49 protein-coding genes and 5 tRNA genes are annotated in these 57,671 nt (G+C 33.9%); 15 read left to right on the forward strand and 39 right to left on the reverse strand.

Features of this window, described 5'->3' with window-relative positions; genetic code table 11:
* Positions 1–4,430: Ig-like domain-containing protein (locus JS605_RS17025; protein WP_203258939.1), on the reverse strand; the 4,430-nt coding region annotated here is incomplete at its 3' end.
* Positions 4,431–4,836: 406 nt separating this feature from the next.
* Between JS605_RS17025 and JS605_RS17030 the strand changes: the two genes are divergently transcribed.
* On the forward strand, positions 4,837–6,426 hold the full coding sequence (locus JS605_RS17030) for a peptide chain release factor 3 (RefSeq protein WP_203258940.1): 1,590 nt from the start codon (positions 4,837–4,839) through the stop codon (positions 6,424–6,426).
* 124 nt (positions 6,427–6,550) lie between these two features.
* Positions 6,551–6,784, forward strand: a complete 234-nt coding sequence (locus JS605_RS17035; RefSeq protein WP_203258941.1) for a (4Fe-4S)-binding protein — start codon at positions 6,551–6,553, stop codon at positions 6,782–6,784.
* A gap of 105 nt (positions 6,785–6,889) precedes the next feature.
* On the opposite strand, the gene JS605_RS17040 is transcribed toward JS605_RS17035, so the two are convergent.
* The 18 genes from JS605_RS17040 to rpsU all read right to left on the reverse strand — a co-directional run bounded on the left by JS605_RS17040 (position 6,890) and on the right by rpsU (position 22,451).
* Positions 6,890–7,207, reverse strand: coding sequence for a DUF3467 domain-containing protein (locus JS605_RS17040; protein ID WP_130938142.1), 318 nt, complete (start codon positions 7,205–7,207; stop codon positions 6,890–6,892).
* An 88-nt stretch (positions 7,208–7,295) separates the two neighbouring features.
* Positions 7,296–11,597, reverse strand: a complete 4,302-nt coding sequence (gene rpoC / locus JS605_RS17045; RefSeq protein ID WP_203258942.1) for a DNA-directed RNA polymerase subunit beta' — start codon at positions 11,595–11,597, stop codon at positions 7,296–7,298.
* Between the two features lie 81 nt (positions 11,598–11,678).
* The gene (gene rpoB / locus JS605_RS17050; protein WP_203258943.1) at positions 11,679–15,491 is read right to left on the reverse strand and encodes a DNA-directed RNA polymerase subunit beta; all 3,813 of its coding nucleotides are present in this window, start codon (positions 15,489–15,491) and stop codon (positions 11,679–11,681) included.
* A 196-nt stretch (positions 15,492–15,687) separates the two neighbouring features.
* Complete coding sequence (gene rplL / locus JS605_RS17055) at positions 15,688–16,068, reverse strand: 50S ribosomal protein L7/L12 (RefSeq protein ID WP_203258944.1); 381 nt, start codon at positions 16,066–16,068, stop codon at positions 15,688–15,690.
* 63 nt (positions 16,069–16,131) lie between these two features.
* Positions 16,132–16,653, reverse strand: coding sequence for a 50S ribosomal protein L10 (gene rplJ, locus JS605_RS17060; RefSeq protein ID WP_203258945.1), 522 nt, complete (start codon positions 16,651–16,653; stop codon positions 16,132–16,134).
* A 19-nt stretch (positions 16,654–16,672) separates the two neighbouring features.
* A complete protein-coding gene (gene rplA, locus JS605_RS17065; protein ID WP_203258946.1) occupies positions 16,673–17,362 on the reverse strand; it encodes a 50S ribosomal protein L1 in 690 nt (229 codons plus the stop codon).
* 20 nt (positions 17,363–17,382) lie between these two features.
* Complete coding sequence (rplK, locus tag JS605_RS17070) at positions 17,383–17,820, reverse strand: 50S ribosomal protein L11 (protein WP_092577137.1); 438 nt, start codon at positions 17,818–17,820, stop codon at positions 17,383–17,385.
* Positions 17,821–17,889: 69 nt separating this feature from the next.
* Complete coding sequence (nusG, locus tag JS605_RS17075) at positions 17,890–18,444, reverse strand: transcription termination/antitermination protein NusG (protein WP_203258947.1); 555 nt, start codon at positions 18,442–18,444, stop codon at positions 17,890–17,892.
* Between the two features lie 9 nt (positions 18,445–18,453).
* Positions 18,454–18,648, reverse strand: coding sequence for a preprotein translocase subunit SecE (secE, locus tag JS605_RS17080; protein WP_203258948.1), 195 nt, complete (start codon positions 18,646–18,648; stop codon positions 18,454–18,456).
* A 68-nt stretch (positions 18,649–18,716) separates the two neighbouring features.
* Positions 18,717–18,789, reverse strand: a tRNA-Trp gene (locus JS605_RS17085).
* Positions 18,790–18,904: 115 nt separating this feature from the next.
* Complete coding sequence (gene tuf, locus JS605_RS17090) at positions 18,905–20,092, reverse strand: elongation factor Tu (RefSeq protein ID WP_203258949.1); 1,188 nt, start codon at positions 20,090–20,092, stop codon at positions 18,905–18,907.
* Positions 20,093–20,199: 107 nt separating this feature from the next.
* Positions 20,200–20,271: transfer RNA gene (locus tag JS605_RS17095), tRNA-Thr, on the reverse strand.
* A 59-nt stretch (positions 20,272–20,330) separates the two neighbouring features.
* Positions 20,331–20,403, reverse strand: a tRNA-Gly gene (locus JS605_RS17100).
* Positions 20,404–20,445: 42 nt separating this feature from the next.
* A tRNA-Tyr gene (locus tag JS605_RS17105) sits at positions 20,446–20,528 on the reverse strand.
* 83 nt (positions 20,529–20,611) lie between these two features.
* Positions 20,612–20,685: transfer RNA gene (locus tag JS605_RS17110), tRNA-Thr, on the reverse strand.
* Between the two features lie 99 nt (positions 20,686–20,784).
* On the reverse strand, positions 20,785–21,087 hold the full coding sequence (gene hpf, locus JS605_RS17115) for a ribosome hibernation-promoting factor, HPF/YfiA family (RefSeq protein ID WP_203258950.1): 303 nt from the start codon (positions 21,085–21,087) through the stop codon (positions 20,785–20,787).
* 136 nt (positions 21,088–21,223) lie between these two features.
* Entirely contained in the window at positions 21,224–22,114 is an 891-nt protein-coding gene (locus JS605_RS17120; RefSeq protein WP_203258951.1) for a tyrosine-type recombinase/integrase, read from the reverse strand.
* A 142-nt stretch (positions 22,115–22,256) separates the two neighbouring features.
* Positions 22,257–22,451: a 30S ribosomal protein S21 gene (gene rpsU / locus JS605_RS17125; RefSeq protein WP_203258952.1), complete on the reverse strand. Its 195-nt coding sequence runs from the start codon at positions 22,449–22,451 to the stop codon at positions 22,257–22,259.
* Positions 22,452–22,653: 202 nt separating this feature from the next.
* Between rpsU and JS605_RS17130 the strand changes: the two genes are divergently transcribed.
* Positions 22,654–23,532, forward strand: a complete 879-nt coding sequence (locus tag JS605_RS17130) for an alpha/beta hydrolase (RefSeq protein ID WP_203258953.1) — start codon at positions 22,654–22,656, stop codon at positions 23,530–23,532.
* 179 nt (positions 23,533–23,711) lie between these two features.
* Here the strand turns inward: JS605_RS17130 and JS605_RS17135 are convergent, their stop codons facing one another.
* The 6 genes from JS605_RS17135 to JS605_RS17160 form a co-directional block, all read right to left on the reverse strand.
* Positions 23,712–24,878, reverse strand: coding sequence for an acyl-CoA dehydrogenase family protein (locus JS605_RS17135; RefSeq protein WP_203258954.1), 1,167 nt, complete (start codon positions 24,876–24,878; stop codon positions 23,712–23,714).
* Between the two features lie 70 nt (positions 24,879–24,948).
* Entirely contained in the window at positions 24,949–25,863 is a 915-nt protein-coding gene (locus tag JS605_RS17140; RefSeq protein ID WP_203258955.1) for a ComEA family DNA-binding protein, read from the reverse strand.
* 6 nt (positions 25,864–25,869) lie between these two features.
* Entirely contained in the window at positions 25,870–27,474 is a 1,605-nt protein-coding gene (locus tag JS605_RS17145) for an alanine/glycine:cation symporter family protein (protein ID WP_203258956.1), read from the reverse strand.
* Positions 27,475–27,571: 97 nt separating this feature from the next.
* Entirely contained in the window at positions 27,572–28,606 is a 1,035-nt protein-coding gene (locus tag JS605_RS17150; protein WP_203258957.1) for a potassium channel family protein, read from the reverse strand.
* Positions 28,607–28,609: 3 nt separating this feature from the next.
* Positions 28,610–28,837, reverse strand: coding sequence for a PspC domain-containing protein (locus JS605_RS17155; protein WP_203258958.1), 228 nt, complete (start codon positions 28,835–28,837; stop codon positions 28,610–28,612).
* Positions 28,838–28,874: 37 nt separating this feature from the next.
* Positions 28,875–30,146 carry a DUF2851 family protein gene (locus JS605_RS17160; RefSeq protein ID WP_203258959.1) on the reverse strand — a complete coding sequence of 424 codons (1,272 nt, stop codon included), beginning with the start codon at positions 30,144–30,146 and terminating at the stop codon, positions 28,875–28,877.
* Between the two features lie 54 nt (positions 30,147–30,200).
* On the opposite strand from JS605_RS17160, the gene JS605_RS17165 reads away from it, so the two are divergent.
* Together JS605_RS17165 and JS605_RS17170 are read left to right on the forward strand one after the other, a co-directional pair.
* Positions 30,201–30,596, forward strand: coding sequence for a DUF2721 domain-containing protein (locus JS605_RS17165; protein ID WP_203258960.1), 396 nt, complete (start codon positions 30,201–30,203; stop codon positions 30,594–30,596).
* A gap of 24 nt (positions 30,597–30,620) precedes the next feature.
* Positions 30,621–31,277: a hypothetical protein gene (locus tag JS605_RS17170; RefSeq protein WP_203258961.1), complete on the forward strand. Its 657-nt coding sequence runs from the start codon at positions 30,621–30,623 to the stop codon at positions 31,275–31,277.
* A gap of 8 nt (positions 31,278–31,285) precedes the next feature.
* Here JS605_RS17170 and JS605_RS17175 read toward each other — a convergent pair whose 3' ends face one another.
* Positions 31,286–32,521, reverse strand: coding sequence for an ABC transporter permease (locus tag JS605_RS17175; RefSeq protein ID WP_203258962.1), 1,236 nt, complete (start codon positions 32,519–32,521; stop codon positions 31,286–31,288).
* Positions 32,522–32,529: 8 nt separating this feature from the next.
* Here JS605_RS17175 and JS605_RS17180 point away from each other — a divergent pair, with 8 nt between their 5' ends.
* On the forward strand, positions 32,530–33,810 hold the full coding sequence (locus JS605_RS17180; RefSeq protein ID WP_203258963.1) for an exo-beta-N-acetylmuramidase NamZ family protein: 1,281 nt from the start codon (positions 32,530–32,532) through the stop codon (positions 33,808–33,810).
* Positions 33,811–33,868: 58 nt separating this feature from the next.
* On the opposite strand, the gene JS605_RS17185 is transcribed toward JS605_RS17180, so the two are convergent.
* Both JS605_RS17185 and JS605_RS17190 read right to left on the reverse strand, forming a co-directional pair.
* Positions 33,869–34,714, reverse strand: a complete 846-nt coding sequence (locus tag JS605_RS17185) for a sterol desaturase family protein (protein WP_203258964.1) — start codon at positions 34,712–34,714, stop codon at positions 33,869–33,871.
* A gap of 66 nt (positions 34,715–34,780) precedes the next feature.
* The gene (locus JS605_RS17190; protein ID WP_203258965.1) at positions 34,781–35,272 is read right to left on the reverse strand and encodes a YkgJ family cysteine cluster protein; all 492 of its coding nucleotides are present in this window, start codon (positions 35,270–35,272) and stop codon (positions 34,781–34,783) included.
* Between the two features lie 110 nt (positions 35,273–35,382).
* Between JS605_RS17190 and JS605_RS17195 the strand changes: the two genes are divergently transcribed.
* Positions 35,383–36,078, forward strand: coding sequence for a class I SAM-dependent methyltransferase (locus JS605_RS17195; protein ID WP_203258992.1), 696 nt, complete (start codon positions 35,383–35,385; stop codon positions 36,076–36,078).
* A 72-nt stretch (positions 36,079–36,150) separates the two neighbouring features.
* Here the strand turns inward: JS605_RS17195 and JS605_RS17200 are convergent, their stop codons facing one another.
* Together JS605_RS17200 and JS605_RS17205 are read right to left on the reverse strand one after the other, a co-directional pair.
* The gene (locus JS605_RS17200; RefSeq protein ID WP_203258966.1) at positions 36,151–37,881 is read right to left on the reverse strand and encodes a TonB-dependent receptor; all 1,731 of its coding nucleotides are present in this window, start codon (positions 37,879–37,881) and stop codon (positions 36,151–36,153) included.
* A gap of 81 nt (positions 37,882–37,962) precedes the next feature.
* Complete coding sequence (locus tag JS605_RS17205) at positions 37,963–40,998, reverse strand: tetratricopeptide repeat protein (RefSeq protein WP_203258967.1); 3,036 nt, start codon at positions 40,996–40,998, stop codon at positions 37,963–37,965.
* A gap of 280 nt (positions 40,999–41,278) precedes the next feature.
* Here JS605_RS17205 and JS605_RS17210 point away from each other — a divergent pair, with 280 nt between their 5' ends.
* The gene (locus JS605_RS17210) at positions 41,279–41,962 is read left to right on the forward strand and encodes a cell division ATP-binding protein FtsE (protein ID WP_203258968.1); all 684 of its coding nucleotides are present in this window, start codon (positions 41,279–41,281) and stop codon (positions 41,960–41,962) included.
* 2 nt (positions 41,963–41,964) lie between these two features.
* Positions 41,965–42,861, forward strand: coding sequence for a glycosyltransferase family 2 protein (locus tag JS605_RS17215; RefSeq protein ID WP_203258969.1), 897 nt, complete (start codon positions 41,965–41,967; stop codon positions 42,859–42,861).
* Positions 42,862–42,863: 2 nt separating this feature from the next.
* Here the strand turns inward: JS605_RS17215 and JS605_RS17220 are convergent, their stop codons facing one another.
* Together JS605_RS17220 and JS605_RS17225 are read right to left on the reverse strand one after the other, a co-directional pair.
* Positions 42,864–43,949, reverse strand: coding sequence for a glycosyltransferase (locus JS605_RS17220; protein WP_203258970.1), 1,086 nt, complete (start codon positions 43,947–43,949; stop codon positions 42,864–42,866).
* Positions 43,946–45,028, reverse strand: coding sequence for a glycosyltransferase (locus tag JS605_RS17225; RefSeq protein WP_203258971.1), 1,083 nt, complete (start codon positions 45,026–45,028; stop codon positions 43,946–43,948). The genes JS605_RS17220 and JS605_RS17225 overlap by 4 nt, the downstream gene beginning before the upstream one ends.
* A gap of 114 nt (positions 45,029–45,142) precedes the next feature.
* On the opposite strand from JS605_RS17225, the gene JS605_RS17230 reads away from it, so the two are divergent.
* Positions 45,143–46,072 (forward strand): glycosyltransferase family 2 protein, encoded by a 930-nt coding sequence (locus tag JS605_RS17230; protein ID WP_203258972.1) that lies wholly within the window; start codon positions 45,143–45,145, stop codon positions 46,070–46,072.
* On the opposite strand, the gene JS605_RS17235 is transcribed toward JS605_RS17230, so the two are convergent.
* From JS605_RS17235 to typA, 6 genes are all read right to left on the reverse strand, one after another.
* The gene (locus tag JS605_RS17235) at positions 46,055–46,480 is read right to left on the reverse strand and encodes a sugar 3,4-ketoisomerase (RefSeq protein WP_203258973.1); all 426 of its coding nucleotides are present in this window, start codon (positions 46,478–46,480) and stop codon (positions 46,055–46,057) included. The two genes, JS605_RS17230 and JS605_RS17235, sit on opposite strands and share 18 nt — an antisense overlap.
* On the reverse strand, positions 46,467–47,759 hold the full coding sequence (locus JS605_RS17240) for an O-antigen translocase (RefSeq protein WP_203258974.1): 1,293 nt from the start codon (positions 47,757–47,759) through the stop codon (positions 46,467–46,469). The genes JS605_RS17235 and JS605_RS17240 overlap by 14 nt, the downstream gene beginning before the upstream one ends.
* Positions 47,760–48,860, reverse strand: a complete 1,101-nt coding sequence (locus JS605_RS17245) for a DegT/DnrJ/EryC1/StrS family aminotransferase (protein WP_203258975.1) — start codon at positions 48,858–48,860, stop codon at positions 47,760–47,762.
* Positions 48,857–49,831: a GNAT family N-acetyltransferase gene (locus tag JS605_RS17250; RefSeq protein WP_203258976.1), complete on the reverse strand. Its 975-nt coding sequence runs from the start codon at positions 49,829–49,831 to the stop codon at positions 48,857–48,859. Before JS605_RS17250 ends, JS605_RS17245 begins: the two co-directional genes overlap by 4 nt.
* A gap of 34 nt (positions 49,832–49,865) precedes the next feature.
* Complete coding sequence (locus tag JS605_RS17255) at positions 49,866–51,164, reverse strand: O-antigen translocase (protein WP_203258977.1); 1,299 nt, start codon at positions 51,162–51,164, stop codon at positions 49,866–49,868.
* 341 nt (positions 51,165–51,505) lie between these two features.
* Positions 51,506–53,305: a translational GTPase TypA gene (gene typA, locus JS605_RS17260; protein ID WP_203258978.1), complete on the reverse strand. Its 1,800-nt coding sequence runs from the start codon at positions 53,303–53,305 to the stop codon at positions 51,506–51,508.
* A 170-nt stretch (positions 53,306–53,475) separates the two neighbouring features.
* Here typA and kdsA point away from each other — a divergent pair, with 170 nt between their 5' ends.
* Both kdsA and JS605_RS17270 read left to right on the forward strand, forming a co-directional pair.
* Positions 53,476–54,297, forward strand: coding sequence for a 3-deoxy-8-phosphooctulonate synthase (gene kdsA, locus JS605_RS17265; protein ID WP_203258979.1), 822 nt, complete (start codon positions 53,476–53,478; stop codon positions 54,295–54,297).
* 34 nt (positions 54,298–54,331) lie between these two features.
* Positions 54,332–54,568, forward strand: coding sequence for a CDGSH iron-sulfur domain-containing protein (locus tag JS605_RS17270; RefSeq protein WP_203258980.1), 237 nt, complete (start codon positions 54,332–54,334; stop codon positions 54,566–54,568).
* Between the two features lie 25 nt (positions 54,569–54,593).
* Here JS605_RS17270 and JS605_RS17275 read toward each other — a convergent pair whose 3' ends face one another.
* Positions 54,594–54,962 (reverse strand): DUF1801 domain-containing protein, encoded by a 369-nt coding sequence (locus JS605_RS17275; protein WP_203258981.1) that lies wholly within the window; start codon positions 54,960–54,962, stop codon positions 54,594–54,596.
* A 90-nt stretch (positions 54,963–55,052) separates the two neighbouring features.
* On the opposite strand from JS605_RS17275, the gene JS605_RS17280 reads away from it, so the two are divergent.
* The 3 genes from JS605_RS17280 to JS605_RS17290 all read left to right on the forward strand — a co-directional run bounded on the left by JS605_RS17280 (position 55,053) and on the right by JS605_RS17290 (position 57,449).
* Positions 55,053–55,661 (forward strand): hypothetical protein, encoded by a 609-nt coding sequence (locus JS605_RS17280; RefSeq protein ID WP_203258982.1) that lies wholly within the window; start codon positions 55,053–55,055, stop codon positions 55,659–55,661.
* Positions 55,662–55,722: 61 nt separating this feature from the next.
* The gene (locus JS605_RS17285) at positions 55,723–56,019 is read left to right on the forward strand and encodes a winged helix-turn-helix domain-containing protein (RefSeq protein ID WP_203258983.1); all 297 of its coding nucleotides are present in this window, start codon (positions 55,723–55,725) and stop codon (positions 56,017–56,019) included.
* 50 nt (positions 56,020–56,069) lie between these two features.
* Complete coding sequence (locus JS605_RS17290; protein WP_203258984.1) at positions 56,070–57,449, forward strand: DUF4153 domain-containing protein; 1,380 nt, start codon at positions 56,070–56,072, stop codon at positions 57,447–57,449.
* The last annotated feature ends 222 nt before the right edge of the window (positions 57,450–57,671 follow it).

Here is a 57,671-nt window from a genome sequence, read left to right on the forward strand (position 1 = left end):
GTCGCTACTCCATTGGTTGGGGCACTTGTTATGTTTATGGTGCCGGTGCTGGGGCCGTCGCCGCCAAAATCATCATCGTCTAATACTATAATGTTTACCGTATCGTCCTCGTCCACACTGGCCGTATCGTCCACTGCCGTTGGCGTATCGTCTACTGGGTTGACCGTGACATCTATTACTGCGGTGGTACAGTCCCCATCTGCATCACAGATCTCATAGGTTATTTGATCTGGGCCGTTGTAGTCTGCGGTTGGTGTGTAATCTATCGTATCATCGGTTGGGTCGTTTGGTGTACCCCCATCATTTACTGTCGCTACTCCATTGGTTGGGGCACTTGTTATGTTTATGGTGCCGGTGCTGGGGCCGTCGCCGCCAAAATCATCATCGTCTAATACTATAATGTTTACCGTATCGTCCTCGTCCACACTGGCCGTATCGTCCACTGCCGTTGGCGTATCGTCTACTGGGTTGACCGTGACATCTATTACTGCGGTGGTACAGTCCCCATCGGCATCACAGATCTCATAAGTGATTTGATCGGGACCATTGTAATCTGCGTTTGGTGTGTAATCTATCGTATCGTCGGTTGGATCGTTTGGTGTACCGCCATCGTTTACTGTCGCTACTCCATTGGTTGGACCACTGGTAATACTGATAGTGCCTGTGCTGGGACCATCGCCGCCAAAATTGTCATCGTCTAGTACGACAATGTTTACAGTGTCATCTTCATCCACACTGACCGTGTCGTCTACGGCAGTTGGTGTATCGTCTACTGGGTTGACCGTTACATCTATTACTGCCGTGGTGCAGTCCCCATCGGCATCACAGATCTCATAAGTGATTTGATCGGGACCGTTGTAGTCTGCATTGGGGGTGTAGTCTATTGTATCATCTGTAGGGTCGTTGGGGGTGCCGCCATCATTTACTGTCGCTACTCCATTGGTTGGGACACTGGTAATACTGATAGTGCCTGTGCTGGGGCCATCGCCTCCAAAATTGTCATCGTCCAATACTGTGATGTTAACTGTATCGTCTTCGTCCACACTGGCAGTATCGTCTACGGCGGTTGGGGTACAATTAGATACGGTAATATCAATTGTAGCGGTATCATTTCCAGTACAAGGTGATGTTGCATTAACTGTATATGTAATTGTTGTACTACCAGATGCTATTGTTGTTATTTCACCTACAGCATCAACAGTGGCAACGGAAGAATTAGAACTTGTCCAGTTTCCACCAGTATCACCATTGCTGGTAATGAGAAACGTTTGTCCAATACAAAATGAAGTATCTCCGGATAATACTCCTGCTTCGGGTTGTGGAGTTACGTTTACGTTTATAGTAGCTGTATCACTTTCAGTAGAGCATACACCGGCACCGTTTATGGTATAAGTGTATATACCTGAGTCCATAATTGGGAAAACTACCGCATTGTTACCTGCGTCCGTCCAACTTCCACCAAGATCCTCCCCAGAAAGGTTAGTTAAAAGATCTGCCTCTGTAACACTACCCGTTGAACAGATAGATATTGTACCGCTACTAACTCCTGCTTCTGGAGCAGCAGTTACAGAAACTGTAACTGTCGTATCTAATTGACCAGAGCAGCTGGATGGTGAAGCTCCCGTCGCTAAAACATTAAATGTTTTATCTGCACTTAAATTGCCCGTGAACAAATTAATAGTATTGCCATCTCCAATTACTGGAGCCCCAATAATGGAATCATCTGAATCATCTCTTAATTGGTATGAAACACCTGTTTCGGATGATTCTACTAAAATATTGGTAGATGTTCCTTCACAAATTGGATTTTCTGAAACTCCTACAGTCAAACTCAAATCAGGCTGAGCATTAACCGTAACTGGTATATTATCAGATAAAAACACCTCACAACTACCTGGTGGCAATTTTATAGATTTTACTTTTAGTATGGTAGAAGCATTTAAAACACCGCTCGATAAAGTAATTGTCCCTCCATTACCTAATACCGATGATCCCGTTGGAGTAACTTCGTCATCTAAAAACAGTTGGTATATGATCAGATTTTCAGAATTTAAAATATCAATGTTAGCTACTATAGAGCCCTCACAAATCGATTCATTATCTGGATTTACGGTTAAAGTAGAATTAGGGCTTATGCAATCAACAATAACACTTGCTGAAGGGTCAGAAGCGCACCCTCCTGGGGATGTAGCTCTTACCGTTACCTCTCCACTAGTATAAAACTCAAAATCTGGAATTCCAGTCATAGTCCAAATACCTCCGGATACGGTTGCAGAAACACCAGTAACCTGAAAGCCATCAACATAAAGTGTAATAATATCATTATCAGTACCTGTTCCGGAAATAGAAGTAGATTGTTCTATTATTGGACTAGTAGTAATGGCTACAGCATTTGTTGTTTTAGAACCCACAACCACTCCTGAGGATTGTGCGCTTTCTGTTTTACATAAACCATTATTCGTTGCGGAAGCTGTAATTGTACTTCCAACACTTATACTCGCCGTTGTTAAAGACCATGCTCCAGAAGTAACGGTTGTTGTTCCTTCAACTATACCATTTTCAAAAACTGTAATTATAGTTCCGTCTTCCTCTCCAGATATTCCATTTACGGTTGTAATAGTTCCTAATGCGCAATACTCACCTGTTATTTGAGGTACACCCGAAGACTCACCTAATACAGTTACTGGGCTAGATAGAGGGGATGTACATTTTGGAGTTCCACCAGTTCTAATTGCACTTACAGTTATTGTATCACAAGCATTTAGCGACAATCCGCCAATCGTCCAAGCTCCGCCAGCAGTGGTTGTAGTTGTGCCAGATTGCACTCCGTTAATAAATAACAATACAGAAATATCTCCTGCTATATTATCAGGAGATGGTATAGTTCCAGAAATTGATGTGGTTGACGTATTTACAGGGGTAGTTGTAATGCTTGGTGTTGCTGTATCCCCGCTAGTACCAATACAAACGTAAACAGGAGAAGATTCGCACTTTCCAGGTTCTGTTGCTGTTATTCTGTAAACACCGTCTGCCAAACAGGCTGGACCAGAAGCATTACATTGTGTTGATGGCCCTGTACCTACACACTTCCAAAGAAAATTATCAGTTCCATTAGCCCCATGAGCTGTCGATGAAACTGTTATTTCTCCTGATGTAAATACTGTACCTGATGTTGGGGATAAAGGCGTTGTACTATCATTAAAATATACATTAATCACAGCCCCAGGAACTGGTGCTAAACCAGAAATGCTTTTTCCACAATGTATAGCAGAGGTAGGAGGATCAGAGCATGTAACACCCACCGTTGTATTACTACAATCAGAATCCGACTCGGTCTTACCTGATGCTTGAGCTGTAGCTGTTATTATTTCATTTGATGCTAAAACTGGAGATATACCCGTTAAACTCCAAACACCTCCAGAACTACTTGTAGCCCCTATAAAAAAACCATCTTTATAGACATTAATACTAGTACCATCTGCTTCAGAAGTGGTTCCTGACACTGCAGAAGCTCCAGCATCAATGGGTCCGTCTATATTTGGACAAGAGGATTTAGACTCACAATTTCCAGCATTTATATCTGCCAGTGAACATGGTCCTTGATTATCTATAATTTCTTCATAACAATCTGCAAGATTTTGACAATCACCAACACCTGCTATATCAGATGCCGAAGAAGGCTGACAAATTGTGGAAGACTTTGCAGCCATATTATCCACTATTACCATTCTTATTGGTGTAGAAGACGTTATACCAAGACCACTTAAATCTGAAGCTTCAACATAAAAATCCAAAAAATAATCTGGGTCTCCACATACCTCTGAAAGCGCCAATGATTTCTGATAATGATCCGTTCCTAAATACTCTACTACTGGTGTACAGTTAGGAACACCATCTACATTATACATATATACTCCAAACTTCGTACCTAATACAATTTCCACTTCAAAACCTGGGTTATCTAGAGTGTAATCAGGATCTGAATTGGATCCAGAATTCCCAAATAAACCATCTGTATCTACCAGTATACTATAACTTTTCGCATTATTGGATATATCTCCAAGACGCATTCTAAATAACCAATTTCCACTACCATCTACATACGACAATGCAGGATCAAATGATCCAGAATCCACAAAATCATTAAATCCACAATTTGGTCCATTATTTAAATCACTTGTAGGTTCTGCTCCAGGAAATATAAATGGCATATATGGTATTTCACTTTCCGTAGAATCATTTCCTATAAAACCTGTAGTCGAATTTGATACATATCCATCTCCATTGGGATCTAAAATCGAAGTACCAGAACCTGTTGAAGGTTCAATAATTAATCCCTTAGTTTGCGCATCCAGAAAACTAATAGACAAAAAGATAACCAATAAAAATAATCTCTTTTTAATAGTACTTAATAGTTGATTATTATTCATATATGTTTAAAACTTTAGTTTAATTAGTTGTGATAATTCATGAAGAGTATAAAAACACATTTAAATTATCGTTAAAAAACAAATATAATCGATAAAATGTTACTTTTATAAGAAATTTATTTTTTTTTAAATTTTAATATCGTTAACATAGTTACTATATTATAAGTACATTTATACAATAAACAATCCATTAATATTTTAAGAATAATGATAAGGAATGGTATTTCTATATAGCTCACATGCTTTTTCAATTCACAAATTAACATTTGTTAACAATAAGGCAAATTTAAATTAGAAAAAAAACAGCTATAATTTTAGGACACTCTAAATAAAAATAAGTCACTTTAAGAACAAGAATGTTTTGGAGACTATTAAGATAGTTTATATTTGCCGAAATTTAATTTTTATGTCCTTTCTTAAAGAAATAGAGCGCAGACGTACCTTTGGCATCATCTCTCATCCTGATGCTGGTAAAACCACTTTAACTGAAAAATTATTACTCTTTGGTGGTGCTATTCAAGAGGCTGGTGCCGTTAAAAGCAATAAAATAAAAAAAGGAGCTACTAGTGATTTTATGGAGATTGAAAGGCAACGTGGTATCTCTGTAGCCACCTCTGTTTTAGCTTTTGAATATGATGGTATAAAAATTAATATTCTTGATACTCCTGGTCATAAAGATTTTGCTGAAGACACTTTTAGAACGCTAACTGCTGTAGACAGTGTTATTGTAGTTATAGATGTGGCTAAAGGTGTGGAAGAGCAAACTGAAAAGTTAGTTGAAGTATGTAGGATGCGTAACATTCCTATGATTGTTTTTATTAACAAACTAGATAGAGAGGGTAAAGATGCTTTTGACCTATTGGATGAAGTAGAACAAAAACTTGGATTAAAGGTTACACCTTTAAGCTTTCCTATTGGAATGGGATACGAGTTTAAGGGCATTTACAATATTTGGGAAAAGAACATTAACCTATTTAGTGGGGATAGTAGAAAGAATATTGAAGAAACCTTAGAGATTTCAGATTTATCTTCTTCTGAATTGGATACTCTAGTAGGTGAGGATGCTGCAAATACACTAAGAGAAGAAATTGAGTTAGTTGAAGGCATTTATCCATCCTTTGATAAGGATGAGTATTTAAATGGTAACCTTCAACCTGTATTTTTTGGCTCAGCTTTAAATAATTTTGGTGTTAGGGAATTATTGGATTGTTTTGTTGAAATTGCCCCTAAACCAAGACCTAAAAATAGTGAAGAACGCTTGGTAAATCCTGATGAGAAAAAATTTAGTGGTTTTGTATTTAAAATCCATGCTAACATGGACCCAAATCATAGAAACCGATTAGCTTTTATTAAGATAGTTTCTGGAGAATTTAAAAGAAATACCCCATACTTACACGTAAGACATAATAAAAAAGTGAAGTTTTCCAGTCCAAATGCATTTTTTGCTGAAAAGAAGGAAATCGTAGATATATCTTATCCTGGTGATATTGTGGGTTTACAAGATACTGGAACATTTAAAATTGGGGATACGCTTACTGAAGGAGAAGTTTTAAACTACAAGGGCATCCCAAGTTTTTCTCCTGAACACTTTAGATATATTAACAATGCAGATCCTTTAAAATCTAAACAATTATATAAAGGTATCGATCAGCTTATGGATGAAGGTGTTGCTCAATTATTTACTTTAGAGTTGAATGGCAGAAAAGTAATTGGTACTGTAGGTGCACTTCAATACGAAGTAATCCAATATAGACTAGAGCATGAATATGGTGCCAAATGCACCTATGAAAACTTAAATGTGCATAAGGCCTGTTGGGTTGATCCTGAGGATGATAAAAATGACGAATACAAAGACTTTTTAAGAGTGAAACAACGCTTTTTGGCTAAAGACAAACAAAATCAGCTTGTATTTCTAGCAGATTCAGCATTTTCTTTACAAATGACTCAGCAAAAATATCCGAGTATAAAATTCCATTTCACATCAGAATTCGAATAATGCGAATGTATTTCATCGAAAATCATGATTTAATCTTGCTTTTTGAGCTATTTAACGATTTTTTCATTATCAAAAACGATGAATCTATAATTTTAAATGTAATCAAACCCCAAATTGATATACCATGGAAATAGAATCTAAAGAATTTAGTAATAAAGATATTACGGTAACCTACGACCCTTGTATATGCCAACTTTCCAGAAAGTGTGCTAAAGAATTATCAAACGTTTTTAGTGATAGTGTTATCCCTTGGGTAAACCTAGACGATGGCAAAACTGAAGATATCATTAAACAAATAAAAAGGTGTCCTTCAGGCGCATTACAATACCATAAGAAATATCAAAAACTAGTTATTTAATTATAATAAAAAAATCCTTTGAAAATAATAATTCAAAGGATTTTTTATTTTTATACTCTACATCACTACACTATTAAAAATAGTGGGTTAGTGACATTATAGATGTTAAGCTTGCCCTGTAGGCCCAAAATTAAGAGGGATTGGTGGTTGCTCATAATCTTTAATTTCACCATGGGCGTTTTCAAATCTTGCTACATTATCCCCTAAAGCTTTCAATAGGCGTTTTGCATGTTGGGGTGTTAATATAATTCTAGATTTTACTTTATTTTTAGGAACTCCGGGCATAATATTAACAAAATCTACAACAAACTCTGAAACAGAGTGGTTGATAATTGCTAAATTAGAATAAGTTCCCTCTGCAACTTTTTCATCTAACTCTATATTGATTTGCCCTTGTTTTTGGTTGTCTTTTTCGTCTGCCATAATTAAAATATTAAATAAAAAAGCCTTCAAGGTTAATACACATGAAGGCTTTTTATGTTTTAGATTCCTGCCTTCGCAGGAATGACAATTAATTAAAATTCATTTCTTGTTTTACTTGCATCATTTCATCAAATTCCTCCTTAGAACCTACTATGATATCAGTATAATTTCTCATACCTGTACCTGCTGGAATTCTGTGTCCAACAATTACATTTTCTTTAAGTCCTTCTAGAGTATCAACCTTACCTGCAACTGCCGCTTCATTCAACACCTTAGTTGTTTCCTGGAACGATGCAGCAGAGATAAATGATTTAGTTTGAAGCGAAGCTCTGGTAATACCCTGTAATATAGGTGTTGCCGTTGCTGGTTTCGCATCTCTAGCTTCAACAAGTTTCTTGTCTTCTCTACGTAAAATAGAATTTTCGTCTCTTAATTCACGAGGTGATACAATCTGACCTGCTTTTAGGTTTGTAGAATCTCCAGCATCTTCAATAACTTTCATTCCAAAGATTTCATCATTTTCTTCAATGAAATCACTCTTATGAACTAATTGATCTTCTAAGAAAATGGTATCACCAGAATCTATAATTCTAACTTTACGCATCATCTGTCTAACTACAACTTCAAAGTGTTTATCGTTGATCTTCACACCTTGTAAACGGTATACCTCTTGTACTTCGTTTACTAAATATTGCTGAACCGCTGAAGGCCCCTTAATATTTAAAATATCATTTGGTGTGATAGACCCATCAGATAATGGCATACCAGCTTTCACGAAATCATTTTCTTGAACCAGAATTTGGTTTGATAACTTCACTAAGTATTTTTTAATCTCACCTAATTTGGATTCTACTATAATCTCACGATTACCTCTCTTAATTTTACCAAATGATACTACACCATCAATCTCACTTACTACAGCTGGGTTAGACGGGTTACGTGCTTCGAACAACTCTGTTACTCTTGGTAAACCACCTGTAATATCCCCTGCTTTGGCAGATTTACGAGGTATCTTCACTAAAATTTTACCTACCTTAATTTCTTCTCCATCATCAATCATCAAGTGTGCTCCAACTGGTAAGTTGTATGAACGCATCGTTTCTCCTTTACTATCTTCAATATGTAGTGTTGGGATTAACTTTTTATTTCTGGATTCTGAAATTACTTTCTCTTGGAATCCGGTTTGTTCATCAATTTCAACTTGATATGTCACACCTTGTTCGATATTTTCATATCTTACTTTACCAGCAAACTCTGAGATAATTACACCATTATATGGATCCCATTGACAAACTACATCTCCTTTCTTCAATTCTTGACCATTCTCTATGAAAATAGTAGATCCATAAGGAATATTGTTAGTACTTAAAGTAATACCAGTTTTCTTGTCTACAAGTTTAATTTCAGAAGTACGAGAAATTACAATGTCTGCAATGTTACCTTCGCTATCTTCTCCTTTTACCGTCTTTAAGTCTTCAATTTCTGCAATACCATCAAACTTAACTGCCAGTTTATTTTCTTCGGAAATGTTACCTGCAATACCTCCCACGTGGAATGTACGTAATGTTAACTGTGTTCCTGGTTCTCCAATAGACTGTGCGGCAACTACACCAACAGCCTCTCCACGTTGTACCATTTTACCTGTAGCTAGGTTACGTCCGTAACATTTAGCACAGATACCTTTTTTAGCTTCACATGTTAATGGAGATCTAACTTCTAAAGTCTCTATTGGAGAATCTCCAATAGCCTTAGCTATTTCATCATCAATTAATTCTCCAGCGGCAACTAACAATTCATCTGTTTGTGGATTGTAGGTATCATTTAATGCAACACGCCCAACGATTCTTTCCTCTAAAGTCTCAACAACTTCATCATTTTTCTTTAAAGGTGCTACTTCTACTCCTCTTAAGGTACCACAATCTACACTGTTTATAATTACATCTTGTGATACATCCACTAAACGACGCGTTAGGTATCCTGCATCTGCAGTTTTTAATGCAGTATCTGCAAGTCCTTTACGCGCACCGTGCGTAGAAATAAAGTATTCTAAAATTGAAAGTCCTTCTTTAAAGTTAGAAAGAATTGGGTTTTCAATAATTTCTCCTCCTCCTGCATTAGATTTTTTAGGTTTTGCCATTAATCCACGCATACCTGTAAGCTGACGAATCTGTTCTTTAGATCCACGTGCTCCAGAATCAAGCATCATAAACACAGAGTTAAATCCTTGTTGATCTTCTCTAATACGTTTCATGGATAATTCGGTCAACTCTGCATTAGTAGATGTCCAAATATCAATAACCTGATTATAACGTTCGTTATTGGTAATAAGTCCCATGTTATAGTTTCCGGTAATACCATCCACTAATCCATTGGCTTTATCAATCATACTTTGCTTTTCTTGAGGAATAATAATATCACCTAAACTAAATGATAATCCCCCTTGGAAAGCAAACTTAAATCCTAATGTTCTAATCGCATCGAGGAATTCAGCTGTTTCAGGAACTGAAGTTACTTTTAAGATTCTTCCAATAATATCTCTTAATGACTTCTTGGTTAATACCTGATTGATATATCCTGCCGCTTGTGGTACATGCTGATTAAATAATACGCGTCCAACCGTAGTTGTAACAATCATTCTATCAAGCTTTCCATCTTCATTAATATCAATAGTTCTTACCTTAATTCCAGCATTTAAGTCTACACGCTTTTCATTAAACGCAATCTCGACTTCTTCTGGCGAATAGAATGTTAAACCTTCTCCTTTAATTGGTAATTCTGGAGTAGATTTACGCTCTTTTGTCATATAATACAACCCAAGTACCATATCCTGAGAAGGTACGGTTACTGGTGAACCATTAGCTGGGTTTAATATGTTATGAGACGCTAACATTAGTAATTGACACTCTAGAATTGCTTCTGGTCCCAATGGTAAATGTACCGCCATTTGATCCCCATCGAAATCAGCATTAAATGCCGTACATACTAATGGGTGTAATTGTATCGCTTTACCTTCTATTAATTTAGGCTGGAAGGCTTGTATACCTAAACGGTGAAGCGTTGGCGCACGGTTTAGTAACACTGGATGCCCTTTAAGGACGTTTTCCAAGATGTCCCAAACCACCGGCTCTCTTTTGTCTATAATTTTCTTTGCAGATTTTACAGTTTTTACAATACCTCTTTCTATTAACTTTCTAATTACAAAAGGCTTGTATAATTCAGCCGCCATGTTCTTTGGCAATCCACATTCGAATAATTTTAATTCTGGACCAACAACAATTACAGAACGTGCTGAATAATCTACACGCTTACCTAAAAGGTTTTGACGGAAACGCCCTTGCTTACCTTTTAAAGAATCTGATAACGATTTTAACGGACGGTTAGAATCTGTTTTTACTGCTGAAGATTTACGTGTGTTATCAAATAATGAATCTACAGATTCTTGTAACATACGTTTTTCATTACGTAAAATTACTTCTGGTGCTTTTATCTCTACCAAACGCTTTAAACGGTTGTTACGGATAATAACACGGCGGTAAAGGTCATTTAAATCAGAAGTTGCGAAACGTCCTCCATCTAATGGTACTAACGGACGTAATTCTGGTGGAATGATTGGAATAACCTTCATTATCATCCACTCTGGTCTGTTTTCTCTATTATTGTTAGATTCTCTAAGCGACTCTACAACTTGTAAACGCTTTAAAGCTTCTGTTTTACGTTGCTTAGAGGTTTCTGTATTTGCTTTATGACGTAACTCATACGACAACCCTTCTAAATCGATACGTGCTAATAGATCTATTAAACACTCTGCTCCCATCTTAGCAATAAACTTGTTAGGATCTGTGTCTTCTAAATACTGGTTATCTTGAGGTAACTCTTCTAGGATATTAAGGTATTCCTCCTCAGTAAGGAAATCCATTTTTTGTAATGGTTCGCCTTCTTCGTTTTTAGCACTACCTGGCTGTATTACTACATATCGTTCGTAGTAAATAATCATATCTAATTTCTTAGATGGTAAACCTAATAAATAACCTATTTTATTTGGTAAAGAACGGAAGTACCATATGTGTGCTACTGGTACAACAAGGTTAATGTGCCCTACACGGTCTCTACGTACCTTTTTCTCTGTAACTTCTACACCACAACGGTCGCAAACAATACCTTTGTAACGTATTCTTTTATATTTACCGCAAGCACATTCGTAATCCTTTACAGGACCAAAAATACGCTCACAGAATAAACCATCACGCTCTGGTTTATGTGTTCGATAATTGATAGTTTCTGGTTTTAAAACCTCACCTCTAGATTCCGCTAAAATAGATTCTGGTGATGCTAAACCAATTGAGATTTTATTAAACCTCTTAACTGCATTTTTATCTTGTTTTCTTGCCATGTTTTTTTAGTCTTTAGTTGTTAGCTTTTAGTCGATAGAAAATTACTGTTTACTGCGACTGTTTACTGCCAACTTTTAATTTTACTCCTCTAACCTGATGTCTAATCCTAAACCTTTCAATTCATGCATTAGTACATTGAAAGATTCTGGTAAACCTGGATCTGGCATTGGCTCGCCTTTCACTATACTTTCGTAAGTTTTGGCTCTTCCAATTACATCATCAGATTTTACAGTTAAGATCTCACGTAAGGTACTTGATGCACCGTATGCTTCAAGTGCCCAAACTTCCATCTCACCAAAACGCTGACCACCAAATTGTGCTTTACCACCAAGAGGCTGTTGCGTAATTAATGAGTAAGGTCCAATAGAACGTGCGTGCATTTTATCATCTACCATATGTCCTAGTTTCAACATGTAGATAACTCCAACAGTTGCAGGTTGATCGAAACGATCTCCTGTTCCACCATCATATAAATAGGTATGACCGTATCTTGGGATTCCAGCTTCATCTGTAAATCCATTAATTTGATCAATTGTTGCACCATCAAAAATAGGCGTAGCATACTTGCGTCCTAATTTTTGACCTGCCCATCCTAATACCGTTTCATAAATTTGCCCAATGTTCATACGTGATGGTACACCAAGTGGATTTAATACGATATCAACTGGGGTTCCATCTTCCAAGAATGGCATATCTTCTTGACGAACGATACGAGCAACAATACCTTTGTTACCGTGACGTCCTGCCATTTTATCTCCTACTTTAAGTTTACGTTTCTTAGCTATGTAAACTTTGGCTAGCTTGATGATACCTGCTGGTAATTCATCTCCAACAGAAATCGTAAACTTCTCGCGACGTAACGATCCTTGTAAATCGTTTTCTTTAATCTTGTAGTTGTGAATTAAATCGGCAACTAATTTATTGGTATGATCGTCAGTAGTCCACTTACCTGACACTAAATGCGCATAATCATCTACTGCATTTAACATCTTTAAAGTGAATTTTTTACCTTTTGGTAATACTTCTTCTCCTAAATCGTTAAAGATACCTTGAGCTGTTTTTCCATTTACAATTGCAAAAAGCTTATCAACTAAAACATCTTTTAATTCATCAAACTTTCTGTCGTATTGTGCCTCAAGCGCCAAAATATCATCTTTATCCTGTGCTCTTTTACGTTTATCCTTTACTGCTCTAGCGAATAATTTTTTATCAATAACAACACCATTCAATGAAGGTGATGCTTTTAATGATGCATCTTTAACATCTCCAGCCTTATCCCCGAAGATAGCACGTAATAATTTTTCTTCTGGTGTTGGATCAGACTCACCTTTTGGTGTAATCTTACCAATTAAGATATCGCCAGGTTTTACTTCAGCACCCACACGAATCATTCCGTGTTCATCAAGGTCTTTAGTAGCCTCTTCTGAAACATTTGGAATGTCATTTGTTAATTCCTCATTACCGAGTTTAGTATCTCTAACCTCAAGAGAATATTCATCAATATGAATGGATGTAAAAATATCTTCACGAACAACTTTTTCAGAAATTACAATCGCATCCTCAAAGTTATATCCTTTCCAAGGCATGAAGGCTACTTTCATATTTCTACCAAGTGCTAACTCTCCTTTTTGAGTTGCATAACCTTCACATAATACTTGACCTTTGGTTACCTTATCTCCTTTTACCACGATTGGTTTCAAGTTGATGGATGTACCTTGGTTTGTTTTTCTAAATTTTACTAATTGATAGGTTTTAATATCAGAATCAAAACTTACTTTAGCTTCATCCTCAGTACGATCGTAACGTATTTTAATTTCATTTGCATCTACATAAAGTACTTCTCCATTTCCCTCAGCATTAACTAATACTCTAGAATCTGATGCTACTTGACGCTCTAAACCTGTACCTACAATTGGTGCATCTACACGTAATAAAGGAACTGCCTGACGCATCATGTTTGATCCCATCAATGCTCGGTTTGCATCATCATGCTCTAGGAACGGAATTAATGATGCCGAGATAGATGAAATTTGGTTTGGCGCAACATCAGTGTAATGCAAGTTACTTGGTTCAATCACTGGGAAATCCCCTTCCATACGTGCAATTACCTTATCATGCAGAATCTTACCATCTTGATCTACTTCTACTGTAGCTTGAGCAATTAATTTTTCTTCTTCCTCTTCTGCACTTAAATACGTTGGTGCATTCTTAATATCTACTATACCATTTTCAACTTTTCTATATGGTGTTTCAATGAATCCCATCGAGTTTACTTTCGCATATACAGATAATGAAGAAATCAAACCAATGTTTGGTCCTTCTGGTGTTTCTATAGGACATAAACGTCCGTAATGCGTATAATGAACGTCACGAACCTCGAAACCTGCTCTTTCTCTTGAAAGACCTCCAGGTCCTAAAGCTGATAAACGACGTTTATGTGTAATCTCTGCTAATGGATTGGTTTGATCCATAAATTGAGATAACTGGTTTGTACCGAAGAATGAGTTAATAACTGAAGATAATGTCTTCGCATTAATCAAATCTATAGGTGTAAACACCTCATTATCACGAACGTTCATACGCTCGCGAATGGTACGTGCCATACGTGCTAAACCAACACCAAATTGAGATGATAATTGCTCACCTACTGTACGTACACGACGGTTAGATAAGTGATCAATATCATCAATCTCTGCTTTAGAGTTGATTAACTCAATTAAATATTTTATAATGGTAATGATATCTTCTTTGGTAAGCACTTGCTTATCCATTCCAATATCAAGACCTAATTTCTTATTCATTCTATAACGACCTACTTCTCCTAAAGAGTAACGTTGGTCTGAGAAAAACAACTTATCTATAATTCCACGTGCAGTTTCCTCATCTGGCGGCTCTGCATTACGTAATTGTCTGTAGATATGTTCAACAGCTTCTTTTTCAGAGTTTGTTGGATCTTTTTGAAGCGTATTGTGGATAATTGCATAATCACCTTGCTCATTACTTTCTTTGTGTAATAAGATAGTTTTTACTCCAGCTTCAAGAATTTCTTCTATGTTTTCTTTATCTAAAATAGTATCACGATCAAGCACAATCTCGTTACGCTCAATTGATACTACCTCACCTGTATCTTCATCAACAAAATCCTCATGCCATGTATTCAGTACACGTGCAGCTAATTTTCGTCCTAAATATTTCTTTAACCCTGTTTTAGAAACTTTAGCTTCTTCTGCTAAATCAAAAATTTCTAAAATATCCTTATCACGTTCGAAACCAATCGCACGGAATAAAGTAGTAACAGGTAATTTCTTCTTTCTATCAATATAGGCATACATTACCTGATTGATATCTGTTGCAAATTCTATCCAAGATCCCTTGAATGGAATTACCCTAGCTGAATATAATTTTGTACCGTTGGCATGGAAAGACTGACCAAAGAACACCCCTGGCGAACGGTGTAATTGAGATACTACAACACGCTCAGCACCATTAATAACGAAAGTACCACTTGGCGTCATGTAAGGAATTGTTCCTAAATAAACATCTTGAACGATAGTTTCAAAATCTTCATGCTCAGGATCGGTACAGTATAATTTTAATCGTGCTTTTAAGGGCACACTATACGTTAATCCTCTCTCTATACACTCTTCAATAGCATAACGTGGAGGATCAATAAAGTAATCTAAAAATTCTAAAACGAATTGATTACGAGAATCTGTAATTGGAAAGTTTTCCATGAAGGTATTATATAACCCTTCATCACCTCTTTCTTCAGATTTTGTTTCTAATTGGAAAAAATCCTGGAAGGATTTAATCTGGATATCCAAGAAATCTGGATATTCCGTTCTATTTACAATAGAGGAGAAATTTAATCTTTCAGCTTGCGTTGACAACATCAATGGACGAAATTTTGATTAAAAAATATTTTGATAGTGCTTTTAAACACTAGGGAAACAGTCTAATTTTTAAACCTACTAAACCGACTGCTTTTACAATTTATTTACGTGTATGTTTATATACGCAAAATGGTCTAGGTGTTATCACGCCAGTGGCGTGATAGACCTAAACCTTTGTATTGTTGAGTAATTAAGCTTACTTAAGCTCAACCTCTGCTCCTGCTTCTTCTAATTGAGATTTTAGAGCTTCAGCTTCATCTTTAGCTACACCTTCTTTAATTGGAGATGGAGCGTCATCAACTAATCCTTTAGCTTCTTTTAAACCAAGACCAGTTAATTCCTTAACTAATTTTACTACTGCTAATTTAGAACCTCCTGCGGCCTTAAGAATTACATCGAATTCTGATTTTTCCTCAGCAGCATCTCCACCACCAGCAGCACCTCCACCAGCAGCAACAGCTACAGCTGCAGCAGCAGGCTCGATACCATACTCATCTTTTAATATAGTAGCTAACTCATTAACTTCTTTTACTGTTAAGTTAACTAATTGTTCTGCGAAATCTTTTAAATCTGCCATTTTTCTATCGTTTTAAAAATGTTTTAATAATAATATAATTGTAAAAAGTGCGTACTTATTTGCTTATCCTTCTTTTTCGGATAATGTTTTAATGATACCTGCCAATGTTCCTCCACCTGATTTAAGTGCAGAAATAACATTTTTAGCAGGAGATTGAAGTAATCCTACGATTTCTCCGATCAACTCATCTTTAGACTTAATGTCTACTAATGCATCTAATTGTTCATCACCAATGTAAATAGCCTCTTCAATGAAAGCACCCTTTAATAATGGTTTTTCTGATTTTTTTCTAAAAGCTTTAATTACTTTGGCCGGTGCATTACCTGCTTCGGCGAACATGATAGATGTATTACCTTTTAAAACTGTTGGAAGTTCTCCAAATTCTTTATCTGAAGCTTCCATTGCTTTTTCAAGTAATGTATTCTTAACTACGGCCATACTTACGTTAGCCTTGAAACAAGCACGACGTAAATCTGAAGTGGTTCCTGCATTTAATCCTGAAATATCTGTTAAATAAATATTTGCATTATCGGCTAATTGTGCAGTTAAGTCTTCAATTACTTGTGATTTTTCTTCTCTTGTCATAATAAAAGTGTTTAACTAATTAACCAATTTTAGGATCTACAGCAACACTAGGACTCATTGTAGAAGACATAAAAATGCTCTTCACATAAGTTCCCTTTGCAGTAGTTGGTTTTAATTTAATTAATGTTTGTAATAATTCATTTGCGTTACCCGCAATTTTATCAGCACTAAATGATGCTTTTCCTATAGCAGCATGTACGATACCTGTTTTATCAACTTTAAAGTCAATTTTACCAGCTTTTACTTCACTAACTGCTTTAGCTACATCCATTGTTACTGTACCTGTTTTTGGGTTTGGCATTAAACCACGAGGACCTAATACACGTCCTAGAGGGCCTAATTTACCCATAACACTTGGCATAGTAATAATAACGTCCACGTCAGTCCATCCACCTTTAATTTTATCAAGGTATTCGTCTAGACCAACATAATCTGCTCCAGCCTCTTTAGCCTCAGCTTCTTTGTCCGGAGTTACTAGTGCTAATACTTTTTTATCTTTACCTGTACCATGTGGAAGAGATACAACACCTCTTACCATTTGGTTTGCTTTTCTAGGATCTACTCCTAAACGCACTGCTATATCAACAGATGCATCAAATTTAGCATTGGTAATTTCTTTGATTAATGCAGATGCTTCATCAACAGAATACAGTTTACCTTTTTCTATTTTCGCTAAAGCCTCTTTTTGCTTTTTTGTTAATCTTGCCATTTTCTAATGTCTTTAATAGATTAAGAAGGGAATTTCCCTGTTACAGTGATTCCCATTGATCTTGCGGTACCAGCAACCATTTTCATAGCAGATTCCACTGTAAATGCATTTAAATCTTGCATTTTGTCTTCAGCTATTGTTTTTACTTGGTCCCAAGACACTTTAGCTACTTTTTTTCTGTTTGGTTCACCAGAACCCTTCTTCACCTTGGCCGCTTCTAATAATTGTACTGCAGCTGGAGGTGTCTTGATTACGAAATCGAAAGACTTATCCTTGTAAACAGAGATAACTACTGGTAATACTTTACCTGCTTTATCTTGGGTTCTCGCATTAAATTGCTTACAGAACTCCATAATGTTTACCCCAGCAGCACCTAGAGCGGGTCCAACCGGTGGCGATGGATTCGCTGCACCTCCCCTAACTTGTAGCTTAACTACTTTACCTAACTCTTTTGCCATTTTTTAAAATTTAAATTTGATAAGATTTAGTTTTGGAAGCTCTAAACTTATCTGGATATGTAACAATTATTAAATTTTCTCTACTTGCATGTAGCTTAACTCTAATGGTGTTTTTCTTCCGAAAATCTTTACCATTACCTCAAGCTTACGTTTTTCTTCATTAATGTTCTCAATAGTTCCATCAAATCCGTTGAATGGTCCATCGATAACCTTAACAGTTTCTCCTTTAGTAAACGGAATTGCCACGTGTACGTTTTCATCTACCGTTAATTCATCAACCTTACCTAGCATTCTGTTTACTTCAGATTGCCTTAATGGTACTGGATCTCCACCTTTGGTTTCTCCTAAAAAACCAATAACATTGGTTATACCTTTTATTACATGTGGTACCTCTCCAGTTAAATTCGCTTGAATCATAATGTATCCTGGAAAGAATACTTTCTCTTTTTGAATTTTCTTTCCGTTACGAATTTGTATTACCTTTTCTGTAGGCACTAATACTTGGTCTACATAATCTTGCATTCCCAATCGAGCAATTTCGTTCTCGATATAGGTTTTTATTTTGTTTTCTTGACCGCTTACAGCCCTAACAACGTACCACTTTTTTTCGCTTACTTCAGACATAAAACGTTATTATTTAATTAAATCAAAGTAAGCTGTAATTACCTTGCTGAAAACTGTATCTACTCCCCAAATTGCTAAAGAGAATATGATTGAAAACACAGCTACTAAAACTGTTAAACTTTGTGCCTCTGCCCATGAAGGCCATGACACATTATTTTTTAGTTCGTCGAACGATTCTTTTACGTATGTTACAATTCCAGCCATTTTATATTTTTTTCTAGGACTTCCATCCTATTTAAATTCTTGAGTAAATTATTACCCGATTTTCTTCGCACGGGTTGAGAGACTCGAACTCCCGACACCTGGTTTTGGAGACCAGTGCTCTACCAACTGAGCTAAACCCGTAGACTTAGAAATTCTAAAAAATAAATTCCAAAATTTCCAAACTCTTAAATATAAGTCAAAAGGCATTACGCCAGAGCGTAATACCTTGTGAGTCTATATTATATTAAACTAGTGTTTAGTCTAAAATCTCAGTTACCTGACCTGCACCAACTGTTCTACCTCCTTCACGGATAGCGAAACGTAAACCTACGTTCATTGCAATTGGTTGAATTAACTCAACAGTAATTGTTAAGTTATCTCCAGGCATTACCATTTCAACACCATCAGGAAGCGCGATGTTTCCAGTTACGTCAGTTGTACGAACGTAGAACTGCGGACGGTAGTTATTATGGAATGGTGTGTGACGACCACCTTCTTCTTTTTTAAGGATATAAACCTCAGCCTTAAATTTTTGGTGTGGTGTTACAGAACCTGGCTTAGTGATAACCATACCTCTTGAGATTTGAGTTTTCTCAATACCTCTTAATAAGATACCAGCGTTATCTCCAGCTTCACCTCTATCTAATATTTGACGGAACATCTCGATACCAGTAATAGTAGATGTTAATTTCTCAGCACCCATACCAATAATCTCTACAGGATCTCCAGTGTTTGCTACACCAGTTTCTATTCTACCAGTTGCAACAGTACCACGACCAGTAATAGAGAATACATCTTCAATTGGCATTAAGAAAGGCTTATCCATATCACGAACTGGCTCTTCAATCCAAGAATCACAAGCTTCCATCAATTCTAATACAGTATCAACCCACTTTTGCTCTCCGTTAAGCGCACCAAGAGCTGAACCTGAAATTACAGGACCATTGTCTCCATCGTACTCGTAGAAGTTCAATAAGTCTCTAACTTCCATATCTACAAGCTCTAAAAGCTCCTCATCATCCACCATATCAACTTTGTTTAAGAAAACAACGATACGAGGAATACCTACCTGACGACCTAATAAGATGTGCTCACGAGTTTGTGGCATAGGACCATCAGTAGCAGCAACTACCAAAATAGCACCGTCCATTTGAGCAGCACCAGTTACCATGTTCTTCACATAATCGGCGTGACCTGGACAGTCAACGTGAGCATAGTGACGGTTAGCAGTTTGATATTCTACGTGAGATGTATTAATTGTAATACCTCTTTCTTTTTCTTCTGGAGCGTTATCGATTTGATCGAAATCCTTAGCCTCAGATAAACCTGCGTCAGCCAATACTTTTGTAATAGCAGCTGTTAAAGTTGTTTTACCGTGATCTACGTGTCCAATAGTACCTATATTTAAGTGTGGTTTTGAACGATCAAAAGTTCCCTTTGCCATGTTAAAATAATTTAATCTTAGTTATATAATAATATTAGTGTATTCTTTTTCCTTTTTTTTATAAAGCCAACAATCACGCTATTAACGTGATAATTTCTCAATTTTAGAGCCAACGACGGGATTTGAACCCGTGGCCTCTTCCTTACCAAGGAAACGCTCTACCCCTGAGCTACGCCGGCGTAAAGTGTTTACATCCTCATTTAAATTAAATGAGATTCCTGCCTTCGCAGGAATTTTGAGCGGGAGACCGGGTTCGAACCGGCGACATTCAGCTTGGAAGGCTGACGCTCTACCAACTGAGCTACTCCCGCATTAATTCTGAATTCAGAATTCTGGATTCAGAATTTTAAAAGTGGGAAGAGCAGGATTCGAACCTGCGAAGGTAAAAACCAACAGATTTACAGTCTGTCCTCGTTGGCCGCTTGAGTATCTTCCCAAAATGTTTAAAATTCCAATATCTTAAAGAACAAAATCCCAAAATTCTCATCTTGGGATTCCTGCTTTTGCAGGAATTTTAAGAGCCGATAGAGGGACTCGAACCCACGACCTGCTGATTACAAATCAGCTGCTCTAGCCAGCTGAGCTATATCGGCTTTTATTACTTTTTTCACATAAAAAAGTCCGCTATTTCTAACGGACTGCAAATGTATATATTTATTTAATTATTCAAAACATTTTTTTAAAAAAAATTATCATGTGTGGGCTCTTAATTTTTCTTTGCGCTTTTTTAACTGTCTTTCTAGCGATGCCACTGCTGTATCTGTACCTTCTTCAAAGGTTTTACATTGCTTCTTTACAATAAAACTATCACCTGGAACACTTACCTTAGCTTCAAATATTTTATTTTCCTTATCGCTAGTGTTTTCAACCTTAAGATACACATCAGATTTAATTACCTTATCATAATACATATCTAACTTATCCATTCGCTTTTGAATAAAGTCTATTAACTTTCTATCTGCATTAAAATTAATGGATTGTGTGTTTACTTTCATCTGTTCTTTACGTTTTTAAATAGAATTAGATGTAATTTACCTAGACCTTGGCATAGTTGCAATAGTAATAGTTACCACTTCATTTTAGGTAAATTTCATGTAACACCATTTTTGGTTAGACAATTATTTAAAGATGCTATTTTTTACTTCTAGGGTGCGCCTTTAAATGTACTTTTTTTAATTCGGCTATACTGTTGTGTGTATAAACCTGTGTGGCTGCTAAACTTGTATGACCAAGAAGCTCTTTAACAGCATTTAAATCTGCTCCCTGGTTTAATAAATGTGTCGCAAACGAGTGCCTTAATATGTGAGGACTCTTTTTTACCTTTGAGGAAGCCTGACTAAAATAATCATTTATAACTCTGTAAACAAGTGTTTCATATATTTTAGTTCCTTTTTTTGTTAAAAATAAGTACTCTCCATCTGCAATATGCGTTAAACCGCTTCTTTCCCTTAAGTATTTTTTTAGTGTTTCCTTTACTGAATTTAACAATGGGACAATACGCTCCTTATTTCTTTTCCCTAGAACTTTAATGGTTTTTTGATATATATCTATGTCTTGTAGTTTTAATTCAACAAGTTCTATACGGCGTATACCTGTTGAATAAAATAATTCTATTATGAGTTTATCTCTTATACCCTCAAAAGAATCGTTAAAATCAAGTGCATTTAACACTGCATCTATTTCTTGTTCTGAAAATGGTATCTGTACTTTTTTACTTGTTTTTAAAGCTTTGTGTTTTGCTAGCGGGTTGTGCTTAACATCTCCCACTTTTAATAAAAACTTGTAAAAGGTGCTTAAGGACGATATTTTTCTGTTGATACTTCGGTTGGTTAACCCAGTTTCAACCAGAGACACAATCCATGTGCGTATTTGGGCATAATTAATATGTTTTATAGACGTTGTACCATACTCAGCTTCTACAAAACTTTTAAACGCTTCTAAATCGGATAGGTAGGCCTGCGCCGTAAGCTTGGAATAGTTTTTCTCTAGAAGCAGGTAGTCTATGAATGATTTGAATAGCATATGTTGGATTGAGGTTCTAATATACAATTTTTTGACCTTATGATGAAAGTCATTGGCTTGCAAAAATTACATCAATCTTATACTAATAAAAATATAAGTGGAAATAAAAAATCCCGCAAATTGCGGGATTTTGATATGCGTTTTAGATGTTTTCAGCATCTCTCAGTTTTTGAATGTATTGCGCTTTTTGAATTTGTGCTCTACGCTCAACTGAAGGTTTTAAAAACTGCTTACGCGATTGCAATGCACGTTTTCTTCCTGTTCTATCAAACTTTCTTTTGTAACGCTTTAACGCTCTATCTATATTTTCTCCTTCTTTAATTGGTATTACTAACATAGACTCTAACCTCCTCTCTTTTAGAATTTTCAGGGTGCAAATATAAAAAGTAATCTATATTTTACAATACCATAAATTAATATTTTTTGATATGTTGAAATTTGACTTGGTAAAAATTTTCGTCTACTTTCGTTTAATGTTAGATCTAAGCTATTGAAATGATACGCACCTCTAGAAGTAAGATCACCTTTAACTCGCTAATATGAATATAAAATACATTTTAATAGTTTTAATCCTTTTTTCAAATACCTCAATTTTTGGACAACAAGGAAAAATTTTTGAAAATCAAATTATCCAAAGTAAAGTTTTAAACAGAGGAGTTAAGTACAATATTTATTTACCTCCCAATTATGATACAATAAAGACATACCCCACAATCTATTACCTGCACGGTTTTGGAGGGAATAACAATAGTCTCCACACTAAACGTTTTATTAAACAAATTGATTCTTTAATAGTAAAAGATAGTTTTCCAGAAACAATTATAATTGCACCTAATGGAGGCAAATCTTGGTATATTGATGACTATGCTGGTAAAGAGAAATACGCAACAATGTTTATCTCTGAATTTATTCCTGAAATGAAAAAAAAGTATGTATTGACAGAATCTTCACAAAAAACCGTTGTTATGGGATTGTCAATGGGAGGGTTTGGTGCCTTAAGATTTACCATGTTAAACCCTGAAGAGTTTGGGATTTGTGTAAGTTTTATGGGTGCGATAAGCACAAAAAAACAAATGGTTGAAGATTTAGAGAAGTATTATCAACACTTTCATGCGCATTTGTACGGAGAAAACCTGAGTCCAAAAGAAAGAACAAATGAGGTTTATATCAATAACAATGCTCTCTATATTGCTGAAAAGGTAAATACAAAAATTCTGAAAAGTAAAAAGTGGTTTATCCAAACCTGCGATGACGATTTCCACTCACTTCCTAATGCCAAATTGCATATATTATTTCATCAAAATAAAATTGAACATGAATTTAGGGTTACAAATGGAAAACACAACAAAATATGTGTAGAAGATTCAATGTTAGATGCTTTAGAGTTCATAAAAAACAATTTAAAAGAAAAAGAATAGTAGAACAGAAGAGCGAATTCCCAACAAAGAACTAAGTTAAAAAGCAAGTCTTTTTTCCTAAATTTACACAAAACCCTATAGGCCAGAACTTTGGACAACCCTCGTAAAAAACTAATTTCAAACTAAACCAAACAACATTAGCCAATCCATACATCTAAGATGTGTAGTGAAAAACAATATTATGTTGCAGGTTTGTACTCTTTTTTATCAATAATGATTTTAGCCAAAATTTCTCGAAGGATTTCTGAAGTTCCTCCACCTATTGGCCCCAGTCTACTGTCTCTAAACAAACGTGCCATAGGATACTCTTCCATATAACCGTAGCCACCTAAAAACTGTAAACATTGATAAATGACCTCATCGGCCATTTTGGTGGATTGTAATTTTGAAATTGTAGCTTCTTTAACCACATACTGTCCTTTATCTAGTGCATTGGCTACAGTGTAATTGTAATGCTTGCATACATCTAACTCGGCATACAAATCAGACACTTTATGTCTTAACGCCTGAAACTTATCTATACTTTTACCAAATGCAGTACGCTCACTCATGTATTGCTGCGCATACTCTAAAGCAAATTCTGCACGAGCATGGGCATTTACCCCCATTATTAAACGCTCTAATGAGAAATGCTGCATAATGTATGGAAAGCCTTTGTTTTCTTCCCCCATTAAGTTACTTGCTGGGATAATAACATTATCAAAAGCTATTTCTCCAGTATCTGAAGCGCGCCAACCTAATTTGTCAAGTTTGGTGGCAGATACGCCTGGAGTTTCCCTATCTATAACAAAAATGCTGATGCCCTTGTTTCCTAATTCTGGACTTGTTTTTGCTGCAATTACCAAATAATCACTACTAACACCATTGGTTATAAAGGTTTTAGAGCCGTTAATTACATAAGTATCTCCTTTTTTTACTGCTGTAGTGCGCATACCAGCAACATCACTCCCTCCAAAAGGTTCCGTAATACACAAGCAACCTATTTTTTCGCCAGTAATACTTGGTGTTAAATATTTTTCTTTGATAGCTTCATCGCCTTCAGCATTTATGTGTGTCATTGCTAAATACACATGTGCCCAAACCGCTGCCGCAAATCCTCCTGAATTTATTTTTTGTAGCTCTTCTAGTAAAATTATGGTGTAAAATAAGTCTAGATCTAATCCACCATAAGCTTCTGGGTAATTTATACCGAAAAATCCCATTTCTCCAAACTTTAACCAAACAGATTTATCGATTTCTCCAGATTTTTCCCAATCTTCAATATGTGGAACTACTTCTTTTTTAAGGAAATCTTGTAAACTTTTTCTAAAGAGATTGTGCTCTTCAGTGAAGTACATACTTGTCATACTCTAATTTTTAAATAAACATTAAAACTCTGCTTGGTTTGAAAAGAATAGGAAATTTTAATGTGCTCATTTATTGAATGTGCAAAGATAATTTAATTATCTCTAATTTGCTTACCGGAAAGCCTTTTACTTTTGACAATTCATTTAACGAAGAAAAACCCTCATGTAACTTGCGGTACTCTAGAATATTATAGGCAATTTCATAATCTATATGATGGATAGTTACCAGTTCGTCTGCTTGCGCTGTATTTATATTTATAATTTTTATTTTTCTAGGTGTTTTTACTGTGAATTGCTTCTTTATATTTTCTATGACTTCTGGGGTTAACCCATAAACATCCTGTAATTGCATATCTGATATAAAACCACCCTTGAATCTATCACGAAACGCCACAATGCGTTGCGATAGTTTTTTCCCAATACCGTTAACGCGTTGCAGTTGTATTGCTGTGGCAGTATTTAAATCTATTTTTTGGGCGTAAGTGAGGGGTTTTGTGTTTCTAAAATTCTCATAATTTCCATGCTTCTTAAATTGACTTTCAGAATAGTTTTTTGATACTTGATTGGTATTAGAAACCCAATCGGGAAATTTAAAATAAGGCGATATTTTTGCTAGAAGTGTATCTGATACCCCTGTTACTTCCTGAAATTGTTTTGCTGTGTTTATCCAATTATTAGTTTTTCTAAAAGCATGTAACTTGTCAATTTCTTCAATACTCATACCTAAAACTTCTCCTTTGTAATCTGAAATGTAGTTTGGATTAAAAGGATATAATTTTGGTTTACTTTCCTGAATTGCTAAGCTTCTTAGGGAATCTATTTCTGTCTCGTATTGCTTTAATTCTTCTTGGTTGACTATTACATCATCAGAAGAAAAATCCACAAAAAAATAGACACACTGGAGTATGACTATAATTAACAACAATAAAAAAATCCCATTTCGTTGTTCTTTAGTGAATACAAAATGGGATTTAAAATTACGCATAGTAATTTATGCTTTAAGTCCTTTTATAGCTTTCATATATTTATTAAGCTCTTTTTTAACTTTTGGTGCTAGTAAGACTAAACCTATCATATTTGGCACCATCATGGCAAAAATCATAGCATCTGAAAATCCTATTACCGAACCTAAACTTGCTGCGGCACCAATGATTACAAATACACAAAAAATAAGTTTGTAAGCGTATTCCATTTTTTTGGACCTACCAAATAAAAACGCCCATCCTTGAAATCCGTAATAAGACCAAGAAATCATAGTACTAAATGCAAATAGAACTACCGCAACAGTTAATACATATGGGAACCAAGAAATAGCAGATTCAAAAGCTCCTGATGTTAATAAAATGGCTTGGGCATCATTTAAACCAGCATTGGCTGAAGTTACATTTCCTGTAATGATCAAAACCAAAGCAGTCATAGTACATACTACAACAGTATCAATAAATGGTTCTAGTAAAGCCACCATGCCCTCACTGGCCGCATATTTTGTTTTTACCGCTGAGTGTGCTATTGATGCTGAACCAACACCTGCTTCGTTAGAAAATGCAGCTCTTCTAAATCCTTGTACTAAAACACCAATTGCACCACCTGCCACTCCTTCAGGGCTAAATGCACCAGAAAATATTTGTCCAAACGCATCACCTACCATTCCAATATTAGCAAATATTACAAATAGCGAAGCTGCAACATATATTGCTACCATAAATGGCACAATTTTATCAGTTACCTTGGCTATTGATTTTATACCTCCAATTATTACAATACCCACTAATACTGCCATTACTAGACCAAACAACCATCCTTTTCCGTGAAGTATGGATTCGCTTCCACCTGTTATATTTTCAACCAATTGAAATGCTTGATTTACTTGAAACATATTACCACCTCCAAACGAGCCCCCAATAACAAAAATGGCAAATAATACAGCCAATACTTTACCTAAGCCTTCTAATCCTTTGGATTTTAAACCTTTGCGCAGATAATACATAGGACCACCATATACCGTACCATCATTCTCAATATCTCTGTACTTAACTCCTAATGTACATTCTACAAACTTAGATGCCATGCCTAAAAATCCTGCAACAATCATCCAAAAAGTAGCTCCCGCTCCTCCAATAGATACTGCTATAGCTACTCCCGCAATATTCCCTAAACCAACCGTAGCAGACAATGCAGCTGTTAAAGCCTGAAAATGGGACACTTCTCCTTCATGCCCTTCTACCCTAATGGTATCTGGATTATCTTCCTCATCGGTAAACTTTGATTTTTCTATATCTACTTTGTGATCTACTCTCCCCTCCAAATCATCATACTTTCCCCTTACAATATTCACAGAAGTTAAAAAGCCTCTAAAGTTTATCAAGTTGAAATAGAATGTAAAATATGTTGCTCCTATAATTAATGGAAATAACACCCAATACACACTAATCTCATCCGTAAAAGGAATTTGGTAAAAAATCGCACTTACAAACCATCCTGTGAGGTCTCCAAAAACCTTATCTATTTTTTGGTCTATACCCATGTCTTGGGCTTCTTGTGCAAAGGATACTAATGGTAAAATTATGGCAGATAATGAAAGAAGATATTTCTTCATAGTTTAAATGTGTTAGTCTTTTATTGAAAAATAAGTATAAAAAGATAGCAAGATGCTAAAAAAAAACGATTTTTAAAACATATTATGCCAAATATGTTTATTCATCTAACTCAATATCGTATTCGGAATTTAATTCTTCAATTTGTTCTGGCCTTCCTAATACTATAATTTTAGATTTTGGTGCCAATGGTAATTCTGCTTCAGGGTTTACGGTATATTCTCCGTTTTCATCCTTATAGCCAATAACGGTGCAACCTGTTTTTTTCCTCAAATCTAAATCCTTAATTGTTCTTCGTTTATTCTTCTTTATGTTAAATAATTTTTCAACGGCAACTTCTTCGATATTAATATTGGAATCTCCAACAATAGAAAGATTATCTATAAACTCCATTAAACCCGGCACTACCACCAAAGACGCCATGTGGTCGCCCCCAATCTTATCTGGTAATATCACATTATTAGCACCTGCAAATTTTAGTTTTTCGTAAGAGGATTCTTGAGACGCCCTACTAATAATGTTTATTTTTTTGTTGAGTTGCCTGGTAGACAATACCACAAATAAATTATCTGCATCGCTAGGAAGTGCTGATATAAAATTAGACGCCCTATCTACTCCTGCCAACAACAAGGTTTCATCTTCATTAGCATTACCTATAACGTAAGGCACCCCATCATTCTTTAATCGTTCTTCTACCTCTTTATCTTTTTCAATAACTACAAACGATTTGTTATGGGCTTGTAACTTTCTTGCAGCTTGCTTACCATTTCTTCCATAGCCACAAATAACAACATGTTTTTTAAAGGCATCTATTTTCTTTTGCATTTTTTTATGTTTTAACTCTTCAATGTCATTTTTACTCAAAATATATTCTGTGATGATAGACAAAGCATAACCCACAATAATTACACTTGCTAAAATTAAGAATATAGTAAATACTTTAGATTGATCGTCTAAGGGCACCACTTCCCCAAAGCCTACAGTGGTCATTGTTATAACCGTCATGTAGAGGGCATCTACCCATGAATAATCAGAAATAAAACGATACCCCAACACCCCTATTAACATTATAAATACCAACAAAATAAGGGCGGTGTATATTCTTGACCTAAAAAGACGTACTATGGGATTCATGGGCTATAGATCGAAAACTGACGAACGCTTTGTGTAAATTAAATCTTTAATACGCATCCAGAATGCCAAAAACATGTACACTGCAAAACCAAAACCTACGGTTACAAAAGTGATGTACATAAACGAGGTACGCACTACTTTGGCACGAATACCCAAACGGTCTGCAATACGCTGGCAAACATGGTATCCATGCTTTTGCAAAAACAACAATATTCTGTAAAATATATTCATAGTTGCAAGTTAACCTTTAGTTTATTCTTTTAAAAGTTTAGCGGTTTAAAAGTTTGTTACCTATAGCACATTTTAAGCATTGATTTTTATCGCAATATTCACTTTTAAGCTGAATTAGAGCTTGTGACTGTAATGCATTTTTCGATACTTTTTTAAGTGAATTGAACTTATCTACAATACTGTTTTTTTCTGAAGGAATTTGTGAAATAAGCTCCTGAAGAATAATATCATTTGATATTCCTCGGTATTTATAATAGCTAAATTTTAAGGGCAAAAGTGTATTTATAAGCAACAAATCCATAAATGATTTTGATATCATTTTTTTTGAAGGCTTTGATTCTTTATGGAATGTATAATGTGTGTTCCAAAATTCTGAAGTTCCTACACTAAATATATCTTTAATATCTTCATGAGAGGTTGCTTCAATAATTTTTGAGAATAAGTTTTGATGATTCGCATACACATTTGCTAACTGCGACAATCTTATGGTTGGAAAATTATTGGGTCGCAATCTAAAAAACGATGGTACAACCACCAACTTATTATCAAGAGAAAACTTTTGTTTTAAAAATTGATATTCTTTTTGTAACGATTGGTAGTAGGGCTCTTCAATCGCGTTTTCCAATAATTTTGATTGTCCCAATAAAAGTGATTCTAAAGACAAGATTTTGGATTGCGATTTTCTTAGAATTGAAAAATCGAAGGAATTAGCCAAACTCAAAAAAGCATTACCATTAACTTTTAAACCAAAACTTTTGGCCAGCATTTTAAATAATACCGCTTCCCAATCATTTTTTGAAACCTCTAAAAGCTTAATAACCTCGATAGATTTTCGTTCTAAACGTTCAAAATACAAACGCTCTAACCAATTATTAATGGTAAAATCATCTACATCGGCAAAATCGTTTTCACAGTTTATCCAGTTTTTATTTGCACGTAATAGTTTATCGTAACTCTTAAGTGTTTCTTTAGGTATAGCATCCTTTAAAACCAATGTAGGAATTGTAGAATTATCCTTTCTAAATACTTCAGCATCATGCTCCCAAACCACATGTAAAATTACATTATCATAGTTTTTATCTTGTTCATGATTGTGTAAAAACCAGTCTGAGGAATTTACGTGGATCTCAACATTACCTGCCCAAAGTTGTTTGCCAATTCTAACTTGAGCATTAAAAAAGTCTGGACCTGCATTAAAATTATGCTGTCCGTTTGATATGATATTTATGGCTTCTCCGTCTGAAGTTTTTAAACCAGCTGTAGAAAACTTACGATGTTTCCAGATATAATGTAGAAAATCTTCTTGCACCCCTCGAAAATATAAAATCTTAATTAACTTTGAAGTAGTTTTTTTACAGAAATTATGGAAGAATTGACACTTACTACACCTGCGGTACTATTTTCGGCTATTTCGTTAATAATGTTAGCTTACACAAACCGGTTTTTAGCCTACACTGCTGTTGTTAGAACGTTATACGATAAATATTTATTAAATAAAGATGCTACATTAATTGCACAAATACAAAATATAAAAAAGCGTCTTTATCTTACGAGGTCCATGCAAATATTAGGAATTAGTAGTCTTTTACTGTGCGTCTTAACTATGTTTTTAATTTACATACAACAACAAACAATAGCTGTATGGATATTTGGTATCGCTTTATTACTACTTATAGCATCGTTGTCATTATTAATCTTAGAAATACAAATTTCGGTAAAAGCATTTGAACATCATATTAGTGATATTGAGGGGAAATAATTTATAATTCGAAACCACAAGAACATGAATATAAAACCAATATTAGTTTTAAACATCTTACTCACTTTGGTGTCATGTAAAAAGCAAATACCAACAGAAACTTTAGTTACCAATATATGCGAAGATCTATATAATATTGAAATTAAAGATAATGATGCTGACATATTAAACTATTTTACAAAATACTGTAATAAAAATAATATAAATGAAAATCGCAGATCAGAATTAATGGTTAGACTCGTAAGAAATTGCGATTTTTTTTCAAATGGAGACCTCGCAGAAGTTGACATGCACAAAGACTGGGAACATTTTTCAACACGCCCTAGTTCAAAATTAAAAGAAGATATACTAGAACAATTTATAAACGAAAGAATGCTTTTTTATTATGGGTTTGAAAAAAAGGTCGTAAAAGTAGAAGTAACCCCAGAAATATGGTATGAAAAAATGGAAGATGGCACATTTTCTAAACTCAAATTAGTAAAAAATGGCAAAAATCAATTTTACATCGAATTTATCGAAAGTAACAATGCATACAAAAATAATTTAAGTGAAACTGGTGACAAATACTTTTATGAAATAATAGACCACAAGGATAACAAATACAAATTGAGTGCCCATGTACTTGAGAGAAGTGATTACTATACTTATGTAGTATATTCAAGTCCACTTATGGATAAGTAAAACTATAATCACTCAAACCGAATAGCTTTCACAGGCGAAATCTTAGTTATAATATAAGAAGGTACCAAAAGCATTAACAAACACAACAACAGCGTCCCAATATTTAACCCTACAATATAACTCCAGTTAATATACACTGGCGCTTCAGTAACATAGTATACATCTGGATTCATCTCTAAAATTTTAAAGTATTTTTGAGCTAACAACATCCCTAAACCCAAAACATTACCCCAAAACAAACCTAATACTATTAAGTAAGATGCGTTGTATAAAAACACTTTCCGTATACTCCAATTGGAACTTCCTAAGGCTTTTAAAATGCCTATCATTTGGGTACGCTCTAATATTAAAACAAGTAAAGCCGTAATCATATTAATACCTGCCACAAGAATCATGATACCAATAATACCATAGATGTTTTTATCAAATATTTTAACCCATTCTATTATGGAGTAAAACTTTTCGTTAATTGTAGATACATTTAAGGTTGATGGTGTGTTTTGGTAAATTTCAACTCCCATGCGTTCAATATCATTATAATCTTCAATAAACACCTCAAAATTTCCTATTTCGTCTTCTTTCCATTTATTAATACGCTGTATGTGCCTTAAATTCCCAATAAGATACGTTTCATCAAAATCCTGAAATCTAGAATTATAAATTCCAACAATCTCAAAACTGATAATATTTGGTGGCTTTTCGGTATCGTCTTTTAAAAAATACATTTGAAATTTATTACCTAAACGAAACCCCAAACGGTTGGCTAAATACTCTGAAATTAGCACCTCTTCACTCCACTTTTTTTCAAAACTTGGGATACGTCCTTCTACCAAATATTCTTTAAAATATTGCCAATTATAATCATTACCCACACCTTTTAAAACAGCACCCTCAAAATCTGTTTCGGTACGAATAACTCCAAATTTTGCAGCTACAGCCTGTATATGGGTAACACCTTTTACTGTTTTAAATTCAGGATAAAACGCTTGTATTTTAGAGATAGGCACTACGCTTTCTTGGGAAACATTGCTATCATAATTGGTAATAGTAGCATGCCCGTTAAAAGCTACTACTTTTTCCCGTATTTTTTCTTGTAGCCCAATGCCTGTTGCAATGGCAATCATCATTACAACCATACCAATGGCAATAGCCGCTATTCCAATTTTTATTATTGGTGCCGAAATGCTACTTTTATACACTTTACCACCTATAATGCGTTTAGCTATAAAATACTCGTAATTCAATGCTTTTTATGACGTTTTCTTGTTTCAAAAATACAGTTTTATTATTTGTTTTGATGTTAATTTCTTGCGGTAATGGGAAACGGGTTGATGATGGGAAACCAATGACGGATGACCAAAGCCTGAACACGCATATTAATGAACACCAGAAATATGTTCAGGGTAACACCCATATTATTGTTGGTGCTAACCAAACGGAATTGTATGTTCCATTTTTAAAAGGTAAACGTGTTGGTGTAGTGGCAAATCAAACATCTGTGATTTTTGTTGATAAAAGTCCTAAGACAAAAAACCAAAGTTATATACACCTTGTTGATTCTCTTTTAAAACTGAACATCAACATAAAAAAAGTATTTGCTCCAGAACACGGATTTCGTGGTAAAGCTGATGCTGGCGAACATGTAAATGATGGGGTTGATACCAAAACGAATTTGCCCATTATTTCCCTTCATGGAAAACATCGAAAACCCACACAAGAAACCTTAGAAAATTTAGATATTGTAATTTTCGATATTCAAGATGTTGGTTTACGGTTTTATACCTACATCTCAACATTGCATAATGTGATGGAAGCTTGTGCTGAAGCAGGTATTCCTGTATTAATTTTAGACAGGCCAAACCCTAATGGCCATTATATTGATGGCCCTACTTTAGAACCACAACATAAAAGCTTTTTAGGCATGCACCCCATTCCTTTAGTGCATGGTATGACTATTGGGGAATATGCACAAATGATTAATGGCGAACACTGGTTGGTTGATGGTTTGCAATGTGATATTACTGTAATTCCTGTTAAACACTATACACATAAAACACCTTATAGTTTGCCCATAAGGCCTTCGCCTAATCTACCTAATGATAAGGCTATTGAATTGTATCCTAGCCTTGGGTTATTTGAAGGCACTACTATTAATGCAGGCAGAGGTACTGAGTTTCAATTTCAACGTTATGGTGCACCTTTTTTAGATAAAGACACCATGACTTTTGAGTATACTCCTGTTCCTAATTTTGGAGCGAAATACCCTAAACACAAAAACATCTTATGCTATGGAGAGGATTTAAAAGATGCAAGTGTTGATGGAATGACATTAAAATGGGTTATTAAAGCTTATGAAAACGCAATAGATAAATTGAAATTTTTTAATACTGCCAACTTTACAACACATGCAGGTACTACAATACTTCAAAAGCAAATAGAATCTGGTTTATCTGAAAAAGAAATAAAAGCATCATGGCGAAAGGATTTAGACGCTTTTAAAGTAACACGTGGTAAATATTTAATTTATCCTTAGTTGCTTTTTTGCTAGGATTGCTTGCGGCAAGCCCTTTGTAATAGACTCTCAAACACAACTAATTATTTTGGCTTTCAGCATCTAAAGTTGGCTTATCATATTTTTGAAAAGGTTGTTTTAATAACTCCCCAATGTGTCCATTCTTTTTTTCGTCTGGAAATACATCTACGCCATACACTATTTTATCTGAATCTAGCTTCATAAAAGTACCGCACAACCTATCCCAAACCGAAAAGATATTACCATAATTAGAGTCTGTATAAGGTAAACGGTAATGGTGATGTACCTTGTGCATATCTGGAGAAACGATAACATAACTTAAAATATCATCAAACTTTTTAGGTAGTTTGATATTAGCATGATTAAATTGTGTGGCTACGACCGATAGGGATTGATACAACATTACCAATGCTATGGGTGTACCAATTACAAACACCCCAACTAGAGTAAATACGTAACGAATTACACTCTCTAGCGGATGATGACGATTTGCCGTGGTGGTATCTACATTATGATCGGTGTGGTGTACCAAATGTACCATCCAAAGCGGTTTAACTTTATGCTCTACTAAATGTGGTAAATAGGCACCAATAAAATCCATAAGAAACAAACCAATAATCGTATACAGCCACAATGGTATTTCGGGCAACCAATTTAAAATACCAAAGTTATTTGCGGCTACCCAATCTGAAGTTTTTAAAAGCAAAAAAGCTAATGGTAAATTAACTAGAATCGTAGTTAAGGTAAAGAAAATATTAGGTACAGCATGTTTCCATTTTTTATAGGGTTTACCAAAAAGTGGCATAATGCCCTCTAACAGCCAGAAAAAAGTTAGGCCTCCAACAATGATGAGCGCTCGATGGTACGATGGTATGGTTTCGAAATAGTTTAAAATTGCCTCCATAGTAAAAATTAGTTTTGCTAAAGGTACAAACCTCAAATAAACTATGCATGCATAGTTTATTTATAACTACTTAATTAGTCGTTTCATAGCCTCCACAATATTAAACGCTGCAGGGCAAATGGCTACATTTTTTAATGTTAAGTTTGAAATTTGTTGGAACTTTTTTCTATCAGTATGTGGAAATTCCCGACATGCTTTGGGGCGCACATCATAAATAGAACAATAATTATCTGCCCCTAAAAACGTGCATGGTACACTTTGGAGTACGTAATAGTTGTCTTCGTCTACTCTCAAATATTGCGCTATAAATTGCTGTGGTTTTAGCTTAAAAAATTTAGAGATACGTTCTATATCCTTATCGGTAAATAATGGGCCTGTGGTTTTACAGCAGTTGGCACATTCTAAACAATCGGTGCGTCTAAATTCTTCTTCATGCAACTCTTGCATTATATAATCTAAATTCTTTGGGGGTTTCTTTTTAAGTTTTGCAAAGAATTTTTTATTGACGTTATGCTTATCTTTGGCACGTTTTGGAAGGCTATTTATGATGTCTTGCATGTTACAAAATTAGACATTTAGATTTATTAGAGGTTTTAGACAGTATTACATTCTCATTGTAATCTATTTGAAACTTTAAACTTGTAACTTTCTAGATTAAACTATTAATGATGAAAGATATTTTCGGAAGCGCTTTATTAGATTATCATAACGGAAATTACACTGAAGACATTATTACTTCCACCAATATTTCTTCTGAAGATATATTACCGCTCTCCTATTTATTTCGTTGTTATGCCGAAATGCCGAAGTTGGAACAAAAGGCTTTACAACTAGCTAAAGGGAACGTTTTAGATGTAGGCTGTGGTGCTGGAACCCATAGTTTGTATCTACAAGAAAAAGGTTTGAAAGTAAAAGCGATTGATGTTTCGCAAGGTGCTATTACTGTTGCAAAACAAAGAGGTGTTTTACATGCTGAAGTTTTAAATATTCTTGACGAAACCGAAACGTTCAACACTATTTTTCTCTTAATGAACGGCACTGGTATTTTTCAAGAATTACAACAAGTTTCTAAATACTTGAAGCACTTAAAATCATTATTAAATCCTGATGGACAAATACTAATTGATTCTTCTGATATTAGATATATGTATGAAGATGAAGATGGTGGTTTTTGGATGGATACTAATGCTAATTACTATGGCGAGTTAGATTATTTTATGAGCTATAAAGGCGAAGATGAACTCCCTATGAAATGGTTGTATTTGGATTTTAAAACTTTAAAATTGGCTTGTGAATCTGTAGGGTTGCAATGTGAATTAGTTTTAGAAGGAGATCATTTTGATTATTTGGCGCGATTGAGTTAGAAATATCTCTGTCATTCCCGCTTTCTCAGGAATGACAGAGACCCTGCAACAAGTTCAGTGTGACACTTCGTGTTAAAAATCAAACTTAAATGTAGCTCCCGCTAAAAACTGAATACCCTGCACCGGGAAATTTTGCCAACGTTGGTATTGGTTATTTGCAATATTATTGGCTTTAGCAAAGACCGAAATTTGATCGTTTATGTGATAACCCACATGCGCATTGGCATCGAAAAAACTATCTAAAGTTACCGTAAACGGAGAGGTTACTGTTACACCATCATTTAAAAAGAATTGGTCTTTTCGTTCGCCTGTGTAAATTAAATTTGCGCCCGCAAACCAATGCTTATTAATTTGGTAATCTAAAAACAGAGACCCCACAATATCTGGTAAATTCCACGCTTCTGCTTCGTCATCTGTATTATAGGTAAAGTACTCTGCTTTTATGCCTAGGGTAAAGTTTCTGTTAACATCTACATTTAATTCTCCTGCTACACCAAAGGTTGTTATATCATCATAAACAATACCATAAGAGTTTCCGTAAGAATAGGGTTGGTCTGCCATTAAAGTAATCTCATTATTTCTAAACAATGCTCTGTTTCTATCGGCTTTATAGAGTCCGTTAAAACTGTAACTCATGTTACTGGACAGCTTTCCTTTTAACCCAACGTAAGCATTGTATTGCTCATCGGTAGGCACTACAAAAAGCGTAGGCGACACAAAAGGATTCTCTGAGGCAAAGCCATGATAAGAATTTTGTATTAAACCGCCCTTAATACCTCCAAAGGCAATAAGTACATCATTAACCAAACGGTATGTTGCTGTAATATTAGGGTATAAAAACAATTTATTGTCTCCCGTTTGCCTATCGTTTAAATAATTTATGGATGCCCCTAAGTTTACAGTTAAATCATCTTGTTTTAATTCGTAAGATGGGGCTATTCCTATCACAAAATTGCCATACTTTAATTTGTTATTTATGGTATAGCTTCTATCGAAGGTACCGCCTAAATAATGAAAGATTATATCGGTAGAAACCTCTTCCCTGTTTACGGGAATATCTACTTTAGCTTTAGCTATAAAACGATTTTCCCCAGAACCTTGGTTGTCTGCAAATCGTCTAAAAAAGAAACTACCAGAGTTAATATAAGTATCTTTAAAGGTAATATCTCCACCAAAATGTGCATTGGTAAAAGCATGTCTCACATCTATACCATCAGTTTGGGCTTGACTAATTTGAGATGTTGGTACGCCATACCAATTATATATTTGGTTTTGAAAACCGGCTTCAACTGTCCATGCTAAATCCCTTAATTGTGATGAGTAGTTTGCATTTAGTTTTGTGTTTGAAAAATTATCATCAAACTGTATACCTTCAATGCCGCCTCCAGAAGAATGATGACTAAAATAACCACCTACACTCTCTGTTCTACTTATGGCATGATTTAAATACACCTCGCCCAAAAATGTTGTATAGGTACCTACGCCAACTGTTGCATAATTATCAAATAGTTTTACCGGTTTTGCTTTTTCTACCGTGGCTGCCTTTCCTTTTGCTGGTGTAAATGTTGAGGCTACTGGAAATGAAAAAATATTGTATTTAATCTCTTTTTTCTGGATGGCTTTATCATCCTCTGTAAATGGTATTGCCTTTACTTTAAATGCATCGGATATTGATGGCGTATAGGGTTTTACAACATCTATTACTCCTGTATTTATGGTATCATTTTTTTTCTTTTGGGCAAATGAGACCGAAACACTTAGCGTCACGATTACAATGAAAATATATTTGATGTGCTTTCGCATGATTTTAAATTTTAATTCTTTTGATTAGCGAACAACTATTAACGATGTTTAATTTCTGAATACTAAAACTACTAACTTGATTTAGTCTTGAGGTGCTATGGATGCATTCGTTTTAGCCTCTTCTCGTTTTATGCGCTTTAATTCTGTTTGTGCCTCTTCTACGACATCATCAAACTGACTAAAGTTTTCAATAACACTTTCTAAAATATACGTGGCTTGATACGCATCTTTTAGCGCATAAAAGTTTTTGGCCATAATTACCAACCCTTTTGCACCATAATATTTATAGCCAGAATAATCCTTAGCCAATTTTTGTGCTGATGTATTTGAAGCCTTATAGTTACCTTCTTTATTCTTGAAGTAAGCATCATAATACAACGCCTCGGCAGCTATCTCTCCTGTTGCTACCTTTTGTACATTTTTATATGCTGATTTTGCCTTAGCTTCATCGCCAGTTTTTATAGCTGAACGCGCAATAATAATATGTGCATCACTCTTTATTTTATTGTCTATTTTAGAACTTCTCAATACTTTTTCAGCATAAGTCACAGCATTATCATAATCTTCTAATTGATAATTGGCTTTCATTAAATTAGATTGCGCAAAAACCACGTTCTGTGGAAAATTAGCCTCAACCTCTAAACGTTGTAATAATGGAATGGCTTCATTCCAACTTTTGTTTTCTAAGTGATATTGAGATAGTCTTGATAATGCTTCTTCTGTAAACTCACTTTGTGATGCTTCAACCACAAATTTGTAATGCGGCGCTGCATTGGCAATTAAATCCTTTTTATAATACAGCTGCCCCAAATAGAAATGTGATTGCAGATTGTGAATACCGCTAGGAAAGCTATTTAAGTAACTATTAAACTGTTTTATGGCTGCATCTGTATTGCCTTCTAAATATTGTTTTTCTGCTGCTTGATAGGATGTATTGTCTAAATCGGCATCGGTTACCTCAACATAATCTAATTGTTTTACCCAAGCTGCGTACTCATCTACACGTCCTAAGTCAATATAAATTAATCTTGCTGTAGATACTGCTTGTACTGCTTCTGGGGTTCCTGGGTAGTTGCCTGCTACATTTTTAAATTTACCTAAAGCTGCTTCATTTTTACTGGCATTATAGTGAATTAAACCTTGACGCAACAACGATTTTGGAACAAATGAACTCATTCTATATTCTGAGTTTAATTTGTCATACCTCGCCATAGCCTTGTCGGTTTGATTTGCTTTTACATAGGAATTTCCTAATTCATATAAAGCATCATCACGTAATTTAGATTTTGGGTATTCTCCAACAAATGTTTCTAGTTCTTTTATCTTTTTTGAAGGATTACCTGCGTAACCTGTACTTATTGCCTTTTGAAAAAATGCATAGTCAGACTCTACTTCATTCATCTTAATGGCTTTTCCATACGCATTTATTGCTTGATTGTATTTGCTAGACACAAAATAACCATCTCCTAAACGTAAATATGCATCGTTCAATCTTATTTTATCATCACTTCGTTTTGAAATAAATTGATTGAAATACTTTGATGCTTGGTCATAATTTTTCAATTTAAAGTATGTGTATGCTAAATTATAATCGATGTTATTTTGCTCTGGCACATCCATCCCGGTAGATTGTTGGATAAACTGTTTAAAACCAACTAAAGCATCTTCATAATTGGTTAAATTATAATCAGCTTCGGCTTTCCAAAATGTTGCTCTTGCAGTAAATATTTCATCCAAAGATTCGCCTAAAGACTTATCAAACAAACTTTCAGCTTCTAAATATTGGTTTTCATTATACAACTCCAACCCTCTATAAAATGCTACTTTTTGATAGGCTTTCTTATTTTCAAAGCTCTTTTTCTTTTCTAAAAGATTAAGTGCTTCCTCATAATTTTTTGAAGTGATGTAGGAATCTATCAAAAGTGTTTCAATCTCCTCTTTGTATTTTGTTTTAGGATATTTATCTAAATAACCTGCCAATACTTGTGGCACAGACTGATAGGGATTCCCAATTTCATAACTAATCTTCGCATAATTTAGCCATGCATCCTCCTGAATTTTTAAATCGAAATCCATTTCAGAGGCATTTCTAAACGCATTCAACGCTTCTTGTTTTTTATCAAGATTAATGTAGCTCTCGCCTAAATGGTAGTATGCATTTTGGGCAATACCATTATTTCCTCCAATAATCTTATTAAACTCTGAAATTGCACTGTCGTAATCACCTTGTTTGTAATGCGCATATCCCAATTGATAAAAGTCTGTATTATTCCATTTACCAGTTCTATCACGCTTTCCCTTTTTACCTTTATAAGCTTGTAAATAAGGAATCGCCTCTGCATATTGTTCTAGATTGAAATAACTCTCCCCTATTATTTTTGAAAGCTCTGATACTTCATCTTCATCACTAGAGTCTAATATTGCTTTGGCTAACGCAATAGCTTTTTCAAACTTTCCTAATTTAAAGTTTAAATCCGCTTGATAATAAGATAACTTTTCCTTGTAGCGCTCTTGGTCTTCAACTTGTTCAAAATACTCAGTGGCCCTATCGTAATCGTCGCCATCATAGGCCATAAACCCGATGTAATATTTTGCTTGTGAACCATATTCTGGAGAATTCTCTACCCTACTCAGATAAGTTTTAGCATCTTTATATTGTTTTGTTATAAAGGCTGTATAGCCATTATTAAAATAAAACTTCTGACGTTCTTTTCTGGATAATGCTGCTTCGTCAACTTTACTATACCATTTCCTAGCATAAGCATATTTTCCATTAGTAAAATAGTAATCCGCAACGTCAACAAACGCTGTGTTTCGCTTAGTACTTGTTGGATATTCCTTTACAAAATCGCTGATGAGTTGATCGGCATTTTGCTGATTTAATCGTACTGCACAATTAGCAATATAATACGTACATTCCCCTTTTAAACCTTCTTTATCTGTAGATTTCCTTATTTGGGAAAATAACGATTGTGCTGCTAAATATTGCTGATTATTATACAGGCTTAATGCCTTTTGGTAATCTACCAGGCTATTAGTATAAATAGCTGATGCTTGCGAAAACACTTGTATTGAAATGCAACATACAAGTATAAAAATACCATACTTTAGCTTCATTTAGTATTTGGTTTTTGTTTGATGAAATTCAAAGATAATTAATGGATTTGGATTCCCGCCTTCACGTGAATGACAAATTTAATCGAAACCAAAAAATACATTTTGGAGACTTATTCTTCCTATAACGCAACAATCGTGCTAGAATTATAAACGGCGTTATTAAATGTTAAAAAACGACTCTGGTCTAACGGTTTAAAAGCAATAAATATTAAGAAAAACTGTTTAATGGTTGTGCCATTAAACGATAAGCACTAAACTTGTATATTGAAATTACTATTTTATGTCTGAAACCATTCTAGAACTTAAAGATGCTTCTATTTACCAAGGCGAGAGTTTAGTGCTCTCTGGTGTTAATGTTGAAATTAACAAAGGAGAATTTGTGTACTTAATAGGTAAAACAGGTACTGGAAAAAGTAGTTTCATGAAAACCCTCTATGGGGATTTGCCTCTTAACGAAGGAGAAGGTTCTATTGTAGATTATGATTTAAAAACCCTAAAGGAAAAAGATATTCCCTTTTTACGACGAAAATTAGGTGTTGTATTTCAAGATTTTAAATTATTGATTGACAGAACTATAAACGACAATCTACTTTTTGTATTAAAAGCTACAGGCTGGAAAGATAAAGACAAAATGAATATTCGCGTTGAGGAAGTACTGAGCAAAGTAGGGATGAAAACTAAAGGCTTTAAATTTCCTCATGAACTTTCGGGTGGAGAGCAGCAACGGGTAGCTATTGCAAGAGCTTTGCTAAATAATCCTGAACTTATTTTGGCTGATGAACCCACTGGAAATTTAGATCCACAAACCAGTGTAGAAGTTATGGAGGTGCTGCAAGACATTAACAAAAATGGCAACACCATCCTTATGGCCACTCACGACTATGCCTTGCTTTTAAAGTACCCAAGCAAGACGTTAAAGTGTGATGAGAATCAGGTTTATGAAGTAGTGCAAAGGAAAGGGTAATTATGCTTTCAATTTTAATTCCTGTATACAATTATAACATTGTTCAACTTGTTAGAAGCATCCATAAACAAGCACTCAAGGCCAACATTAAATTTGAAATTATTTGTTTGGACGACAAATCCAATAAAGACATAGCTCTAATAAATTCATCTGTAAGCAAGCTTGATAACACCTCTTATCTGCTATCAGAAAACAACAATGGTATCGCTATCACGAGACAGCACCTTTGTAACTACGCAAAATACGACTGGATATTACTCCTTGATGCTGATGTGGAATTAAGGGACGATTTATTTATTAGCAATTACATTGAGGCTCTTGAAACTTCTAAATACGATATTATTTTTGGAGGTATTAGTTATAAAAATGAAAAGCCACATAAAAAAAGTGTGTTACGTTGGAAATATGGCAAACAATGTGAAGGCGTAACTTCTAAAATACGTAACAAAAAGCCTTACAAGATAACTTCTGCAGCAAACATATTGATTAAAAAACAACAGTATAATCGTTTTAGCTTAGACTCTGTAGGGAATTCATATGGTATGGATATCTTCTTCGGCCCACAATTAAAACTACATAAAGTCCCGGTATTACATATAAATAATAGTGTGTACCATCTGGGGCTAGAGGATAGTGAGACCTACATTAAAAAAACAGAATTTGCAGTAAACACGTTGTTAAGCCTTCATTATAATAATAAAATTGAATTACACGAAAATGATTTACTTTCTAAATTTATCTTGTTAAAATCCGTAAAGCTTAATTTTATTTTTTCATTATTTTATAGATACTTAAAGGATATTATCAGAAAACACCTCAAAAGCAGTAACCCATTAATTATAGTGTTTCAATTTTACAAATTGTCTTACATGTGTTATTCAGACCTGAATAAAAAATAGCCCTACTTGACAGATTGGAATAAATTATGCCACTGCTTCATAATATTTGTAAGCCCATAGGCTTTCATACTTTCTTTAGCAGACGTTGAAATTCTTTTTCTTTCTTCTTTGTCTTGGATAAGCATACTAACTTTATTCGCATACTCTTGATAGTTGTTTTCTTGAACTAGAAAACCATTTTCTCCATCATTGATATAACTGTTGGGACCTTGTGTATTTTTGAATGCTACAACAGGCAAACCACATGCCATTGCTTCTGTTACGGCTAACCCAAAAGGTTCATATCTTGAGGTATTTAACAACATTGATGCCCCTATATATACACTTTTTATATCTTTAACAGGTTTAAAAAATTGTATTCTGGAAGATATTCCAAGCTTGCCTGCAAGCTTTATCAACTCACTATTATTGCCTTCTCCATATATATTTAAGTTCCAATCTGGGTGTTTTTTGTAAACTAAAGCCCAAATTTTGATCAACTTATCATAGCCCTTTTGGTACGATAGTCTGCCTACAGCGATAGCAATTTTATTATTTAGAGCACTACCTCCATCAGTAATTTCAAAAGCTATGGGATTTGGAATTACCTGATAATTTCCTGTTTTTTTATTTGTATTATTAAGTCTATATACAACTACTTTTCTATATCTATTTGACACTAATGAAAAAATATAGAAAGACAACCTAAGCTTAATATTATCAAGAAACGATGCTGCTTTGGCATCTTTACTGTTATGATTTTCAAAAATTAAAGGTATCTTATTGTTTTTCAATAAAAGAGGCATCAGCGCTCCTTTTAATCCATTATCACAATTAACAATAATATCGGGATGAATAGTTTTTATTTTAGTATTTAGCTTACCCCTATAGCTTAAGATATCCTTTATTTTCGCTTTTTGCCTTGATAAATCGTGAATAGTAATCTTGTCATGAAAATTAAAGAACAGGTTTTCTATACCTCCGTGAGTATTTAAAATATGTATTTCGTATGGGTATGCCTTTACCAAATAGTTTAATTTTATGGCTAGCACCCTTGCCACGCCTCCTGAGGTGTTTAAATTAGTTGCTATATATAGTAACTTTGTCATTTTTCAATCTCCATTAAATCGAGCCATTGTTCCCCTATTCGTTCTAAAGAAAATTTTTCTACACTAGACATGGCTTGAGATTTGCACTTATTGTAAAGTTCTTCATTATTTACAAACAGGCTCATAGAATTAGATAACTCATCTATATTTTGATTTTCAACTAGCAATCCATTTTCGCCGTCAATTATAATCTCTCTTGGCCCTGTTTTACAATTAAATGCTACAACAGGAGTACCACAAGCTAGTGCTTCTAGCATGACCATCGGCATACCTTCATGAGAACTTGATAACACAAAAAACTTAGCTCTTCTTATGTATTTGTATGGATTATTTTTAAACCCAAGTAAATGTACTTTATCCTTCACTCCATTTTCTTTAGCAATACTTAAAAGTTTTTCTTTTCTAGAACCCTCTCCTAAAATAACTAAAGCTATATTCTTACTTGGAAGTATTGATTTTGAATAAGCATATATGAGCTTATCAAATTGCTTTACATTGGTATCATACTGACCTACACCGATTACATACTCGTAATTCAAAGAAATGTCATCAGATGCTTTTTCCTTAACTTCTTGAATGTTTATTGGGTTGTAAATAGTCATTACATTCTTTAAATTATGCTTTTGCTCAATCATGTTTTGCATATCTTGAGTTATAGCAACAACTTTAAAGGCATCTGAGTACATCATTCTGGTTAAAAATGATTGGTCTGGCATGTAACTGTTTAATTTTGCACTATGAACCGTAAAAATAGTTTTGGCATTGTAAACATACTTAGCCACTAATAGCTCTTGGATAGGCTTTATTCTAAACCTGAAATCTATAATAAAATCAAAAGAATGTTTTTTAAGATACCTCCTAAGCGCAATTAATCGTTTAGCCTTATTAAATACTCCATTGGTTTTATTCTTTAATTTCCCCAGATTTTCAACAGTTCCAGCATAAGGGTATGCAATATCATCTAGCACTATTATATTATGAACATCTAACCCTTTTTCATGAAAAAAAACAGATAAGATAGCTGCTACCCGTTCTGCTCCTCCTCTATTTAACCTGTATCCCACTAAAGCTATTTTCATTTTTTACAACAACTAATTACTTAAAATTATCGTCAAAAATAATTGTTTATTTTAACTAACTTAAATATTTCTTGATTATAAGAATTACTTTTACCTCATACAACTAATTGCTAAATGACACTCTTATCTGTTCACCTTTTAACCTATAATAATGAGAAGCACATAGAGGTTACTCTTGAATCCATTATTAACCAAAAAGTAAACTTTGAATATGAAATTATTGTTGGTGATGATTGTTCGACTGACAATACTTTAGACATCCTAACAAAATATAAACTCCAATATCCAACCTTAATCAAGTTAAAACGTAATAAAACGCAATTAGGTATTTTAAAAAATTATAAAACTACACTTGATAGATGCAATGGAAAATATGTTTTTGATTTAGCTGGAGATGATATAATTCAATCTGAAAACGCACTCCAAAAAATGGTAGATGCATTACAACAAGACACCAATATAGGTTTTGTTGATTGTGGTTACGACAGGCTTGATGATAAAAACGGCCGTATAATTCGCTTTAAAAACAGAAGTATAATAACTGCTTCAAAAACAGCATACTTAAATGCTGTTTTAATGGGAAAAATAATTCCAGTTGGGCTTTGTTACAACAAAGATTTATTATACCAATATGTTGATTTTGAAACTTACTTTAAGATGAACTTGACTATTGAGGATTATCCAATCTTGGTAGACATGATTATGAATACTAATTTTAGTAGAATTACCGAAAGTTTGGTTACCTATAGAATTCATGACACTTCGTATTCTCACAAAAAAACATTCGAAAACCACTCTTTTCTGAACAATCAAATGCGAAACTTATTTGATTACATGGCTAAAAAGTATAGTTACCCTGAAAATATAAAACAGAGTTTTCACAACAATTCCCTTAAAGAACTTCTATTTTTTGCAGGATATTTTGAAAAAAAAGAACTTGGAAAGGAAGTATTCCAAAACATAAAATCTAAAAACGTTAAGGATTACATACATTATTATGCAAGTCAGAACAAATTATTCAGAAAACTAATCGCTATTATTTGATTTATTATAGCCCACATAGGCCTCAAAATCATCTATATAATCTTCCGCTTTATAAACATCGGATGCCACTACCAAACAAATAGCTCCTGATGAGAAATTTTCAAGTTCTCTCCAGATGCCTGGAGTTATCAATAATCCCTTAGAGGGATTATTTAACGTAATACGTTTCTTGTGATTTCCATCTTTTAGTATAACATCAAAACTACCACTTACAGCTATCAAAAATTGACTTAACTCCTTATGTGCATGTCCACCTCTGTACGAACCGCTGGGAACATCAAACAAATAATATATTCGCTTAATATCAAAAGGTATAATATCCTTTTCTATTACAGAAAGATTTCCTCGGGGATCAGCTATTTTAGGAATATCAATTATCCTTAAATCCTCTATTCTAGCCTGTTTCATTTAGTCTGGACTTTTTAAATATTCTTCTAATCAGCAAAGCTACAATTATTAAATAAACTACATATCTGAGAAAATGGGCAAATACTACTCCTTCTAATCCCATTCTATCAATAAAATAAACGCCAAATATATATAATAACGTATATGATATCACTTCTGTTACTATAAAAATTTTCCAATGCTTACGAGCTATAAATTGATAAGCTAAAACTACGGCAATAATTTTAAGCATATCTCCCAACAATTGCCATTTAAATAAAATCCCCATAGGTAAAAACGCTTCAGTAAATAAGAGCTTAATAATAAATTCCCTAAAAAAAAATATCAAAACAAACACAAATCCAAACAGTGGAATTACTAATTTATATATCCTTTTCAGTTCAATTTTAAACTCTTTAAAACTGGTCATCTTTGCATATCTAGGTAAAATATATAGAGAATACACCCCAGTCATGAAAGACAAGTAATAATTAGACAAACTCGTCATCGACGTCCAATACCCTGCTTCTTCTCCAGACAGTTGTTTTATTAAATAGTTTCTGATTTTAATATCTACACTATTACTCAAAATTACAGCAGCACATGACATTATTATAAAAACAAACAACGAATTTCTATAAAACTTATGAAATCTTATCCTTAGATCGAGAAATAATTTCAAACCATCCCTTGCAAAAAGCAGCAACGCTAAAAGTTGAGCCAATGGGGTCAAGGTTATCGCCAATAACACCCCTGAAAGTCTGTATGTCGATACCAAAAAAATAATTAACAATGTTACGAAAGCATATGTTGAAAAAGTAATTATGGTCGCTTTTTTATAATTTGATTTACCATTAACTATGGAGAGGTTTAAATTATAAACTGATGTAAACGGCATTGTTAATGCTAGAATCATAAAAAGATATTTATACTCACCTGTTTTAAAAAGCAATTGACTCCAATATGAGGCACCAAAAAATAATATAATACCTATTGTAATACTCCCCATTACTCCATAAGCGATAGAAGTACTATATAACTTTTTTAACTCATTTGGACGATTTTCATATTCTGACTGATATTTCAAAACACCTTGATCGATTCCCATTGTTGTACCAAGACTAAACAACGCTAAAAAGTTTCTTAAATTCCCAACATAGGCAAGGCCATTAGGTCCTAAATAAATAGCTATGAGTTTTTGCGAAATAATTCCTAATACAGATCTAAGCAAAACCCCTAAGGAGTTAACTGAAAATAGTTTTATCAAAAACAAATCCTTATGTTCTTTAAATAACCTCAATTAAAAAGAATTAATTAAAGTACAAACCTTGTTGAGGCTTTCTTTACTTAAACGAGGATACAGAGGAAGACTAAGTACTTCATCGTGAATCTTTTCAGTGTATGGAAAACGGAAATTTGTCCATTGCTTATAGGCAGGCTGTTTGTGAATTGGTAAAGGATAGTGAATTAATGTTTCAACATTCTTTTTGAGCAAATACGCTTTGAGTAAATCTCTTTTTTCACTTCTTATCACGAAAAGATGGAATACATGTTGATTTATATCATTAAAAAACGGTAATACTACATCATTATTATCTATGCTATTTATATAAAGTTGTGCCAGTTCCTGCCTCTCTTTATTATCAAGCCTTAACTTCTTGAGTTTTATTCTCAAAAAAGCAGCTTGAAGTTCATCTAATCTACAATTATAACCCTGTAGTTCGTTTTTGTAAGTGCTTATCCTTCCATAATTTCTTAGTTTAAAAATTACCTCGGCTAATTGCTTATTATTTGTTGTAACTGCTCCTGCATCTCCAAGCGCACCTAAATTTTTAGTTGGATAAAAACTAAATGCTGCTACAGCTGATAAATTTCCTGCTACACGACCATCTGTATATGTAGCTCCATGAGCCTGTGCCGCATCTTCTATTAGCAACAAATTGTATTTCTTAGAAATACGCTCTAGTTCACTAACATCATACAACTGCCCATATAAATGAACTCCTAAAATGGCTTTTGTCTTAGCATTTATATTTGCTTCTATTCCGGAAGAATCTATATTGTAAGTTTTTAAACAAGGCTCAATTAAAACGGGTTTTAAACCAGCATTACTAACCGCTAAAACAGATGCTATATAGGTATTGGCAGGCACGAGAACTTCGTCTCCTACAGATAATCTTCCTATTGCTTTATATGCTTCAAAAATTAATTGTAATGCATCAAGCCCACTACTAACCCCTATACAATACTCTGTACCACAAAATGATGCAAACTCATTTTCAAATTCAGAAACCTGATTTCCTAAAATATAATGCCCAGACTTTAAAAAATCTTTAAATGATTTTTTATAGTCAGTTTCATAAACCTCATTAACTAAATTTAAATCTAAAAACTTAATCATATAAAAACGTTATCCAAAAGCTTATAATTAGTCGTTTCGATTTCATAAAAATCGTGAACTAAAGCAGAAGCTCCAAAGCTTTGTTTCCAATTTAATAGCCCTAAATTTATATTTTTTCCTTGATTTTCATTGGAAATCCCAAAATCAAAATACTTCTTATCCTTGTAGATATCTGATATCAACGTATGAATGAGAAATGATAAAGCTCCTTTTTTATTATTCTTTTTAGTGGAAATATATTGTAGATGTACTACACTTTTAGACTCAAAAACTGTGCACCCAGCAAGTATTTCTTTTTTGTCATAAACATTATACTGTGTTATATTGTTTGGGAACTTTTCTTTTAAATGATTTATTTCAGATAGAGAATGTACAGGATCTACACCAAACGTATCTTTTAAATTAGGCTTTAATATAAAGTCCCAAAAAGGTAAAAAATCATCATTTGATACCAACTTTAAATCAGAATTTGTAGCCCTTTTTATTTCCCTCCTTCTTAATTCTGAATAATTTGGCTTAAGTTGGTTAGAAATTACCATTGAAATATCCCTACGGTATAATTTTGCCTTTAAAATAAACACTAAATAATCCAATTCATCTGCATACTTACTATTGTATATCTTAGGAATCTGTTTTATTACTAACTTTTGTACTTCGTTTTCTAATAAAAACTTTAGTAAGCCTGAAAATACTTGAAGAACAGATTCGAAAGACAAACTATTTGGCAATATCAAACCACCATAACTCAATCCTTGATGAGAATACACAGTATGCTTTTCCTTGTTTGCGGGAAATATGGCAACTAGTTTTTTATCTTTAAAAACTAACAAAGAAAAATCTTGAAATCTCTTATTATGGTATTCCATAAATTCTCTATTAAAGAGAAAAGTGGCATTCTTTGCGTTGATAACAAATTCATTCCATGCCTCAAAATATTGTTGAGAGTACCTAACAACTTTAAAATTACTCATAACGATTCCGTTAGTCCCATATTTTGGTTAAGAACTATTTCTTATCAGATTCAACCCCAAAAAGAGAGCTTCCAAAAATTAATAAAATTACCCCATAATACATCAAATAACTTACAAAATGTGCAATTGTAGCTCCTTTAACTCCATAAATCTTTATAAAGTAAATACTTGTAGTGTACAAAATAATAACCAAAAAAGCTTCTGTAATAATATAATGCCAAAACATTTTTTTCGCTAAAAATTGGTAAGCAATTATCATAGATAGTACTTTAACAAAATCGCCCAAGAGTTGCCATAAAAACAAATCTTCTACTGGCTGAAACTCCTCTGTAAAAACCAATCTCACTATAAACGGACGTAACAAATATATAAGCAATAGCCCGAGTGTAAAATAGGGTATAATGGTTTTATATAATGAAAACACTTCTTTCTTAAACTCTTTAATATCATTTATTTCAGAAAATCTTGGAATGATATATAAGCCCAACAATGAACTTACCATCATTAGATAGTATTTAGAAATTCTAAGTATTGCTTCCCAGAAACCTGCATCTTTATAACCTATAGTATCTATAATATGAGAACGAATAGCTAAAATAACTAATGGTAAGATAATAGCCGAAAATAGAGCCATCCCAGAGTAAGAACTCAATTTTTTAAAATAGGTAAAACTAATACGTTCAACACTAATTAATGGCAATAGGCTTTTTCTATTAATTATCCCAACTAGTGTTATTAAGAATATAAGAGATTCTGATATGGCAACAGATATTAATGCCCCATCTAATTTGTTTTGATATATTAATAACAATGCGACAAACAGACTTAAAATTTGCCCAATTATGTTTATTATGATTAGGATTTTATACTTTGAAAATCCGTTCATAATTGAGAACGAAAACATATTCAATGCATAAAAAGGCAATACGATTGCAAATATTTTTATAATATATTCATAATTATTGTACGTTGGAAAGATAAGATCGTTAATGGTATCTGCTTGAAAATAACAGAAAAACGACATCAATATTGTAGTAAAGAAACCAGTATAGTAGACCGTTGATAAGGTTTTACTTAACCTTACTAAATCATCCTTAAAATCATTTACATACTTTACTATTCCCTTATAAAAGCCTAGCGTGGCAAAGGTTTGTGCAGAAGCTACAAAATTTCTAAGATTACCAACAAGAGCTAAACCTTCAGCTCCAATCATTACTGCAATAGCTTTTGAAGTAAGTAAACCTGCAATAATACGAGTAAACACCGCAGCCGTTTTCAATGAGCCAGCTTTCACTAATACCTTACTATTAATATAATTAATTAACTTTTTCAAAAGAAATGGTTTGTAGTAGTGATAACTAAAAAACCTCTGTGTTTTATAGTCATAGAGTTCTCAAATATACAAAACGAATCATAAGAGAATTATTGCCTATTATACAGAAATTCTTCTACTTTTTAGGACATAATATAGATTTATAAACAAAATTGCTGTATTAGTAATTATAATTGGTTTTGAAATAGGTTGTAAATAAACTCCATATAATATAAATAACAAACAGCCTAATGCATTTACAAGTCTTAACTTTATAATGGATTTCAAGAGAAAAGACATTAATACTGTGGTCATTGCAGCATACCCCAACCAATCTACAATGTCAATCCCTAAAAACATTACTATATAGTTTTATTACGCTTACGCTCTACTTCAGTAAGAAATATTTTTCTCAACCTCAAGTGGTTAGGTGTAACCTCTACATATTCGTCTTTTTGAATATATTCCAAAGCTTCTTCTAAAGAGAACTTAATTGCTGGTACAATTTTAGCTTTATCATCGGCACCTGCAGAACGTACATTACTAAGTTTTTTAGTTTTAGTAACATTTACCGTCATATCATCCCCTCTGGAATTTTCTCCAATTACCTGTCCCTCATAGATATCTTCTCCTGGATCGATAAAAAACTTACCACGTTCTTGTAACTTATCAATAGAATAAGGGATTGCCGTACCATTTTCCATAGATACTAAAGATCCATTTTGACGCTCAGGAATACCGCCCTTAACAGCTTGATACTCTTTAAAGCGATGTGCCATAATGGCTTCTCCAGCGGTAGCGGTTAATAACTGATTTCTTAAACCTATAATACCCCTAGATGGAATTACAAATTCACAAACCATTCTATCGCCTTTAGCTTCCATACTTAGCATTTCTCCTTTACGCATGGTTACCATTTCTATGGCTTTACCTGAAACGTGTTCTGGTAAATCTATAGTCATTTCCTCAACTGGTTCACATTTAACGCCATCAACTTCTTTTATAATTACTTGAGGTTGACCAATTTGCAACTCGTATCCCTCACGACGCATAGTTTCAATTAAAACCGATAAGTGCAATACACCTCTACCAAACACCATAAATTTATCGGCACTGTCTGTATCTTCTACCCGTAATGCTAAGTTCTTTTCTAACTCTTTTGTTAAACGCTCTTTTATATGTCTAGATGTAACGTATTTACCATCTTTTCCAAAGAATGGAGAGTCATTGATGGTAAACAACATACTCATTGTAGGTTCATCAATAGCAATGGTTTTCAACCCTTCAGGATTTTCAAAATCAGCAACAGTATCTCCTATTTCAAAGCCTTCTAAACCTACAATAGCACAAATATCCCCAGCTTTTACCTCATCTACTTTTTTGCGTCCTAAGCCTTCAAACGTATGTAATTCTTTTATTCTAGATTTTACAATCTTACCATCACGCTTTACTAAAGAAATATTTTGATTTACTTTTAATTCCCCACGTGTTAAACGTCCTATTGCTATTCTTCCTGTAAACGAAGAAAAATCTAAAGAGGTAATCAACATTTGTGTTGTTCCCTCTTCAATTTTCGGAGAAGGAATATGCTCAATAACCATATCTAATAAAGGCTCGATATTCTCAGTTTCATTTTGCCAATCATCACTCATCCAATTGTTCTTAGCAGAACCATACACAGTTGGAAAATCTAATTGCCATTCTTCAGCACCTAATTCAAACATTAAATCAAACACTTTCTCATGCACCTCATCAGGTGTACAATTTTCTTTATCTACCTTGTTTACTACAACACAAGGTTTCAGTCCTAAATCTATAGCTTTTTGAAGTACAAAACGGGTTTGAGGCATAGGACCTTCAAAAGCATCCACCAACAACAATACACCATCTGCCATGTTTAAAACACGCTCTACTTCTCCTCCAAAATCGGCGTGCCCCGGTGTATCTATGATATTAATTTTTGTGCCTTTGTAGATAACTGAAACGTTTTTGGACGTAATAGTGATACCTCTTTCTCGTTCCAAATCATTGTTATCCAATATTAAATCGCCTGTATTTTCATTCTCACGAAATAATTGACAATGGTACATAATTTTATCAACCAATGTAGTTTTTCCATGGTCTACGTGAGCGATTATAGCAATATTCTTTATGTTTGACATAACAACTTTTGTTTTAAGCCTGCAAATGTACATGTATTTATCAGATAGTTAAAACTTTATTGCAATTAAAAGTTTGCTTAATGGTTTGTTTTAAACTCTAGCTTTGGATACAATTTCTACATAAAAATAGCTCTTAATTTAATTACCTTTGTATCTTTAACAAAACGTAAATGGCACTAAACGATATTCCAAAATTAAAACACACCAATTCTAATAACTTCTTTTTATTATGTGGCCCTTGTGCTATTGAAGGCGAGGATATGGCTTTAAGAATTTCTGAAAAAGTAATTTCAATAACAGATAAGTTAAATATCCCCTATATATTTAAAGGGAGTTTTAAAAAGGCAAACCGCAGTAGAATTGATAGTTTTACAGGCATTGGAGACGAAAAAGCTTTAAAAATTCTACAGAAGGTGTCAACTACTTTTGATGTACCTACTGTTACAGATATCCATGAGGTTTCTGATGCTGATAAGGCTGCTGAATATGTGGATGTTTTACAAATTCCTGCATTTTTGGTACGACAAACAGATTTGGTAGTAGCTGCTGCTAAAACTGGTAAGGTGGTAAATTTGAAAAAAGGACAATTTATGAGCCCAGAAGCCATGAAACATGCTGTGCTAAAAGTTAAAGATGCTGGTAACAATCAAGCTTGGATTACAGATAGAGGTACGATGTTTGGCTATCAAGATATGATTGTGGATTTTAGAGGCATCCCTACAATGCGAGCTTATGCTCCTACTGTTTTGGATGTAACACATTCTCTACAACAACCCAATCAATCTGCAGGTGTAACTGGAGGACGACCTGAAATGATAGAAACTATTGCCAGAGCTGGTGTTGTAAACAATGTAGACGGCTTATTTATTGAAACCCATTTTGACCCTGCCAATGCTAAAAGTGATGGGGCTAATATGCTGCATTTAGATAATTTAGAATCATTATTGACTAATTTGGTTTCTATTAGAAAAACTGTAAATAGCTTAAAATAATAGTATTTTAGTGAGAATTAATTACTAAAAAACTATGGAAAATAATAAAAGAGGTGGAGACGCACCGATACAATGCGAATTAGAAGCTAATAAAAATTATGCTTGGTGTACATGTGGGCATAGCGATGAGCAACCCTTTTGTAACGGATCTCATAGAGCAGCAAAAGCTACACCATCTATGGTGTTTTCTGTAGATGAAGATAAAACAGCCTATTTATGCACTTGTAAACAAACTAAAAACCCGCCATATTGTGATGGGTCTCATAATTAAACTACAGAAGTCATCTCTATAATATTTACCTATTGTAAAACGATTTCCCTTTTTGTTTTTTAGCTTCTTCTATAATAGCGATAAAAACAGTATCATCTATTTCTTCTATTGATCGATATCGTAAAGACTTTACAACTTTACGGTTCTCACTAACTAGATATGCATCGAATTTAGATAAATATGCAGAATGCCAAAATCCAATATCTACAAATTGTTTTTTATGGCTAGCGTTTAAATAACATACAGGTGTCTCCCCCATATAATAACAGGGAATACGCCATTTGTACTTTAGCTCAACATTAGGAATCGTATGTTCAATTATAACTTGTACATGCATTAAAATAGACCGATATGGTTCTGGTTGGTTAAGGATATATTCTTCAGCTGGATGCATTAGTAAATTTTAGTAACTATAAAATTAATAAAAATTTATGTGTCGATTTTCAATTTATTTTATTTACTTTGTATTTCAAAGTACTTTTATATGGAATCAAAAGATTATCTAAAAGACATTAGTGAGATTAAAAATATGATGCATAAATCCTCTCGATTTATTTCATTGAGTGGTTTATCTGGAATTCTTGCTGGCATTTATGCTTTAATTGGTGCTGCTATAGCTTATTGGTTGGTTACAACTTATAGTAATGGCTATTTAATTCTTGACGGATGGGTTTACCAGTCCTGTCTTTTTACTTTAGCCATAGTGGCTTTGTTAAGTATTGGCACAGGTATTCTCCTAACAACTAGAAAGGCAAAAAAAGATGGTGCTAGTATTTGGGACAGTACTTCACGTCGTTTAGTTTTTAATTTTTTAATTCCTTTGGTTGCTGGAGGTTTTTATATTTTAATCATATTAAGTCAAGGTAAATACGGACAATCTGGAGGTTTAATGCTAATTTTTTATGGTCTGGCTTTAATAAATGCTTCAAAATATAGTATCGGTGAGATTCAATATTTAGGGTATATTCAAATTATTTTAGGCCTAATTGGTGCTTGGAAACCTGGTTATGGATTCTGGCTATGGGTAATAGGTTTTGGCTTTATGCATATTATCTATGGCACTTGGATGCATTTTAAGTATGACTTAAAATAGTAAACAGTTTATAGTCACAGTATATTCAGTAACTTTAATCTAGAAACCTTGAATTAATAGAGTGAGCATCATTAACAACATAAATAAACTATTCGACCACCGTATAAGATTGGGCATAATGTCTATTCTTATGGTTAACGAGTATGCTGATTTTAATATGTTGAAAGAACTTTTAGGTGCTACGGATGGTAATTTAGCAAGTCATACCAAAGCTTTAGAAAAAGCAGAATATATAAAAGTAGAAAAGCAATTTATCGGTAGAAAACCCAATACCCGCTACTCTACAACCAAGCTAGGAAGAGCTGCATTTAAAAAACATATTGATGCCCTTGAAGCTATTATAAATCAACAGAAATAAATTTTTTTATAAATATACTTTGAAATTCAAAGTACTTTAAATTAAATAAAATGAAACAAATTCCTCTTATTATAGGTGCACTATTATTCAGCACCCTATTTCACAAACAAGGCGTTGGATTAAACCTTTTAATCTTTAGTGTTATTACAATAATAATTCTAATACTCAATAACACTAAGGCTTTTAAACAAAAACACACTATTGCTTATTCCATATTTTATTTCATAACAGCAGTATCAATTTTTTTGTATAACAATACTTTATCAATTGTTACTAATACTTTAGCTTTCGTTACGTTAGTTGGACAAGTTTCAGAACAAAACACTTCTATTTACGTGAATTGGCTCAATGGTTTATATTCATTTATTGCAGGCTTTTTTCATAGAAATTTCAATGTAAACGAATCAATACAAACAGTTGAACCAAAAAAAGAGATCGACTATTTACATCTAACCAAAATTGTTGGTATTCCTTTAGCTATACTTATAATTTTTATTGCCCTTTACAAAAATGGAAATCCCGTATTCAATAATTTAATTAATAGTATTGACTTTTCTGTTATCAACTTTCAATGGGTTTTAGTTGCCTTGTGTGGTTATTATTTGTTCTACAATATTTCGAAACCAGTAGTTATAAATTCTGCTACATCAAAAGATATTCAACTTGGAAACTCTCTTAATCATAAAAGTAGCTTAGATACTGAACCTTTGAAAAAAGAGTACCAATTCGGATTCATTGTAATTTCTGCATTAAATGCACTTATCATTATTTTTTTAATTACCGATATTTCCTTTTTGTTATCCTTTGAAGACTTAAGAGCATCCGTATTCTCAAATCAAGTACACAATGGTATAAATGCCTTAATAGCATCTATAATAATCGCCATCATCATCATACTCTATTTCTTTAGAGGAGACCTTAATTTCTACAAAAAAAATAGAAACTTGAAACTGGTTGCATATACTTGGATTGTTTTAAATGCCATACTAGTGGTTAATATTATTATTAAGGATGTACAATATATTTATTACTTCGGTTTAACCTATAAACGTATAGGCGTTTTAGTCTATCTATTACTTACTGTAATTGGGTTAACTACAACTTTTATTAAAGTAAGAAATCTTAAAAATTTTTGGTATTTACTTAGAACCAATACGGTAACAGCATTTATCATTTTAGTGATATCATGTACATTAAATTGGGATAGTTACATCACTGTCTATAATTTGAATTATGCTAAATCCATGGATTTTAATTACCTCATTGAATTATCCGATAATAACACATTTATATTAAAAGATTATTCAGATGAAAATAATTTAGATATGGAAAAAGCACTCGCAATAGAAAAAAAATTCAAATTATATCAAAACAAATTGAATGACAATTCATGGCAAGAATCTCAATTTGATAATTATAGAATAAAATAACCATGGATACACCTCTAACATTATTGAAATCAACTGGAATGTCTTTTTTAATATTTTGGGGAATAATCCTCACAGAAGAGAGAATGCCTATTGATACAGCACCATATATATTTTTATCCATAATTCCCATTTTTTTATGTTGTATGACAACTATATGCTTAACAGTTGCCCCCTTCTTCTGGTCGAAAAAAAAGAATAGCTCTTTACAGGAGGTTTATAATA

It is taken from the genome of Hyunsoonleella ulvae (genome assembly GCF_016827605.1).
In the GTDB taxonomy this organism is placed as follows: Bacteria; Bacteroidota; Bacteroidia; order Flavobacteriales; family Flavobacteriaceae; genus Jejuia; species Jejuia ulvae.

Bases quoted from the DNA above. Each gene is read 5' to 3' on its own strand.
- JS605_RS17180 (WP_203258963.1), top strand. From the start codon at position 32,530: ATGACGTTTTCTTGTTTCAAAAATACAGTTTTATTATTTGTTTTGATG.
- rplK (WP_092577137.1), bottom strand. From the start codon at position 17,820: ATGGCAAAAGAGTTAGGTAAAGTAGTTAAGCTACAAGTTAGGGGAGGT.
- JS605_RS17210 (WP_203258968.1), top strand. From the start codon at position 41,279: ATGTCTGAAACCATTCTAGAACTTAAAGATGCTTCTATTTACCAAGGC.
- rplA (WP_203258946.1), bottom strand. From the start codon at position 17,362: ATGGCAAGATTAACAAAAAAGCAAAAAGAGGCTTTAGCGAAAATAGAA.
- JS605_RS17170 (WP_203258961.1), top strand. From the start codon at position 30,621: ATGAATATAAAACCAATATTAGTTTTAAACATCTTACTCACTTTGGTG.
- kdsA (WP_203258979.1), top strand. From the start codon at position 53,476: ATGGCACTAAACGATATTCCAAAATTAAAACACACCAATTCTAATAAC.
- rpoC (WP_203258942.1), bottom strand. From the start codon at position 11,597: ATGGCAAGAAAACAAGATAAAAATGCAGTTAAGAGGTTTAATAAAATC.
- JS605_RS17280 (WP_203258982.1), top strand. From the start codon at position 55,053: ATGGAATCAAAAGATTATCTAAAAGACATTAGTGAGATTAAAAATATG.
- JS605_RS17165 (WP_203258960.1), top strand. From the start codon at position 30,201: ATGGAAGAATTGACACTTACTACACCTGCGGTACTATTTTCGGCTATT.
- JS605_RS17130 (WP_203258953.1), top strand. From the start codon at position 22,654: ATGAATATAAAATACATTTTAATAGTTTTAATCCTTTTTTCAAATACC.
- JS605_RS17140 (WP_203258955.1), bottom strand. From the start codon at position 25,863: ATGCGTAATTTTAAATCCCATTTTGTATTCACTAAAGAACAACGAAAT.
- JS605_RS17035 (WP_203258941.1), top strand. From the start codon at position 6,551: ATGGAAATAGAATCTAAAGAATTTAGTAATAAAGATATTACGGTAACC.
- hpf (WP_203258950.1), bottom strand. From the start codon at position 21,087: ATGAAAGTAAACACACAATCCATTAATTTTAATGCAGATAGAAAGTTA.
- JS605_RS17200 (WP_203258966.1), bottom strand. From the start codon at position 37,881: ATGCGAAAGCACATCAAATATATTTTCATTGTAATCGTGACGCTAAGT.
- JS605_RS17245 (WP_203258975.1), bottom strand. From the start codon at position 48,860: ATGATTAAGTTTTTAGATTTAAATTTAGTTAATGAGGTTTATGAAACT.
- rpsU (WP_203258952.1), bottom strand. From the start codon at position 22,451: ATGTTAGTAATACCAATTAAAGAAGGAGAAAATATAGATAGAGCGTTA.
- JS605_RS17195 (WP_203258992.1), top strand. From the start codon at position 35,383: ATGAAAGATATTTTCGGAAGCGCTTTATTAGATTATCATAACGGAAAT.
- JS605_RS17220 (WP_203258970.1), bottom strand. From the start codon at position 43,949: ATGACAAAGTTACTATATATAGCAACTAATTTAAACACCTCAGGAGGC.
- secE (WP_203258948.1), bottom strand. From the start codon at position 18,648: ATGGCTGGAATTGTAACATACGTAAAAGAATCGTTCGACGAACTAAAA.
- JS605_RS17270 (WP_203258980.1), top strand. From the start codon at position 54,332: ATGGAAAATAATAAAAGAGGTGGAGACGCACCGATACAATGCGAATTA.
- JS605_RS17185 (WP_203258964.1), bottom strand. From the start codon at position 34,714: ATGGAGGCAATTTTAAACTATTTCGAAACCATACCATCGTACCATCGA.
- JS605_RS17275 (WP_203258981.1), bottom strand. From the start codon at position 54,962: ATGCATCCAGCTGAAGAATATATCCTTAACCAACCAGAACCATATCGG.
- JS605_RS17290 (WP_203258984.1), top strand. From the start codon at position 56,070: ATGAAACAAATTCCTCTTATTATAGGTGCACTATTATTCAGCACCCTA.
- JS605_RS17150 (WP_203258957.1), bottom strand. From the start codon at position 28,606: ATGAATCCCATAGTACGTCTTTTTAGGTCAAGAATATACACCGCCCTT.
- JS605_RS17145 (WP_203258956.1), bottom strand. From the start codon at position 27,474: ATGAAGAAATATCTTCTTTCATTATCTGCCATAATTTTACCATTAGTA.
- JS605_RS17040 (WP_130938142.1), bottom strand. From the start codon at position 7,207: ATGGCAGACGAAAAAGACAACCAAAAACAAGGGCAAATCAATATAGAG.
- JS605_RS17230 (WP_203258972.1), top strand. From the start codon at position 45,143: ATGACACTCTTATCTGTTCACCTTTTAACCTATAATAATGAGAAGCAC.
- JS605_RS17135 (WP_203258954.1), bottom strand. From the start codon at position 24,878: ATGACAAGTATGTACTTCACTGAAGAGCACAATCTCTTTAGAAAAAGT.
- tuf (WP_203258949.1), bottom strand. From the start codon at position 20,092: ATGGCAAAGGGAACTTTTGATCGTTCAAAACCACACTTAAATATAGGT.
- nusG (WP_203258947.1), bottom strand. From the start codon at position 18,444: ATGTCTGAAGTAAGCGAAAAAAAGTGGTACGTTGTTAGGGCTGTAAGC.
- typA (WP_203258978.1), bottom strand. From the start codon at position 53,305: ATGTCAAACATAAAGAATATTGCTATAATCGCTCACGTAGACCATGGA.
- rpoB (WP_203258943.1), bottom strand. From the start codon at position 15,491: ATGTTGTCAACGCAAGCTGAAAGATTAAATTTCTCCTCTATTGTAAAT.
- JS605_RS17215 (WP_203258969.1), top strand. From the start codon at position 41,965: ATGCTTTCAATTTTAATTCCTGTATACAATTATAACATTGTTCAACTT.
- JS605_RS17120 (WP_203258951.1), bottom strand. From the start codon at position 22,114: ATGCTATTCAAATCATTCATAGACTACCTGCTTCTAGAGAAAAACTAT.
- JS605_RS17235 (WP_203258973.1), bottom strand. From the start codon at position 46,480: ATGAAACAGGCTAGAATAGAGGATTTAAGGATAATTGATATTCCTAAA.
- JS605_RS17190 (WP_203258965.1), bottom strand. From the start codon at position 35,272: ATGCAAGACATCATAAATAGCCTTCCAAAACGTGCCAAAGATAAGCAT.
- JS605_RS17250 (WP_203258976.1), bottom strand. From the start codon at position 49,831: ATGAGTAATTTTAAAGTTGTTAGGTACTCTCAACAATATTTTGAGGCA.
- JS605_RS17225 (WP_203258971.1), bottom strand. From the start codon at position 45,028: ATGAAAATAGCTTTAGTGGGATACAGGTTAAATAGAGGAGGAGCAGAA.
- rplL (WP_203258944.1), bottom strand. From the start codon at position 16,068: ATGGCAGATTTAAAAGATTTCGCAGAACAATTAGTTAACTTAACAGTA.
- JS605_RS17155 (WP_203258958.1), bottom strand. From the start codon at position 28,837: ATGAATATATTTTACAGAATATTGTTGTTTTTGCAAAAGCATGGATAC.
- JS605_RS17205 (WP_203258967.1), bottom strand. From the start codon at position 40,998: ATGAAGCTAAAGTATGGTATTTTTATACTTGTATGTTGCATTTCAATA.
- JS605_RS17030 (WP_203258940.1), top strand. From the start codon at position 4,837: ATGTCCTTTCTTAAAGAAATAGAGCGCAGACGTACCTTTGGCATCATC.
- rplJ (WP_203258945.1), bottom strand. From the start codon at position 16,653: ATGACAAGAGAAGAAAAATCACAAGTAATTGAAGACTTAACTGCACAA.